We start from the raw sequence: 57,671 nt of genomic DNA, 5'->3' as shown, positions 1-57,671 counted from the left end.
TATAACCGTAATGATCGTAAGCAATGGAAGTGATGATGTATTTTTTACTGCCAAAATGATACGTTACACCAATCATTTGCCACTCGCCAATATACGATTGCAATTCTCCTTTTTTAAGGATTTTAGTCAGCATTTCAGGGGTTTCCTTGATGCGGTCACTTGCCTGATTATCATGAAAAAGTAAGTTGAAATCAGCGTCATAAATTGCAATTTCGGCTTCGTTCATCACTTTTAGATTGTTCATGTGAATATCCTGAAGCGTTGTTGCAGACGCTTTTGCATCAAAAAATAATTCGCCTTTCACATACGCCTTGATTTTTATTCGGTCATAAAATTCAGCTTCGCGGTCATTTTTTGCATATTGAAAAATGATAAACGCAAATAAAAATAAAATTTCTGCGGTTATAAACGTAAAAAGGATGGTAAGCTTAAAGGTAATTTTCATTCTTCGATTTTTAGAATAAAGCCCATTCCTGATTTAGTGTGAATGAGTTTTGTATCGAAATTTTTATCTATTTTTTTCCGAAGATAATTGATGTAAACGTCGATGAAATTAGTTCCGGTATCAAAATTGGTTTCCCAGACTTTTTCAGAAATTTCATTGCGAGAAAGTACACGTTCTGAGTTTTGCATCATATATTCCAGCAGTTTGAATTCCTTTGGCGTTAAGCTGATATCAACATTATTTCGTTTCACGATTTTAGTATTCAGATTCATTTCAAGATCGCTGAATTTTAGCATAAAACCCGGATTTGAACTGCGATATTGGTATCTCTTATATAGTGTTTTAATGCGTACAATTAGTTCCCTTAACTCAAATGGTTTAACCATATAATCATCGGCTCCGGCATCAAAACCATCAATTTTATCATCTGTAGTGCCTAATGCGGTTAACATAATAATAGGCATCTCAGGTTTTAAACTTCTAATTTCCCTGCTCAAATCCAGTCCGTCCATTTTAGGCAGAATAATATCTGTGATCACAAAATCAAAGTCATTGTGCAAGACCATTTTTAACCCAGAAACGCCATCATAAGCTACAGAAGTTGAAAACCCCTGTTCTTCTAATCCTCTTTGAATCAGATCAGCAACGCGTTGATCATCTTCGATAATTAAAATATGCATGAAATATATTTTTAATTTTTGGTTTTTTGCGCGTAATTGTTTTAACACATAGTTCCGATAGCTATCGGAACATAGATTTTGCAAACTCAAAAAAAGACGCTTTACTTTACATCTGTAGACATAGTTATGTGAAAGAAACTTACTTCTTTTTAATAATCTTTTCAAACTATGAAACCTATCCCGATAGCTATCGGACTAGGTGTTTAAAAAGAGTTTCAATCCAAATCCTCTATTTTTTTCCTCATAAAATTCAAACTCCCAATTGCTAATTCTTCTGCATTATGAGGAGAAGTCTGCCATAACGAAACCGCTTGCTGCATTCCTGCTATTGAAGAGGAGAAATTCTCCAGAACCAGATTTCCTTCAAAATTGATGTCTTTTAAACCTTTAAAAAGTGCGTCCCAATTCACCGTTCCTTCGCCAGGCATTCCGCGATTACTTTCGGTGATGTGCAAATGTTTTAGCTTTTTCCCCGAAGCAATAATCGGATCATAAAAATTATTTTCTTCAATATTCATGTGAAAAGTGTCCAGATGAACTGCAAGATTGGTTGTAGTTTTATCAATAATTTCTAAAACATTTGCGGCGGTATTACAAACGTAGCTTTCGTAACGGTTTATAGGTTCAATACCAATCGTGATGCCTAATTTTTGGGCATAAAGTGCGGCTTCTCCCAAAACATTAATGACAATTTCTTTTTCATAAATTGTAACAGGATTTCCGTTAAAAACGCCAATTCCGCTATGTAAAACACCACCTAAAAAAGTACTTTCAACAGCAGCGGTTTTATCTAATGCTTTACAAATAAGCTCCAAAGCCGCTTTAGGATAATAGGGAATATGAGCTTCTTTTGGGAGATTAAGCGAACAGGCAACATCGAGTTTATTTTCTTTGAGTTGTTTTTTTACCGTTTCGGAATCAAATTCCATATTGGTTGGCAATAGTATTTCTATCAGGTCAAAACCAGTTTGTGCTGTTTTTTTTATGGCATAATGTCCCGCTTCAGCAGTCCAGTTGGGAGTAATCCACGAAAGGAGGGAAGCACCAAGTTTGATTTTCATTTTGCTGTGGTATTAAATTAAATTTGGTGAAGTTGGTTTGTGAACAATCCCCAGAGTTTTAGGTTTCGAATATTTTACGGCGAATAAAAAGATCACCAGATAACAAATAATTGGCAATAAATACGCGTAAGCAATATCAGTATTCGCAACAAATCCCATGATAGGAGGGAAAACTGCGCCTCCAAACATTGCCATTACTAAAAATGACGAAGCTTGTTCAGTTTTGTTTCCGAGTTTTTTTAATCCCAGGCTAAAAATTGTTGGATACATTACGCTTAAAAAGAAGTTCAGCATAATTAAGGCGATAAACGAAATCCATCCGAAACTTTGAGAAATCACAAGACACAAAACAATATTTGCCAGACAATAAATCGCCAGTAATTTGTTAGGTTCGATATAACGCATTAAAAAAGTGCCTATAAAACGCCCAATCATCATCATTGCCATACTTAGCGAAAAATAATACGCCACCTGATTGTCGGCAAGACCTGTTTTTTCGACACCATAATTAATAAAATAAGCCCAGGTTCCGCCTTGTGCGCCAATGTTAAAAAACTGTGCGACAACTGCCCACATAAAATGACGCTGGCGGTATAATGGCGCGTTGATGATAACATCTTGATGTTCAGGTTCATTTGTATCTTGTTCTGTTTCACCATGCGCATTTTTCAACGCAGGAACTTTTACAAACCAAAATGCAATACCTATCGCAAGTATGACACAACCAATAACCATGTATAACGTTTTTACTGATTCCAAACCATCTGCACCTGTTGTAGTCAGGATAAAAAATCCGCCTAACAAAGGTCCAATTATAGCACCCAAACCATTAAAAGACTGAGCAAAATTAATTCGCTGATCGCTGGTTCGTTCATCACCAAGTGAAGCGACAAAGGGATGCGCAACGGTTTCAAGCGTTGCAAGTCCTGACGCAAGAATAAACAAAGCAATCCTGAAATACGAAAAAGATTCATTTTGCGCCGCGGGAATAAATAGAAATGCGCCAAGTGCATAAAGCGACAAGCCCAGCAAAACGCCTTTTTTATAACCGTATTTTTTCATGAATAATCCTGCGGGAATTCCCATAATAGCATACGCGCCAAAAATGGACAATTGCACCAAACCAGATTCGGATTTACTGATGTGTAATACGTTCTGGAAATGTTTATTAAGAACATCGCCCATGGTAATGGCAATTGCCCAGAATAGAAAAAGAGAGATTACAAAAATCAGGGTAATTGTATATTTTTTTTCGGTGAATTTAGCTTCAGACTTCATTTTTGATCTTATTATTCGTTAAATATTTTTCCGTAAACGTCATTTTTTATTTTGAAAGATTCAAAATCGCTCCAGGTATAATTAGGACAAGCGCCTTCTTTTGAAGTGATAAAAGCGCCAAGTGCCGTTGCCTGATTCATAATTTCAATTGGGTCAGCATTTAAAATTCTTTTGGATAAAAATCCGGCTAAAAATGCATCACCGCTTCCTACTGTATCCTGAATGGTTACTGGAACTGCCGGAGCGTCATAATGTTGTTCTCCATTATAGTAAACCGCGCCTTTACTGCCTTTGCTTATCAAAACTTCGTTGATAGTAAATGTGTTCTGGATATAACGAATTCCGTCATCTTCACTGATATAATCTTTGTTTAAAAAGTCAAGGATTAATCGAAGTTCGGCTTTGTTCATTTTAACTAAATCGGCTTTATAAAGAAGGTCTTTTATAACCGGAATCGAATAATGAGGCGGACGAATGTTGACATCAAAAACTTTGAATTTGGCAACTTCCAATAATTCGAATAAAGTATTTCTTGAAACTTCATTTCGTGTAATCAAACTTCCAAATACAAACGCCGATGCGTTGCTTATTTTCTCTGTATAATCATTTCTGAATTCTATAAAATCCCACGCAACAGGCTGGATAATATCATAATGCGCTTCGTTATGTTCATCAATATGTGCAATTACAGTTCCTGTAGGACTGTTAGTGTCGATTTGACTGTCTTCTGTGCTGATATTCCAATTGGTTAATTGAGCCAAAAGATCATTTCCAAGTTTGTCATTTCCTACACGGCTAATCATATGTGCGTCAATGCCCATTCGCATTAAATTATACGCTACATTAAATGGCGCTCCTCCTGCACGTGCTCCTTCAGGGAAAATATCCCATAATACTTCTCCATAACAAAATACAGACGGTTTAGTTAGTTGTTTCATGATTGTTTATTTTTTTTGATTAAACGTTTAAGCAAATTGGTAAATAAAAAAAGTTAGTTAATTTTAGGTTGCGAAGATTGGTCAATATGCAATTCAGCATTCAATACAATGTGTTGTAATGGTGCTAATTGATTTGTAATTTTATTGTGCAAAATTTCTACTGCGGTTGTTCCTATGGCAGCAAGCGGTTGTCTCACAAAAGTTAATGGGGTGGCAAAAAGTTCATAGGCTTCGGTTTCATCAAAAGCTACGATAGCAACATCCTGCGGAATATTTAATCCTAATTTCATGAGTTTTTTAAGTCCGGAAACAGCGAGTTTATTGCTGGTAAAAAATACAGCATCGGGTTTGATTTTTGAATTTTTAAATAAATCCTCAAAACCACTATTAATATCCTGGTCGATATCGTCTTTGTTGATATTCAGGATATTATTTTTTTCGGAAGTCTGTTTTTTCAAAGCATCTTTAAAACCCTGAGTTCTTTGCAACAAATGTTCAAGATGCGTTTTGTAAGCTACAAGATGAATGTTTTTATAGCTATTATTTATAAGATGTTCAGTTACTTTATAACTGATATCGTAGTTGTTGATTTGAATAGTATCGGCTTCAATTTCAGGAAAATGTCTGTCAATCAATACAAAAGGCATTTTTTGTTTTTGTAATTTCTGCAAACAGGCTTTTGTGTTTTCAACGGGCGCAATGATTAATCCATCCGCCTGACGGTCACAAAACATATTGATCAGGCTTTCAAATTTTTCTGCGTTTTCATCAGAACTTCCTATTAATAAGGTGTAGCCTATTTTATTGGCTTCATCTTCAATTATTCTGGCAATTTGCGAAAAGTAGGGATTTGCAATATCAGCTACAATAAGTCCTATAATATGAGTGCGTTGGGTTTTTAGGCTTTTAGCAACATTATTAGGGCGATAATTAAGTTCTTCGGCAGCTTTTTTAACTTTCTCGATGGTATCTTTCCCAATGCGGCTATCAATCTTATTGTTAAGTACATAAGAAACTGAGGCGATAGATACGCCTGCTTTTAATGCTACATCTTTTATGGAAATTCTTTTCACTACATCGATTTCTGAATGCAAATATAATTAAGTTAAACGTTTAAGCAAAACTTTATAATAGAAAAATTAAGGCTTGAAAAGTTAAAAATTGTTATATTTTCAATTTAGATCAAAAAAATAATAGTTATGATAATTTTATTTGGCAGATTTTAAATTATCACCATCTTTAAAATGCAATCGTCTGAAAACGAAACCTGATAAGATCGTTAAGAAACCTACAACCAAAAATGTATAACGAAATGCATTATGAATTTCGTTATGAATTAGTTTTACATCGCCCTGAAATATTTTAAGTACCAAAAGACCAAAAGCAATCCCAAAACCTATTGCTAATTGCTGATTCACAGAAACTAATGAATTCCCACTGCTGGTGTGATAGACTCGTAAGTCGGCAATTGAAATAGAGTTCATAGATGTAAACTGAATCGAGTTAAAGAACCCCAAAACCGATATGATTGGAACATACCAGTAAATGGAAGTATGAATCGACGGAATCGCTAATGCACAAATCAAAGCTCCAATAATAAAAGTATTGACCATTAAGGTTTTACGATAACCAAATTTGTTTAAAATTCCTATCACGGCAGATTTCCCAAACATTGCCGTTAATGCCATTGGCGCAACAATCCAACCAGATGTAACTGCTGATTGTCCGTAAGCAATCTGAATCATCATAGGCAATAAAAGCGGAATGGAACTAAATCCCAAACGTGTCGCTAAATTGCCAATAATCCCAACTCGGAATGTTCTGACCTTAAATAAATTCAAAGGAAAAATTGGATTATTGTCCGTAATGGCGTGGCGATAATACCAATACAACATTAAAAATCCGCCCATTAAAATCAATAAAACTGGCGATACACGAACGGTATTGCCGAATAATTCCAGCGAAATAGATAATAGGAGCGAGGCGGCGGCAAAAATCAAAAAGCCTTTTAAATCAAAATCGATAATGGGCGATTTGTAATCCGGCATGTATTTTAAACTTAAGATTATCCCGATTAATCCAAACGGAATATTGATTAAAAATATCCAGTGCCAAGATAAATAATCAACCATATAACCACCAACAAGCGGTCCTAAAACGGGACCAATTAATGCAGGAATTATGGCAAAGTTCATGGCTTTTAATAATTCATTTTTAGGAAATGTTCTAATAAGAGCCAGTTTCCCTACTGGTGTCATTAAACTTCCGCCAATTCCCTGAACGACACGCGCAATTACAAGATGCGTTAAACTCTGCGAAAGCGCACATAATAATGATCCAATACTAAATAAAAACAAGGCAAAAATAAAGATTCGTCTGGTTCCGAATTTATCAGATAAAAATCCGCTAACGGGCATAAAAAGTGCCAGCGTTAATACATAACTAATAATTGCGTTTTGCATTTCGAGCGGTGATTCGTGTAAATCTCTGGCAATTGAGGTGATCGAAGTATTTAGAATCGTTGAATCCAGCATTTGCATAAAAATAGAAGTTGCCAGAATTATGGGTAATACTTTTTTGGTGGTTTCTATGTTTTGTTCGGCGGGAATTGTATTCATATTCTTAGGGTTGAAACGTTTTAATAATCTACTATCAAAGTAAGAGAATTGGATTATCTCAAATTTAAGAAATCTTATTGTAAAGAGCTTTCTAGTTTTTGAAAGTTTTAATGCAAAAATATTTAACACATAGTTCCAATAGCTATCGGAACATAGATTTCATAGTTTACAAAGATTGTGAATGAGAAACAAGTTTCTTTCACATAGTCGCGAAGCATCGGGCAATGTCATTAAGTTAATGGAAATCTATAAAATCACTTAACAGTTAATCAAGAAAGTAATTAGAAAAAATCCGTTTTTATCAGCGTTTTCGCGTTAGCGAATCAGTAAAATCAGCGTCTAATTTTGACGCGGATAAAACAGATTTACTCGTAAAAACGCGGATAAAAACGGATTTGGTTTGCAATAATTTTATTTTCTAAAGCTTACTTAATGACATTGAGTATAAGGGACGAATTGATTAAAAGTGAAATGCACTTTAAGTTTAAAACATTCCCCATGTTTCTATGTGTTAAAAAGTCAACGTGTTGCCTATTAAATTTTCATCGCATAAAAACCTCCTTAATTGGATTCCTGTAAGAATAAGATTGAATAGTATAAAATAATACGATTCTTGTCAAGTAATTTTAATCGACTGGAAATGAGTGGAATGTTACTCGCTTTAGACAATAAAAATACAAACCTTAAATTTTAATTATGAGCAATACAATCATATTCGACGAATCTAAAAAATTTGTTACCAAAGCATACGGAGCATCAGGAAATATTTTTGGAGGAAAAACTCTGGAACCTATTGAAATAGAAAGGTATAAACCAAAAGTAGACGAAGTTTTAATAGAAATTTTGTATTGCGGTGTTTGCCATTCAGATATTCATCAGGTCAATAACGACTGGAATAATACGATTTATCCGTGCGTTCCGGGACATGAAATTATAGGTAAAGTAATTGAAGCCGGAAGCGGAGTTTCTAAATTTTCTGTAAACGATATAGTAGGAGTGGGCTGTATGATCGATTCTTGTCAGGAATGTAAATCTTGTCAGGATGGCCAAGAACAATTTTGCCTTGGACCAGTTGCGCAAACCATGACGTATAACGGATATTTTAAACCTGATGGTTCTGATTATAATACTTTTGGCGGATTCTCAACACATATTGTTGTCAAAGATTCCTTTGTTTTGAGTATTCCAAATAGCTTAAAATATTCTGCAGCCGCACCTATTTTATGCGCTGGAGTTACTACATATTCCCCGTTAAAACATTGGGGAGTAAAAAGAGGAGATTCGGTGGGAATCATTGGTATTGGCGGTTTAGGACATATGGGGGTTATGATTGCCAGAGCCATGGGAGCAAAAGTTACTGCGATTACAACTAAGGAAGAGAAACGTTCGTTAGCGCTTGAACTTGGCGCTGATGATGTATTGATTTCTGAAGATGAAAAGGCAATGAAAGCAAAGGAAACATCTTTTGATTTTTTACTTTGCACCATTCCTGAAAGTTTTGATATTACACCTTACATCAGTCTTTTAGCACCAAGAGGAACAATTGTAACTGTTGGTTTATTAGGACCTTATAAATCACCAACCAATAATATGGAAGTCGCAAAATTTGGGAGATCTGTTGCTGGTTCCTTAATTGGCGGAATTGCAGAAACTCAGGAAGTGCTGGATTTTTGTGCGGAACATAATATTTTACCTCAGGTAGAAATGATCGATATTAAAGATATTAATAAAGCATTTGATAAAATCAAAGACGAAGAAGTTCGTTTTAGATATGTTATTGATATGGAATCACTTAAAGTAGATTCTGAGAAAGCCTAATTTCTTGATTTTAAATATAGTACGAACTAAATAAATACGCCATGCAAACAAATGAAACTCACGCAATAGTACTAAATGTAAACGGACACGATCATCATCTCCATCTTTTGCCCTGGGTTTCGTTGCTTGACGCGCTTCGGGAAAAAATAGATCTCACTGGAACAAAAAAAGGCTGCGATCACGGGCAATGCGGCGCTTGTACTGTTTTGGTCGACGGAAAACGGGTACTAAGTTGTTTGACACTTGCTGTGATGAAAGACGGTGCAGAAATTACAACTATTGAAGGCGTTGCCGATGGAGAAAATCTGCATCCCGTACAACAGGCTTTTATTGAATGCGATGCTTTTCAATGCGGTTATTGTACGCCTGGACAAATATGCAGCGCGATTGGAATGCTGAATGAAAATAAAGCAAAAAACAGAGAAGATGTTCAGGAATTGATGAGCGGAAATCTTTGTAGATGTGGTGCCAGTAAAGGTATAATCGATGCAATAATGAAAGTGAAAAAACAGGAAAGCTACCATGAATAATTTCTCATACATAAAAACAAACGACATAGGTCAGGCAGTTGCTGAACTCAGCAATGATTCCGGAAATAAAATTGTTGCGGGAGGAACAAATATAAATGACCTTTTAAAATATTTTGTCACTTCGGCAAAAAAACTCGTAGATATAAATCCGGTTATCGATAATCATTCGGTTATTCGTCTTGATAATGGCGGGATCAGAATTGGCGCATTACTTACCAATGCCGAAACGGCCTATCATCCCATTATTGAACAACATTATCCGTTATTATCTAAAGCGATACTTGCAGGAGCATCGGCGCAAATCAGGAATATGGCGACCAATGGGGGAAACCTTTTGCAACGCACAAGATGTTATTATTTTTATGATATTAATACACCTTGCAACAAACGAGAACCAGGTTCAGGATGTTCGGCTATAAAAGGATACAATAGAATTCACGCCATTTTAGGGCAAAGTGATAATTGTATTGCTGTTTTTCCGTCGGATATGTGTGTGGCGCTCGCGGCTTTAGATGCCGTGGTGAATATTACAGGTCCTGAAGGCGACCGGACTTTAGAATTTAAAACCTTTCACAGGCTTCCGGGAAATACGCCGGATCTGGATAATAATTTAAAACAAGGCGAAATTATCACCGGAATTGATCTTCCTGAAATGGGATTTGCAAACAATTATTCGTACTTGAAATTACGTGACAGAGCGTCGTATTCCTTCGCTTTGGTATCTGTGGCAACAGGTTTAGATCTTGAAAACGGAATTATCAAAAACGCCAGAATTGCGCTTGGCGGTGTTGCGCATAAACCGTGGCGCATTCTGGAAGCCGAATATTTCCTGAAAGACAAAGAACCTCTAAGAGAGCATTTTGCCGCTGCTGCGGATATTATTCTCGAAGGTGCAAAAGGTTATGAACATAACGATTTTAAGATTGATCTGGCAAAAAGAGCGATTATACGTAATTGTTTCATGGCGCTTGATCCTGAATCACAGCGTCCGGGGGCAAAACCTTCTTTATAATACATCGAAACCTAAAATTAAAGTTATGACAAAATTACCCTCAATAGGACAACCGATAAACCGTTTAGAAGGCGTTCAAAAAGTTACAGGAACTGCAAAATATTCTGGCGAATATAATGTTGACAATTTATTGTACGGATACGTCGTGAACAGCACGATCACAAAAGGAAAAATAAAGTCAATTGATACCGCTGAAGCTGAAAAACTGGACGGAATAATATCAATTTTGACGCATGAAAACCAACCTTCGACGGCTTGGTTTGATTTGCAATATGCAGATATGGATGCTCCACCCGGAACGGTTTTCAAACCCTTAAAAGACAACGAAATAAAATATAACGGTCAGCCAATTGCTTTGGTCGTTGCCGAAACTTTTGAAATGGCGCGTTATGCAGCACATTTAATAAAAGTGGTTTACACCGAAGAAGAATTTTCAACAGATCTTTCCGGAAACAAAGGCAAAGCCCGAGAACCTAAAAAAGGATTAGCATCGATGTTGAAACCGCCTCCACCAAAACCAAAAGGAGATTTTGGCAAAGCGTATCAGGCATCTTTCGCAAAAATCGAAAGTGATTTTACACACGGAACAGAACATCATAATCCGATGGAAATGTTTGCAACGACTGTGGTTTACGAAGGAAAAGAAAAACTTAAAATATACGATAAAACACAGGGAACCATCAATTCGCAAATGTATGTGGCGAACGTTTTTGGTTTAAAAATGAAAAATGTTCAGGTTATCGCGCCATTTGTTGGCGGAGGTTTTGGTTCAGGACTTCGTCCGCAATACCAGCTATTTATGGCAGTAATGGCTTCGCTTAAACTAAAACGAAATGTTCGTGTTACGCTTGACAGAGCACAAATGTACACGTTCGGACATCGACCGCCAACGCTTCAAACCACGAAATTTGGCGCAGATGAAAACGGAAAACTAAATGCCGCATATCACAAAGCAATTGGGGAAACTTCGCAATTTGAAGATTATGTAGAAACTGTTGTAAACTGGGCGCAAATGCTATATCCTGTAGAAAACACCTTGCTGGAACACGAATTAGTTCCGTTAGATGTTTATAGTCCGCTTGATATGCGCGCTCCGGGCGGAAGCACCGGAATGCATGCCATTGAAATTACAATGGATGAACTTGCCTATAAATTAAAAATTGATCCGCTTGAATTGCGATTGATCAATTATTCGGATATTGATACAACGTCGGGAAAGGAATATTCAAGTAAAGAATTGAAAGAATGTTACTTGCAAGGCGCAGAAAGTTTTGGGTGGAAAAACCGAAATCCGGAACCCCGAAGTATGAAACGCGGCAATAAACTTGTAGGTTACGGAATGGCAACGGGAATCTGGGAAGCAAACCGACTTTTGGCCAGAGCCGAAATCACGATGACAAAGGATTTAAAAGTAGAAATTAAAAATGCCGTAACCGATATAGGAACGGGAACTTTAACGGTAATGACGCAAATCGCATCAGACGAATTAGGATTGCCTATTGAAGATATTACGTTTTTATATGCCGATAGTAAAATGCCTTTTGCGCCCATACAAGGCGGATCTTTCACCGTTGCAACTGTTGGTCCTGCAGTTCAGGAAGCTTGTAGATCAATGAACAAGAGGTTATTTAATAAAGCTAAAGTCCTGAAAAATTCTCCTTTGGCGAAAGCTAAATTTAAAGAGGTAATTTTTGATCAGGGTTTTATAATCCTGAAAAGTGACTTAAATGTAAAAGTGAGTGTAAAGCAAATTTTCGAAGAAAATAATCTAAAAGCAACGCAAACCACAAGTACGGCAATGCCAAATCCTTTACGACACGGAAAAAAAGCGAGAGCCGTTCACAGTGCAGTTTTTGTAGAAGTTGAAGTCGATGAAGAGTTAGGAATGATAGAAGTAAAACGAGCCGTAACCGCCGTTGCAGCAGGAAAAATTATAAATCCTAAAACTGCCGAAAGTCAGATTTTGGGTGGAATGATATGGGGAATAAGTAAAGCGTTGCACGAAGAAACAATTCTGGACAATCGTTTCGGAAAATATATGAACGCCAATCTTGCAGAATATCATATTCCGGTTCATGCAGATGTTCAGGATTTGAAAGCTATTTTTGTAAAAGAAGATGATAATTTTGTCAACGATTTGGGCGTAAAAGGAATTGGAGAAATAGGAATTGTGGGAATGCCGCCGGCAATTGCAAACGCTATTTTTCACGCAACAGGACGAAGAATTCACAATTTACCCATACATTTTGACCAATTGATTTCATAAAAATGATTTTAGAATATTTTCTATTAACCTAATAATTCTACTAAAATGAAAGTATTAAGGAACAATTTATTTTTAATTCTATTGTTGTGTTTCGCTTCAACTTTCGCGCAAGCGCAACAAAATGATGCTTCAAAATGTCGTTATATAAAAACTACAACGGGTTATTTAATGGTTTTACGCCAAGGCGATGATGTATTGGCATTAATCGAAAATCTCGCTCAGCAGGAAAAAATTCCGTTTGCAAATTTTACGGGAATTGGTTTTGGAAGCGAAGTTACATTTGGCTTTTATGATAATAAAGAAAAGAAATTTAATCCGAAGAAATTCGAAAAAGTAGAAATGGGAAATCTCACGGGATCGATTGCCTGGAATGGAGAAAAACCATCCATTCATATTCACGGAATAGCAACCGATGATAAATTCAATGCTTACGGCGGTCATATTTTGGGCTTAAAAGTAGGAACTGGTTCAATGGAAATTTATATCACGCTCAATCAGGAAAAACTCGAACGTAAAATAGAACAACCACTAAATGCGAATATTTTGCAATTGTCTTGTATAAAATAGTTTTTTTGCTGCTTTTGATAGCTCAAATGTCATTAAGTTAAGCTTTTGGGAAATAAAATTAATCTCGCAAAGTCGCTAAGACGCAAAGTTTAAAGTCAAAATGACAAACCTGGGCGATTTTCCGAAAGATTTATTGCATAACATTATTTTTAAGATTAAAAAAATCATTTTATCATTTTAATCTGTGGCAAAAAGAAAATTTCATCTCTGCAAAAAAGAAATTCAAAAGCCTTGTAATTCTGAAAGAGTTTACTGATTTTGTGTAAATTTATTTCACCTCTCAGCAGTATATTTATTTTTTAAATTTTAATGAATTTTTGAAATATATGCTACAAAAACATGGTTTGGTTTTGACCAAAAGAGATTTGGATTTTGAACGTGATGGCGTTCTTAATCCTGCGGTTATTTACGATGGCGGAAAAATCCATATGTTTTACCGTGCCGTTGCCAAAGGCAATCATTCTACAATTGGATATTGCGTTTTCAAAGATCCTTTAACAATTGAAAGTCAGCTTGATGTTCCGGTTTTAATTCCCACACTTCCTAATGAAAAACACGGCGTTGAAGATCCCAGAATCGTCAAAATTGATGATTTGTTTTATCTTTCCTATTGTGGTTATGATGGAGAAAACGCGTTTGGATGTGTTGCCACTTCATCAGATTTAAAAACATTCACGAAACACGGAATCGTTGTTCCGCAAATAAAAGGGTACGATCTTAAAGGATTACTGCAGGGACAACCAGGACTTAACAACAAATATTTTACGCCAAGTACAGGAAGTGAAGGTTATGTCTGGGATAAAAATGTGGTTTTTTTTCCGAGACGAATTAACGATAAATTATACTTTTTACATCGGATTCATCCGGGTGTTCAAATTGCCTGTGTTGATTCGCTTGAGGATTTAACGCCTGAATTCTGGCGCGAATACATGCTGGAATTTTGCAAACATATTGTGCTTGATCCGGATCACGATCACGAATTCTCCTATTTAGGAAACGGCGCTCCGCCAATAGAAACTCCTGAAGGCTGGATATTAATTTATCACGGCGTTCATGATACTGAAAAAGGGCATACATATGTGGCGTGTGCAGCTTTACTGGATTTAGAAGATCCGTCAAAAGAAATTGCGAGGTTGCCTCAGCCACTTTTTGCACCGGATCAGGAATTTGAATTAAACGGTTATGTCAATAATGTGTGTTTCCCAAGCGGAACCGCCGTTATCGATGATGAAATTTATATTTATTACGGTGCTGCAGATGATTGTATTGCCTGTGCATCAATCCCTATGCAGGAGTTACTTGAAGAACTTCTTTCGCATAAAGTTCACATTCCCGAAGAATCTTCAGTTAAGATTTCAACTACTGCTTAATTCATAAAAAAAAACAAAATGCCTATAACTAATTGTACTATAAAAGATTCTGAAATTACCTGGATTGATGTTGTTGACCCAACAAGCGAGGAACTTTCGGCTATTAGTAAAAAGTACAATCTTAATTCCTATGCATTATTAGATTGTCTTGATCCGGATCATCTTCCTAAATTTGAGGAACATAATAATACACATTTCATCATTATAAGAGTTGTAAACGAGAACAAGGAAAAGCTGCAAACGGTTCAGAGCCTGAGTTGTAAAATTGCGATTTTTTATAACGAATCCTTTATCATCACATTGCACCGTACCTCGCAGCCCTTAATTGCTGCTGTAAAACAAAATTTTGTTGATACCGGAAAAGTGAAAACCAGCACAGGAATCGCGATTCATATTGTGCGTGATGCATTGCATTCATTCGAACAGCCGGCTATAAATCTTTCTAACGAAATTGACGGTTATGAATCGAAATTATTTCTGAAGAAAAATATCGCGACAGATATGATCGAGGCAATTTATTACCTGAAAAACAGGGCAGGGCTATATAAAAAGTTGCTCTTGTTAAGTAATGAAGTGGTGAATTCCATTCGGGCAGAAGGAGAAGAAGCTCCGGCACTTCGCGATGTTCACGATTTACATACTAAACTTTTGATGCTCAACGATCAGGTTCAGGAAGATGCCAAAGAATTACTCAATATTTATCTTTCATTATCTGCCAGAAAAACAAATGAAGTGATGAAAGTATTGACGGTATTTTCGGTTTTTTTCATGCCATTGACTTTTATAGCAGGAATCTACGGAATGAATTTCAAATTTATGCCGGAACTTAATTATTACTATGCATATCCTATTACAATGATTGTAATGGTGGTGGTTTCGATCGTTATTTTTCTTTGGTTTAAAAGAAAGAAATGGCTTTAGTTTTGCGAATTTTTTACCACAGATTTTAAATGCTTTAAGAATTTTACCGCAGAGTTCCCAAAGGAGTTACGCAAAGTTTTTGTCAATAGGGCCGAAATGACAAAAAACGAAAACAATAAAATAAACAAAATGAAAACGGAAGAAATTAAAAAGCAAATTGCAATTTTAGGAGGAGGACCCAGCGGACTGTTTATGTATAAAAGACTGGTTGAATCCGGAAAAACAAATTTTGAAATCGATATTTATGAGCGAAAAAGTACTCTTGGTGCAGGAATGCCCTATAGTCCTGAAGGGGCAAATGATGAACATGTAACGAACGTATCAGATAATGAAACTCCGGGAATTGTGAATTCAGTATCAGAGTGGATTTTGACTGTTCCTGCAGAAGTTCTGGAACGATTTGCAATTGATCTGGAAAGGTTTACAGAATACAAAGTATTACCGAGATTATTGTTTGGATATTACCTTGCAGATCAGTTTAAATTATTACAGTTAAAAGGCGATGAAGCAGGAATAACAACGAGAGTTCATTACAAAAGCAATGTTTTGGACATTAGTTACAACGAACATGAAAAAGAGGTTTGGGTGGAAACAGTTACCGATAAAAAGAAGTTTGATTATGTAGTAATTTGTACCGGACACAACTGGCCTGTGCGATATGAAGGAAAAGTAAAAGGATATTTTGATGCACCATATCCGCCATCAAAATTGCTGTTGAAACTAAATCATGCTGTTGCGATAAAAGGCTCGTCTTTAACTGCAATTGACGCGATTAGAACGCTTGCCAGAGAAAATGGTTTGTTTACAAAAGATGAAAATGGAAACTTAAGTTTTCAAAACCATGCCGAAAGTCCGGACTTTAAAATGATAATGCATTCGCGAAGCGGTATGCTTCCGGCGGTTCGATTTCATCTTGAAGATTCACATCTTAATAATAGTTCGCTTTTAACGGAAGAAGAAATAGAATTGCACAGAAAATCAAATGACGGTTTTTTGTCTTTGGATTATGTATTTCAAAAAGATTTTAAAGATATTTTCCAGGATAAAGATCCGAAGTTTTATAACCGAATTAAAGATCTGAGTATTGAGGATTTCGTGGTTGAAATGATGGAACTTCGTGAACGTCTTGAACCGTTTCAGCTTTTAAAAGCAGAGTATGTTCAGGCTGAAAAATCCATAAAAAGACAAGAATCTGTTTACTGGAAAGAAATGTTGGCGGTTTTAAGTTTTGCAATGAATCATCCTGCAAAATACCTTTCGGCAGAAGATATGCAGCGGCTTCAAAAAGTGCTTATGCCTTTGATTTCGATTGTAATTGCCTTTGTTCCGCAAAAATCCTGTGTTGAGTTATTGGCGCTTCATCATGCCGGGGTTTTGGATATTATTCCTGTTGGTGCAGAAAGTTCGGTAGAACCACAAACTGATGGAGGAATTGTATATCATTTTTCGGATGAAGAAAATAATCCCAAATCGGTTTATTATGAAACTTTTGTTGATTGTGTTGGTCAGCCACATTTGTCTTACGCCGATTTTCCCTTTAAAAGTTTATTATCACAAAAGGCAATTACGCCTGCAAAAATAAAATTTAAGTCAAATGAAGTGGGTCACATCGCTTTTTCGGAAGGAAATACTTCAATAGAAAAAGACAGTACAGGAAGTTATTTTTTGAGTGTTTCAGGAATTGCAATCAATGATAATTTTCAAATTATTGATCAATATGGCGCTTATAATGAAAATCTCTATATTATGGCGGTTCCGTATATTGGCGGATATAATCCTGATTATTCCGGACTGGATTTTTGCGAAGCGGCGTCGTTGCGTATTTTGAATAGTATGAATATTAGTTAAAGTGTTGATTTATTGATAATTTGGGTATGTTGAAAGATTTTATCTTAAAAAAAAAGTAAACACAGTCAGATTTTATTTCAAACGGTCGAAAATAAGCCATTTTAAATTTAGAAAATAACAAGAAAAACTTTCTCAAGATTTCTTTCTTCTTTTAATTATAAGGTATTATTTATTATTATATTTGTTTACGAAATCACAAAAATACCATAGCAAATGCAAAAGAATGTTTTAGGGAGCTTGAAAAAGCACGAAAGCAAATTATTAGATATCTGGACCAGACTATTATTAGAAAAAGGTTCAACTGATGGTTCAACAGAAGAAGAAGAATCAAAAGAATTTACTTCACTTTTATTAGACGCTTTGTCAAAAGGCAACGCTGATGATTTTAACTCTAAGGAATTCGACAAAGTTTATGATTTAATGATGGGTATTTCGAGTTCAAGAGCAAAACGCGGTTTTTCACCTCGTGAAAATGCTCAATATCTTATTTCATTTAAAGAAGCAGCTTCTCAAATTTTATCAGAAATAGAGAAAGATCCCGCAAGTTTGTATGATGCTAATCTGCAATTAGGAGCTTTGGTTGATAATATGACCATCATGACTTTTGAAGCATTTATGAGAGGACGTGAAGATGTTATTTCACGACAAATTGACGAAATCAGCGAGATCTCAACTCCGGTGATCAGAGTTTGGGATGGCGTTGTAGCTTTGCCAATTATAGGAACACTTGACAGTTCAAGAACTCAGGTTGTAATGGAAAATCTTTTACAGCAAATTGTAGACACAGGAAGTTCAATTGCTATTCTTGATATTTCAGGAGTACCTGCTGTTGATTCGCTTGTGGCACAACATCTTATCAAAACAGTTAGCGCAACACGATTAATGGGAGCAGAATGTATTATTAGTGGTATTCGTCCGGAAATTGCCCAAACGGTGGTGCATTTAGGAATTGATCTTACCGGAATTATTACAAAAACATCTCTGGCCAGCGCTCTTCAGACAGCTTTTGAAATGCTTCAGCTTACTGTTGTGAAAAGAAAATAATCAAATACGATTAATCAAATATGGAAAGAATTCCTATACTTAAGATGGGGGATTTCTTACTGGTTACGATACAAGTAGATTTGTACGATCAACTGGCAGAAAATCTTGAATCTGACTTAATAAATACTATCAATAAATTCAGCTCTAAAGGTGTATTAATTGATATATCTTCAGTATCAATAATTGACTCTTTTATGGGCCGTATTTTAGGCAACATAGCGGTGATGTCAAAAATTATGGATGCGCAAACAGTAGTAGTGGGTATGCAGCCCGCAGTCGCTATTACACTTGTTGAACTTGGGTTATCATTAAATGGTGTAATTAGTGCACTTAATGTTGAAAAAGGCATGGATCTTCTTCGCGCAAAAATGTATAATGGCGGTAACGAGGAGTTTGCAGATGATAACGACAACGAATAAAGAAGAAGTACCAATTGTAAAAGAACAAGATGTGGTACCATTGCGTAACCGCGTGCGCGATTATGGCATTAAGGTAGGAATGAGTATTTTAAATCAAACCAAATTAATAACAGCTACAAGCGAACTTGTACGTAACCTTTTGAAATATGGAGGTGGCGGTAAAGTCATTGTAGAGGAGGTTAATAATGGCAGAGATTATGGAGTACGAGTAACCTTTATTGACAATGGACCAGGAATTGTAGATATTGATCTAGCTATGAAGGACGGATACAGCACAGGAAAAAGCTTAGGATTGGGATTACCCGGAACGAGAAGATTAGTTAATGAATTTAATATTCAGACAGAATTAGGAAACGGAACCACCGTGACCATAATAAAATGGAAAAATGGATAATACTTTTTCCAGTTGTAAAATTGATGACAGAAGCCTTATTGCTTTTATAAAAAGGGAAATACATAATCTTGCTCTTCAAATAGGTTTTACTCCACATCGCGCTGCCGAAACAGATATTATTGTTGCAGAACTCACTTCAAACCTTATTAAATTTCCCGGACGCGGTGAACTTTTATACCGAAGCCATCAAACCGATGGTAAAAACGAGATCGAGATATATTGTCTTGATAATGGTGCGGGAATTGATAATGTGTTTAAAATCATGAGCGATGGCTATTCAACTTCAAATACGTTGGGTCAGGGTTTAGGCGCTATAAAAAGATTAAGCAATGATTTCCAGATCTACTCCATGAAAGGCTGGGGTACGGTTCAATATGTAAAAATTCGTGATCACGCAGATTATCAGATTCCTCCTCCGGGTCCGGGTTTGAATTTTTCGGCTTTGAGCGTAAATTATCCGGGTGAAAGAGTTTGTGGAGATGGTTATTTTATAAAACATTCACCAAAAGGATTTCAGATCTTAGTAGGAGACGGTTTAGGTCATGGATCAAATGCTAATGAAGCGGTTCAACTCGCCATAAAAGCTTTTCAGCAATCAAAAGCAACAGAAATCACTGTTATACTGAGGGGAATTCATGAGGCTGTTAAAAAAAGCAGAGGATTGGTTGCCACAATAGCAGCTGTAGATTATACAACTGAAACATGGAATATTTGCGGAATTGGTAATATCAATACCCGAATTTATAATGGTCTGGACAATAAGACTTATACACCGTACAATGGTATTTTAGGACACAATATTCCCAGAACACTGAATAGCACAACAGTTCCTTACCAAAAGCATCAAATAATTATTATGCATAGCGATGGTTTGAGAACACGATGGAATCTTAATGATTTAGTTTCGATTATAAAACAGAAACCCAGCTTAATTGCTTCCTCATTATTAAAAGATAATATCAGAGGTACAGATGACGCAACTGTTTTAGTAGGAAAAATAAATTAAGAGCAATGAAAGAGGTAGTTAAGATAAATTTAGATAATGAAATGGACCTAATTCTGGCCCATAAACGATCTATGAAGATAGCAGAGATGTGCGGAATGCCTACTTCTGCTCAAACTAGATTTTCTACTGCCGTATCTGAAGTTGCAAGATGTTCTATCGCCAACGGAAAAGATTCAGTACTTACATTGGGTATTAATGTTATTAAAGCCACACAAAAAGAAATTGTTGCCATCCTTACGGATACTGTAGATTTGAAGAGAAGCAACCCTGAAGCTTTTAAATATGCGGCAAAAATTTCAGGTAATATTGAGTATAGTTTTGCTGATAATTATTCTATTACCAAATTAAGCCATCCAGTTAGTTCGCCTGGACTTTTATCTGATGCGAAAATAAGAACGCTTGCCGATTATTTTAAATATGAACCACCTGTTTCTCCTTATGATGAGATCAGGAAAAAGAATATTGAGCTTATCGCCCTTTCTGAAAAACTGGGAGAAAGTGAAAACCGTTACAGACAATTAGCGAACACAATTCCGGTTTTGATTTGTATTGTAAACGATCGAAATAATATTTTACTGGTCAACGATTCGCTGAAACAAATTCTGAAAGCTCCATTTCTTAATTTTGATAAAAGAGAAATAAGTTCTTTTATTCATCCTGATGATGTAAATCATATAATGGATAACTGGAGTAAAGTGAAGAAAAACCGATCACAGTTTTCAGGTGAAACAAGAATTAAAAGCGGTTCATCATACCTTTGGTATTTGATATCAATTATTCCTAATCCTTCAGAGGACGGGACTTTGAATAACTGGCTTATCTATTTTGTTAATATAAATGATCAAAAAAAGGTTGAAGAAACGCTTAAAAACAACTCTGAATTAAAACTGATCCAGAGCGAATTAGAAAATGCAAATTCAAAACTGGTTTTTAAAAATAAAGAACTACAGCAATTTGCTTATATTGCTTCTCACGATTTACAGGAACCTTTGCGAAAAATAATGATTATGTTGTCCAGAGCCGGAGAACATTTATCAGAAGAGCAAAGAACTCAATATTATTTTGATAAAATGACGAGCGCTGCAGGACGAATGTCCAGTTTAATTGCTGATGTTCTTAATTATTCGCGCGTAGACAATAAAGAATTAAAGTTTACAAAAGTAGATCTTAATGAAGTTGTTAGAGAAACCCTCAGTGATTTAAGCCTTGTTATTGAAGAAAAAAATGCAACTGTAAATATTGGTGAATTACCGGTTGTTTCCGGTTTGAATGGTCAGTTGCGTCAGCTTTTCTTTAATTTAGTCAACAACGGCCTTAAATTTAATAGTGCAGAACCAACCGTAACAATTGCCTCGGGTGAGAGAGCAGGAGATTCTGCAGATAATTTTAGTCCTGAAGGCAATTATCACGCTATTACAATTGCTGATAACGGCATCGGGATGGATAGCGAATATTCAGGTCGAATTTTTGATATGTTCCAGCGTTTGCACCAACGTGATCAATATGGCGGCAACGGAATAGGTCTTGCACTTTGCAAAAGGATTATCGAAAACCATAACGGAATTATCAATTTTACAAGTCAGCCTGAGAAAGGAACCACGTTTTTCATTTATCTTCCTAAATAATTTCGGCTTTATTTATAAGGCAATTCAGAAATAGATCTTTCTTATACTGAAAAAAATGAGATAAAAAAGCCCTTTTAGATAGAAAAAAATAATCTCGCAAAGGCGCTAAGACGCAAAGTTTAAACACAATATTGTCATTTCGACCAAAGAGAGAAATCACAGAAGAAACTCCGTTGCTATTGTCACTAATTTTGTCGAATATAGGATGTGATTTCTCCCTCTGGTAGAAATGACAAAAAATAAGTTTATTTCAATACAAATCCGTTTTCATTTAAAGCTTCGGCAACTTTAATTACAACTTCAGAACGGTGTTTTCCGTCCGTAACAGTTTTATCGGTTTTAACCCAATATCTAATAATTACCTGAACAGTAGTTCCGGTAATTCCGGCAACCACAGCAGAGTTTGAATATCCTTTGTCAATTACGGCATTATCTGTTTTCATGACTTCAGTAATGATCTCAATCGCTTTTCTGTAATCTGATCCATACTCTAAACCTATTGTAAAATCTTGTAGCAAATATCCTTCGCTATTAAAATTGACCAACGTGTTTTTTATCAATAAAGCATTGGGAATGTAAATGTTTTTACTATCGCTTTTAATTTGTGTATCACGTAAATTAAGCGCCACAACTTTTCCTTTTACACCATTGCTTTCAATAATATCTCCTACAGAAAACGGTCGTTTAAATGCCAGCAGAATTCCCGCTAAAAAGTTCTCCCCAATATCCTTAAGCGCAAATCCTATTACAAAAGCAGATATTCCGGCACCAGCCAAAACACTTTGGGCAACTCCGGTTAAACCGATGACACGAAACATAAATAAAAGACCTATAACAATTAGAACTGCTTTTACAAGGTTTGCAATAAAAGTAGCCAGTAAAGGATCGTGCATTTTTGTTTGTAACCTTCGGTCTGTAAAAACTTTGACGCGAGAGGCAATAAACCATGAGATTAAAACCACTAGTATTGCCAGTAAAATTTTTGGTGTTATGTCAACAAGACCATAATAATATCCTTCAACATGTTTGAAAATGTCACGCAAGAATTCTTCCATAATAATATTATTTTTAGTTAAAAGGAAATAGTTTGCAGGTTATACAAACAATTAGTTTTTTAGTGTTTTTATTTTTTTTCGGTTTTACCAGACTTTGCATCATTAAAGTCAATTGATCCCTCAACATCTTTATCAAAAGCCTTTATAAATCCGTTTTTAAGAATATTTATAATTGCCGTCCAGGTAAATTTTTCAGCTCCATTAACATCTCCTTTTAAAGGAATTTTTGTTGCAAGACGATCTTTAGGCTGGTTGGTAACAACTTCTGCCGCTGTGCCTACAACAAGTTCCCAGATTCGTTTTAAAAAAGGACGTTTTTTCTCTTTTGGAGTATCCGGCGTTAAATCGATAATCTTTATATTTTCTAAAACCGGTTTTACATAACCATTGTATTTTCCATCTGCCATCGCCATTTCTGTAGAAACATATAATTGTCCGCGCTTAAAAGTAAAGCTGGCATACGCATCTGTAAAATCTTTAAGATACGTTAAATCCATGCGCTCCAGTTCCATATTAAAGTCAAAATCAGGAATGTCTTTTAAAGCATTTAGTTTTGCATTACCTTTAATTTTTCCGTTTCCGCTTGTATTAGCTGTTAATATTACTGTGGAAGGAAGTTTATTGTTTTTGTCCTCAACATTTCTCAAATTTCGTGCAGTTGCAGTTACTTGTTTGGCGGCAATATCAATTTTAGGTTTTGATGTCAGATCAATATAATGTACTTCCCCGTTTATTATTTCAACATAATTGATATTAACAGGCGACAGTTTTTTTATGGTTGTAATAAAATCATTATTACCTCCGGCTTCAACTTTATTTCCTTTTTTAATGAAATTTAAAACTGGATTTTCAACTGAAAATTCTCCTACGAAAGCACCTTTTAAAAGTGATTTCCATTCAATAGAAATATCAATTCCCTTAGCAAGAAAAAGGTTGTGTTTTTCCGTTGTCAATTTTGTCAATTACAAGTGTATCAATACGATAAGCACCGCGGTATAAATGAATGTCAACATCCTTAATACTGCCTTTATAGCCTTTTAAATCTGCTAAAGCTTTATTAGCATAATGTAATGCTACCGGTTCCAATGCAAAATTGATTGCAACCAGCAAAACTGCTATTCCAGTAATAATGAGGCCTGTTTTTTTGTATGGATTCATCCCTTTAATTAAAATTTTTCCTTGTTTTTGTAAATTTAACAAGCCAATTTTCTACTATTTTACACGATAATTTTATTTTTTTACATAATCATTACTGAATATGTTTTAATGCTTTGATTTGAAAAAAAGACTATTTTTATTATATTTGATATACGAAATTTACCAATATTCTATTCATAGATGACGATGAGGAAGATCTACAGATTTTCCAGGCTGCGCTTGATCACATTTCAAGTACCGTAAAATACAATTACTTTACAGATGCACGTAAGGCATTGAACGAGTTGCGATTGGGAAGTTTAACAACACAGGCTATTTTTCTGGATTTGAATATGCCTTTAATGAACGGTCATGAATTTTTGGCGCAGTTAAAACAGGAAGAAAAATTAAAGGAAATTCCTGTAATTATATTCACAACCTCATCAGACAGCTCTATCAGGGAAATGACAATTTCTATGGGTGCTGTCGATTTCCTGACTAAGCCTAATGATTTTAAAGATCTTATAGCTTTGCTAAAACCCTTTATATTTTAAAATAAACAGATGCCATTGACTGATTCCAATTTATATTTCCTTCGTGGCGGAGGAGAAATGGGTGAATATACCAGAAACTACAATTGGTCTGCAACCGAGATTGGTTCACCTGATCAATGGCAACAAAGCCTTCGTACGATTGTAAGTACTATATTAAATTCTAAATTCCCCATGTTTTTATGGTGGGGTGAAAATCTTATACAGTTTTATAACGATGCCTACAGACCAAGCCTTGGTAATAACGGCAAACATCCTCAGGCATTAGGTTCTAATGGTGTAGATACCTGGTCTGAAATCTGGCATGTGATTTATCCACTTATAAAGCAGGTTTTAAATGGGGGAGAATCAACGTGGATGGAAAATCAGCTGATTCCTATTTACAGAAACGGAAGTCTGGAAAACGTTTACTGGACTTTTAGTTATAGCCCGGTTTTTGATGATTCCGGCAAAATTGGCGGCGTTCTCGTTACTTGTACAGAAACTACAGATGCCGTAGTTCGTTTGCAACAGCTTAATGAAGCAAATAATCAATTGCAATTGTCATTAGATTATAATATTGCAATGCATAATATTCAAATTGAAAAAGATCTTAAGTTCAAAAATGTGACTAATATGTCGCCGGCGGGACTTTGGCTGGCAGATAAAAATGGTTTGATGACTTACGTAAATAAAACATTATCAGACTGGACAGGATTGCATTATAAAGAAGTTTTGGGTGATGCATGGCCGGCAGCTATTGTTGAGGAAGATCGTAATACTGTCTTTGAAGCATTCACAAAGGCTGTAGCCGAAAAATCACATTATGATGTACAGTTTCACTTAAAAAAGGGAGATGGATCAATCATTAAATGCCACGCTGCGGGAGATCCTTTTTATATGCCCGATGGGGAATTAGGGGGATATGCGGGTTATTGCATGGATATTCAGGCACTTGTAGAAGGGCAAGAGCAAATTAACGAAAGCGAACAGCGATTTTTTAACTTAACTCGTCAGGCAACTGTTGGTATAATAGTGCTGACAGGCGACAATTTAAAAGTAAATATTGTCAATGATGCCTATGCGGGTTTAATAGGACGCAATGTTGAAGATTTATTAGATAAAAATCTTTTTGAAATTATTCCTGAAGCCGAAAGCACATTTCGTCCCATAATTGAAAAGGTAAGAGTTACAGGTGAGGCTGTTTATATCTACAGAACTTTTTATTCCGTACAGGTTAATGATACAAAAAAAGAGGGATATTTAAATGTAATTTATCAGCCTTACAGAGAAATTGATGGTAAAATTACGGGTGTAATTGCCATGTGTCGGGATGTAACGGAACAGGTACAGGCACAAATACAAATTGAAGAAAATGAAAGGTTACTGAGAACCGTAATTGAAAAAACGCCGGTTGCGACCGCTCTTTTTTTACGTGAAAATCTTGTTATTGCACTGGCAAATGAAGTAATGGCCGGGTATTGGAAAAAAGGAAACAGCATAATAGGAAAACCCTACCGCGAAGCCGTACCGGAGTTACACAATCAGGGATATTTTGAAATTCTTGAAAATGTATTTGAAACCGGAATTGAATATCATGCGACAGGATCACAGGCTGATATTGAGAAAGACGGAAAAATTACAACCCAATATTTTAATTATTCTTATACGCCGCTTTTTAACGAAAGCGGAGAAGTTTACGCTGTCCTAAACATGGGTTATGACGTGACTGATAGTACTATCACAAAAAATTTATTGGAGGAAAGCAGGCAAAAACTCCTTAATTCCTTCGAAAATTCTCCTGTAGGAATCGCCATTATCAAAGGTGATGATCTAGTATTTGATATGGCGAATACTTTTTACAGCTCTCTTGCAGGCAGAACAGTAGAAGAACTTACCGGAAAAGCATTATTAGAAGCGTTGCCTGAGCTTGAAGGTCAGGGATTTGATACAGAACTGAGAAATGTAATGGCCACCGGAAAAACCTTTACTGCAAAAGAAGCGCCTGTATCACTTATACGGAACGGAAAAACTGAAGTTATTTACATCGATCACAGTTATCAGGCTCAAAGAGATGCAAACGGCGAAATCCATAGTGTTTTAGTGGTCGTGATTGAAGTTACCCAGCAGATTTTAGCAAGAAAGAGAATCGAAGAAAGTGAAAAACGTTTTCGATCCTTAATTGAAGAAGCGCCCGTAGGAACCTGTTTATATGTTGGACCCAATATGCGAATTGAAATTGCCAATAAGATCATTATGAATTATTGGGGACGCGGACCTGAGGTAATTGGTAAAAATATGATTGATGTATTTCCGGAAACAGTTAACCAGCCGTTTCCTGAAATTCTGAAAAGAGTATACGAAACAGGGGAAATTTATGAGCAAAAAGGAGCAAAAGCAAATTTGATGATTCAAGGTACTTTAAGCACTTTTTATTTTGATTTTACCTACAAACCTTTATTTGATTCTGATGGTAAAGTATATGCAATTCTGGATGTAGCAACGGATGTTACAGATCAGGTAAAAGCAAGCCGCCAACTGGAGAAAAATCAGGAATTTATTCGTAAAATATTCTATAATTCGCCTGTAGCTAAATTAGTTTGTGTAGGCAAAGGAATGATTGTGCGCGAAGCAAATGAAAAAATGCTTGATGTATTAGGATGTGATGATTCTATAGTAGGAAAATCTATTATGGAAACGATTCCTGAACTTAAAAATAATATTCTGATTGAAAAATACCTTGAGGTCCTTAGTACTGGAGAAACCTGTAATGAAATTGGGGAACGCATTGATCTTAATAAAAACGGAAAACTCGATATAGGCTATTATGACTATACCTTTAAACCTTTGTTTGACGACCACGACCTTCCTTATGGTGCGATTTTTATTGTTGTTGAAGTAACAGATAAAGTTTACGCAACACATAAACAAGAACAAGCCGAAGCAAGTTTAAGAGATGCGATCGAACTGGCACAATTGGGTACATGGAGTATTGATGTGGCAACAAATGGTTTAACTTATTCCAACCGTCTTATCGAATGGTTTGGTTATGATCCATCTAGTCGTAATTATAGTCAAGTAATTCCTATTCTTGCTGATGAAGACCGTGATCGTGTTGCTAATGCTGTCGCGTGGGCTTTGAAACCGGAATCAGGAGGTATTTATGATGAAACTTATACAGTAATACATCCTAAAACAGGACAAAGAAGAATCCTTCATGCACAAGGAAAAACTATTTTTAATCTTGAAGGAAATCCAATTCAAATGAATGGATCAGCGCAGGATGTGACGCTGCAACATGAAGTACAAATGGCGCTTGAACAGCTGGTACAAACCCGAACAGAAGAATTAGATACCGTAGTTGAAGACTTAAAGCAATCTAATGTGCAACTTTTACATTCTAATGCAGAGTTGGCTCAGTTTGCTTATATAGCTTCTCATGATTTACAGGAGCCGCTTCGAAAAATTAGTACTTTTTCGCAGTTACTGGAATCGAGTCTGGATGAAAGTGCTTCAGTTAAAGCTCAAAAATATATTGAGAAAATCATGCATTCGGCAATCAGAATGAGAACTTTGATCAATGACGTACTTAATTATTCAAAACTTGCCAAATTCGAAGAGGAATTTACTGAAGTCAATCTAAACGAAATAATCGACAATTTAATATTGGATTATGATCTTTTGATGGAAGAAAAAAATGCAAAAATTCTGGTAGAACCTTTACCTGTTATACAGGCGAATCCGTTACAGATGACTCAGCTTTTCCGAAATCTTATCAGTAATGCATTAAAGTTTTCTAAAGAAGATATAGCACCATTAATTACCATTAGTTTATTGCCTGTTCTTGATGAGGATATTAAATCACTTTCTTTGAACCGATCTATTCAGGAATATTGCAAAATTCAGATTAAAGATAACGGAATTGGTTTTGAACCTGAATATTTTGAACGTATTTTTAATATTTTCCAAAGGCTGCATCCTAAAACGTCATATGAAGGAACAGGAATTGGGCTTGCAATGTGCAAAAAAATAGTACAAAATCATGGTGGCGATATTTTTGCCGAAGCTATTCCAGAACAAGGTGCAGTTTTTTCGATTGTCCTGCCTTTAGTTGGAAAGATAAAAGCAAAAAACCATTAGCATTACTAATGGTTTTTTTATAAAAAATACTGTAAAAAGAATTTAATCTTCTCCCCAGCATAAAAGTTGATCTCTTGTAGACTTGTATCCTGAAGTAACAGTTTCAGATTGCTCTACAATGTTTTCAGCATTCTCATTAGAAAAATTTTCGTTTTGATCGTAGTTGGTGTAGATGTTAGTTTTCATGATAGTAGATTTTAAGTTTGTTTGAGTGTATAGTATTGTAAATGAGATTGTAATATTATAATTTCCTTTGGGAATTGGTACAAAATTAGAAATACAACACATATTTTGATTTATATAATTTTTTTCGATAGTTATATAATTATCACTTTATTAACTGTTTATGAGTGCGTTAACTGTAAATGCATGCTGTTAGAAATAGTTTGTTAAAATTTCATGGAGATTAGAAGTTAACGCTATTTATAAAATTGCAGTTATTTTAAAGGATAAGAAGCTAAAATTAAATAAGCAATTATGATAATGCTCATTGCAATTATTACAACCGTTAAAAAAGTCAACAATACCGTTGAATGCAAATATTTTCCTTGCTCTAAAAGTTGATTGGTTTTCTTATAACGAAAATAAGAAAGTAAAATAGTAATTGCGCCAGTTAGCACAAGTCCAATCCCAATTAGAATTGTTGATACATTTTTTGGCAAATCAGGTTCCTGAAAAAATCTTGATGGCAAATGATTGACAAATAAGGAAAATTTCACAATCACAAATCCAAAGACCATAATACCAATCCCGGTTCTGATCCATGCGAGGAAAGTTCTTTCATTAGCCATTTGGTCATTTGCAATACTTTGATCTTTGTTATTCATATTATCTATATTATTTATGGATTACTTTTATATTATGAGACAGATTGTAATAATTCGATAGTTTTCTGCTGCATTAATATGGCCGAACTTATAAAATTCGCCAAAAAAAGTATCGATTTTTAAACTTTAATTTTTTCAAAATTAACTTTCACGGCAGTAAGAAATTTATATAATTTCACCACAATGTTATACAATTAATTTGTTGTTAGTGCTTGATAATTAAATGTTTAAATGATGTAAAACTCAGGCTTAATAATATAAGAATGTAAGAACTGTGTAATAGTACATTTGATAAACTAATAATTAAAAAACTATATCATGAAAGATTCAAATACTACAGCGGCAAAAAAAACTACTGCTGCAACAGCATCAAAATCAAAAACGACGACAGCGGCTTCAAAATCAAAAACTACAGCTGCTTCAAAAACTACAGCATCAAAGTCTACAACGCCTAAAGGAACAGTAAAAGCGAAAACATCTGCTGCTGAAGGTTTAAGAGAATTATTTGTAGATTCATTAAAAGATATCTATTGGGCAGAAAAAGCACTTGTGAAAGCGCTTCCAAAAATGGCTAAAAATGCATCATCTCAAAACCTTATCGATGCAATCAATGATCATTTAGCTGTAACACAAGGACAGGTAACAAGATTGGAACAAGTTTTTGCATCTGTAGGAGAAAAAGCTGCAGCAAAAAAATGTGACGCTATGGAAGGTCTTATTAAAGAAGGCGAGGGAATCATGGAAGAAACGGAAGTGGGAGCTGTAAGAGATGCAGGAATTATTGCAGCATCTCAAAAAATTGAGCACTACGAAATCGCTACTTACGGAACTCTTGCTGCTTTTGCTAAAACTCTTGGTGAAGATGAAGCTGTTTCACTTTTAACAGAAACTTTAAACGAAGAAAAAGAAGCTGATATCACATTAACTGAAGCTGCTTATAACACTATTAATTTTGATGCAACAGAAGAAGAAGAAAAATAATTTTCTGACACTCAATCAAAAAAATTAAACCTGCGACTAAAATCGCAGGTTTTTTTATGTATTAAAGTATCTTCTTTAGAAAATTGAAATGCAAAATTCGTATTAAATAAAGCAATCATTTAAAAAACAATAATAATGTAAAAAAATGACCAAAAATAATTTAACACATAATAATGTATTAAAAGGTGTATAAATAACATTTAATTTTTGTTCTAATGCATATTGTTTGTTAAATTTGTAAGTCTAGTAATCTTAAAAATGTAATGCGATGAGTGATTTTACACTATTTTATACAGATGATGATTATGATGATTTGAGCATGTTTGCCGATGCACTTGAATGTATAGGCAAAAAAATATCGCTTCACACTTTTGACTCCGCTGATAAATTACTGAAAACACTTCAAAATCAGCCAATAATTCCTAATATTCTCTTTTTAGATTTGAATATGCCCGGAAAAAATGGTTTTGATGTTTTAGAAGTATTGCGATCAGACAAAAATCAGGCTTCGATTCCAGTTATTGTATATTCAACAGCTATGGATAATGCCGTTATTAAACAATGCCTTGAAGCGGGAGCCAATTATTTTATGACAAAACCAATTTTAATGCAGGATCTTGTTGAATGTATTGAATATGCTTTATCCATTGATTGGAAACATTTTAAAGCAAACCTTAATAATTTTGTTTATAAAGGACCCAAAGTAAAAACTGCAAAAAACAATTAACTGTTAGATATAATTATTTTACACATAGTTCCGATAGCTATCGGAACTTATATTTTTTAGCTAAAAAAGGCATTTATTAATTAAAAATCCTTAAAGCTGGCTCTGTCAAATTAAAAGTCGTTTTTTGTTTATCCATTATTTACAGGATTAAAAAAGAGTAAGATGTTATTGATTATTACCCTGAACCCAAAGTAAAGCTTCATCAAAAGCTTCTTTTTTGTAACCTCTAAATTCACCGGGAACCACATAACTGAAAGCATTCGTAAAAGAAATAGCATTTTCAGAATCTGTTACAATGGCGGCTCGATTCCATTTTCCAAAATGCTTCAAACCAATAAAAGCATCTTCAAGCCAGGCTGTTGCCGCAAAATTTTCAAGGTCAGTATCGATTAAAAAGAGAAAATTAATTTCGTTGATTTGTTCTACCAATTGTTTTACAGCCGGAGCAATAATAGTTTTATAATCGTTTGCAGTTACGTCGCCAAGAGCCCGAAAAGCTACTACGTTTTGCGGTGCATGAATAGTTTGTATCATATTTCGTGATGTATAAGTGTTTAATTGAGCTTATTGATTGCAGCAAGGGTTTGATAAATAATTGCTGGATTTTATTTGACGTGAATCGGGCTTAAATCGGTTTGAGCGGGACCATTCGTAACCGTTCCGTCACAAGAAAAACGGGAACCGTGACAGGGACAATCAAAAGATTTTTCGTCATTGTTCCATTGTACAACACATCCTAAATGCGGACATACTGCAGAAAAAGCACGAAGACTATTATCATAATCGCGATAAACAGCAATTTTTTTCAATCCTGATGAAAGGATTCCGCCATCTCCAGGCTCTAAATCTGATGTATTTTTTAAGTCTGATGCTGAAATCCAGTCCAGATACTGTGATGCCATATTTCCGGCTTCTTTTGCAAAGTCAACAGCCGTTTTTAAAGTTATTCTTGACGGACTGTATAAATCTTCCCATTCATTTTTTATACCCATAATAGTATCGCTAATAATCATAGCGCCAATCGTGGCATGAGTCATTCCGTTTCCTGAATCTCCCGTAATGATGTAGATATTATCATCACCGGGATTTTTGCCCATAAAGCCCAAAGAATCTACCGGTTCCATAACCTGACCGGACCATTTATAACTGATTTCTTCAAGCATGGGAAAATAATTTCTTGTCCAGGATTCCAGTCTGTCATAACGTTCTACTTCAGCGATTCCTTCTTCATCTGCCTGACCTGTTTTATGATCTTCTCCACCGGAAATTAATAAATCATATTCATCGTCAAAGCTTTCCAGTCTCACATAATGGTACGGTTGTGAAACCCATTTTGAATCTGCATCTCCCGTATCCCACCAAAGCGAATATGGCAATTGACCTTTTGCAATTTTACCCGCAATAACATACGTTCTGTAAGCCGCTTGTTTTGTGTGCATGGTAAAAGTATCATTGACAGGCGTATTTGTAGCGACAACAATATGGTTTGCAGTGAAAGTAAAACCGTTTACATTTGCGCCTTCTTTAGTGATGTTTTCTGCTCTGGCTTCGGTGAAAATTGTACCTCCAAGATTCACTATTTCTTCGGCTAAGGCTTTTAAATAATGTAAAATATGAAATTGCGCCTGATTGTAAAAAGCGAGTGAATTAATGTTTTCTCCACCAGATAGGCTAGGCGTGTGATTTAAAATTCCAGTATTAAGCCCGGCATTTTGTGTGGCTTCAAACTCCTTTTGTAAATTCTTTTCTTCATCACTTGGATGAAGAAATAAATAACCATTGACTCTCTTAAACGAACAATCAATTTGCAAATCTGATACATTTTTTTCGATTGCATTAATTGCAGCTGTATGGCTTTCTGCGGCTAATTTTGCGGCATCTTTCCCAAAGGTTTCTTCCAGAAAATAATAACGATCGTCAAGCGCTGCGGTCAAATGCGCCGTTGTTCGTCCGGTTTCGCCGCTGCCTATAAAACCATCTTCTGCAAGAACTACTTTTTTTCCGGCTTTGACTAAATTATAAGCTGTGGTAAGTCCGGCAATTCCTCCACCAATTATTAGAACATCAGTTTGAATATCCGTTTCGGGTTTTTCAAAAGCGATCATAGATGTAGAGTCGATCCAGAAAGATACATTTTCGCCTGATGTAATATTGCTGCTGTTGAATTTATCGTGTAATGGTGCCATCTTTTTTGTTTTTTAGTTACTCTGTCTCTTAGAATCAGGACAGGATTACTTCAAAAATATAAAATCATATTGCCGAAATATTACAGGATATCTTACAGGTTTTATATCATTCCTAGCTTTTTTTCTTAAAAATAATCTAATATAAATATCTTATAATGAGTTGTTTGTTGATTTTGTGTAGCATGTGTTATTTAAGAGTTTTTATAATTGATATAATATAAAAAAAGCAATTGAATCTTATAAAATATGACAAAGCCTATGTTTTAATTTAGTATAAACAAAACAGCTTTTTAATGTGTGAAAAAGTGAAATGATCTGCAGATAAAATTCAGATTATTTTTAAAAAAAACAGCGAAAAAGAAAATTTACTAACCAATAATACGATAATATGATGTTTAAGAAAGGACAAAATGTACAACAGGAATTTGGTAACCAAATAATGAAAGTAATAGGATTTGAGCCGGAATTAATAGAAAATGTGGTTACGCAATGGGAAGATGAAGAAGGAACAATTGTGACAGGAAAATTCATGGAATCGCAACTTGTGCCAGCCGAATAATAATCAAAAAAAGGACAAAATGAAAACTCCAGAATCACAGACGCCTTCCTTTTATGCGTATCAGGAAAAAGATATCGACACCATTTTTGAAAAAATGGACAGTAATGCTAAAAGTAAGCTTTTATATCAATTGCCTACAGGAGGAGGGAAAACTGTAGTGTTTTCAGAAATTGCCAGACGATTTATAAAACAATATGGAAAAACGGTTGTGATATTAACGCATCGCAAAGAGTTATGTAAACAAACATCGACTGTTTTAAGAAGAATTGGTGTTCAAAACTGCATGATAACCAGTAAAACGGGTAATTTTAAACCAGATTGTGATTGTTATGTTGCGATGGTGGAAACCCTTCGAAACAGGATAAAATCAAAAAAGATAAAACCTCATGATGTTGGTCTTGTAATTATTGATGAGGCGCATCACAATTCGTTTAGGAAATTAATGGGCAGTTTTAAAAAGGCGAGAATAATAGGAGTGACGGCCACGCCATTTAGTTCTGATATTGCTAAACCAATGAAACAACATTATGATACGCTGATTACGGGCGAAAGTATTGCTGCATTAATTAGCGAAGGCTTTTTGGCTAAGCCAAAATCTTTTGTTCATGAAGTAGAACTCAATACGCTAAAAACCGGAATTCACGGGGATTATACCGTAAGTTCGTCAAATGAATTATACAGTACTCCGGCTATGCAGGAATTATTGTTGAAAACGTATCAGGAAAATGCATTAGGAAAAAAGACCTTGATATTTAATAATGGTATTGCAACATCTCAAAAAGTGTATGAAACTTTTCAGGAAGCGGGAATTAATATCAGGCACTTGGACAATAAAACGCCTGATGATGAACGAAAAGCAATTTTAAAATGGTTCAAAAAAACGAAAGATGCCGTATTGACATCAGTTTCTATTTTAACCACAGGATTTGATGAACCTACCGTTCAGCATGTTATTTTAAACAGAGCGACTACATCAATTACTTTATATCACCAAATGATTGGCCGCGGTGCGAGACAACTCCCGTCAAAAAAGACTTTTGGAATCACTGACCTGGGTAATAATATTCAGCGTTTTGGAGCTTGGGAAGCACCGCTGGACTGGCAAAATATTTTTGAAAATCCGGAATCTTTTGCGAAAGAACTTCATTATAATGCAACCGGAAATTCGGCAGTACAATCACATGGTATGTCTGCGGAATTACGTGGACAATTTCCTAATACGCTTGAAATGACTTTTGATATTGAAGGCGGATATCAGGAAGCGGTTGATACCGATAAAAAACCAAAAACAGTAATTCAGCAATCGATCAGGCAACATGCAAAAATGTGCATGGAAAATTCTGAAACGCTTTCAAACGCTATTGCACTTGCCGAAGCTTTACAGCCGGAAATTGAATGGAGGGTAAAACAATATGTGAAATGTCTGGAGAATGCCAGTAAAAATTACAAGAACTGGCTTATGGAAGATTATCAAAACCGATTGAAAGGTTTAATTATAAAGTTATATCCAAAATTACATTCTGCGTAAGCGAAAATTTACTGAAGTTATTTCCTAAATATCTTCAGTTTACATACATAAAAAAGGCTTTTAGAGATATAATTAATCTAAAAGCCTTTTTTATTTAATCAAATTATTTAGTAAAAGTTTAATCAAACACATAGTCCCGATAGCTATCGGGAGCTATCGGGACTATGTGTTAAAAATAATTATACCTAACGGATTAATGTCCTGATTCAAGATAAAGCTGTAAGTTTTTGATATCGTCATTTACTACTTTTTCGAAATAAGGATTCAGCAATTTTGCCGCTCCTTCGCCCGCTAATCCTAGTGGTGCGCGGTATGAAATCGTTACTTCGATTTCGGTTTTATTTCCCTGAGCTTTAAAAAGTACTTTTCCGAAGTTTTTAACGGTAGCATCAGGAAGTGATTGCCAGCTTAAAAGTTTTTCTTTTTGATCTTTTATAATTTCAGCGTTCCATGTAAGTTTTCCAATTCCTGCCGGGCCTTTTGCTGTCCATTCTGATTTAGTTTCGCTAATTGTTTTAACGGATTCTAAGTGGTTCATGAATTTTGGAAGATTTTCCAGATTACGCCAGAACGCATAAACTTCGCTTATAGGTTTATTGATCACCACGTTTGTTCTAATGTTTACATTTGATGGTTTGTCATTTTTTAAATGATCAACTGCACTGTAAACCGGACAATATCCGCTAATTCCTCTTGCAAGCATTGCACCGCCTGAGCCTATTTTTGCAATACTTTTATTTTCTTGTGTAAGTCCTTTGTATAAAAGATATGATCCGCTGGTGATCATTAATATTCGTTCCAGTGTTGAAACGTTACCCATGCTTTTTGATGCAGATTTAGTTCCCATGTGTTTAAATTTTAATTATTTATTTTGTGTTAAAGCAACTCTATTTGCTGTTTATTAGTCTACCGCAAAATTTTCAGATTCGCTGTAATCTTCGTCAAATTTTTCTTCAGGAGTTTCAGTTTGGCTGGATTGATTATCTCCGTTATTTCTTAAATTTTCATCTTCATCTTTTTCATCTTGATTTGAATCCGAATCTTCATTTTGATTTAAGAATTGACTTTCCTGCTGATTATTTTCGTCTCCAAAGTTTTCATATTGAGATTGTTGTTCTTCAATTTTACTTTCTTCGGTAAAATCACTATCATATTGATCGTAATTTTTGTAGTTATCTGTTATCATATGACTTTATTTAAATTATTATTTGATAACCAATTCTCTTTTAATTTTTGGCTACATTCAAAATTAGAAACTATGAATAATTTAATTTTATAGAATTTTAATTAAGAGTTCTTTAATTATCAGTGTTTTAAAGAATTCGAGAAAAAGCAATCTAATTAAGATTTAAAAAACAGGAGGGAAGAGATTTAAAAATATAGAAGTATTTATGTAGAATCGAAAAATAATAGCAACACAGTTGGAGTCACATTTCTAAAATTTAAAACTTAATTCAGAAATGTGATCATGCAAATTATAAAAGTTCATTTCAGCTTTTATAAATAATTAAATTGTTGAATATTTGCTATTCGTCTTTTTTCTTTAGAATTCGACCTCTGGGTTCGTCGCCTTCATGAAGTACAATATCAGAATGCAGGAATTGTGCGGCATCTGCGGAATCTTTTACTTTTACAGCACTTCGTTGTAGCATTTCTGCTTCAAACTCAGTTAAAACACTTTGTCTTATTCCGGCTTTTCTCCATTGTGATAAAGGTCTGCATTCTTTTACGATTTCTCTGGCAAGTGCTAGCGCATCCAGTAAAGCCTGATTTGCGCCTTGCCCTTTAAACGGACTCATTGGGTGCGCGGCATCACCTATAAGAGTTATTTGTTTTCCTTTTTCTAATACATCTGAACTTAATAATTCCCGATCGTAAACGGGATATCCCGAAATTTTATTTTCCTGAGTTGCCGCTAAAATTTGAGGAATTGGATTGTGCCATTGCGTTCGTCGGCAAGCTTCCTCTTTAAGTGCTTTTTGTCCAAGAGCGCTTAAAGCTTTGGCTTCATCTTCAGGCATTGGAAAACTAAGCTGCCACATTACAGAGTCTGATGTATAAGGCATTATGTAGATGCGTTCGTTGCCATTTGCGGTTTGAAACACGGTTGCCGAATCTAATAAGGAACTATCAATATACTGGAGATCTTTCAGTGGACAAATCCCTAATATCACAATACAATCGAGGTAACGTAATGGCGTAATAGCATCGCCAATAAGTAATTTCCTGACAGAGCTGCGAATTCCATCTGCTCCAACAACAAGATCAGCTTTGGCGTTTTTTATTTTTCCCCCTACCAGAAAACTCAGATTTACATTGTCTTCAGATTCATTAAAATCGATTAACTGATGTCCCCATTTTATTTTATTTTCTCCGCCAAGTTGTTGTAATAAAGCCAAACGCAACGCTTGTCTCGAAATATGAACATTGGTGCGTTTTGGTGCTGTTTTTTCATCAGATGGAATCCATTTTCTGATTCCCCACTCGCCAATTACTTTTCCTTCTGTAGTATGAACTAAATGTCTGGTTGAAATTACGCCTTCTTTTAAAGTGAAAATACCCAATCCTTCAATCGCTTTACTCGCCTGTTGCAAAGTAAGTCCGTAGCCTTGAGAACGGGCATCAAAATTAGTATCACGTTCATAAATGGTAAAAGGGATTCCGCGATGCAAACAAGCTACAGCCAAAGCAACACCCCCAATTCCGCCACCAATAATAGCAACGTGTGGAAAATTTTCTGTGTCTGGTATTGGAAAATTGTCAGATGGAATCAATCCTGAACCTGAACAATTTAAGCATACATTTAAATGTGCTTTTGGACGAATTGGCGCTTTTCCTTCGCCGGTTTTTTCAAATTGATCGAGTGCTAATTGATATTGAAGCCGCACTTTCTTGCTGAGCCTTTGACTTTTTTTGCCACGTCCCTGACATTCCGTACAAATAGTCCAGCTTGCTTTTTCATTTTCCAATTTTATCACTTTCTCTTGATTTAAGAAGTGCAAATTTAAGACAAAAGTTCCAAAAATAGTATTATCTGAGATTTGTTATGGATTTAATAATTGAGCTTTTGAAAGCAATACTTTAATACTATTTAAAACAAGCTCAGGTTCTTCAAGCTGAATAAAATGTCCTGATTTTACGGTCGTGATTTGAGTAAAATCAGTTACTCCGGTTTTAAGGGATTCCTTTGAGTCAAACCATAATTGTCTGTCTGCTGTATTATGTTCCGCATCAATTTTCATACTTGTTACAGCAATAACCGGAACATTGGGTAAATTAGGCAATGTTGCCATATAATTATAATCGGAAATTAATTGAAGTGTTTCCTGTGCGATGCCGGAATTTGCACCATACGTTTTTTTATAACTATTATAAAATGTATCGACTTGATTTTGTGTGAGATGATTGTACTTTTCATGTGATGCATCAATAAATAATAAACCGCACACTTTTTCAGGATTTTTTATGGCATAATCCCTAATAATCATGCCGCCTAATGAATGACCAACAAGAATTACTTTTCTTCCGTTTGAGAAATTGTCGATGACTTTTTCAAGTTCGGCTGTTAATCTATTGATGTTTCTGGGTTCCGTATTAAATTCTGATTTTCCGTAACCGGCTCTATCGTATAATAATACATCAGAATTTAATGTATTGGATATTGTCAAAATCTCTGATGATTTTCCGGTGCTGTACCACGATGTATGATCGTTTCCATGACCTGATTCAAAAACTACTAAATATTTTGAATTTTTTAATACAGAGTATGTCATCAATTTGTGGGTTCCTAAATCTACTATTGTTCCGGGATATTCATCAGCCGTTTTTTTAGTATCATCTGAACAGGAAATAATTGAAAAAGTAATAATTAATAATAAGAATTTAATTATTTGATTTACGGGTTTAGAAATTTGATTTAAAATCATCGATAGCATTTTATTTTTTTAATAATATTAGGTACAAATATTAGTATTATAAATCATGCTAAAGTTCTGATTTATGAATCCGAACTTATTTTAAATCACTAGAAATCAAAATTTTAATTTTAGAATAAAATCTTAATATCGGGACTTTATGTTTAACTGAACTTTTATTAGTTACAACCAACGGGTTAATCATTTTGTATTGAAGCCATTAATGCTTTTTTAAATTCAGATGGTGTTTGATTGGTGCTTTTTTTGAAAGTGGTATTAAAAACGGTTTTAGAATTAAAACCAACTTCAAAGGCAATTCCCATTAAGCTTAAATGTTCCATTTTAGGATCCTGAATCATTTTTTTGGCTTCTTCAATTCGGTATCTATTAATGAACTGGTAGAAATTTTCACTAAAGCCTTTATTTATGATGTAGGAAATTAAATGTGACGAAATATCTAACTGAGAAGCGAGTTTGAACAAACTTAATTCAGGATCTAAAAAAGGCTTTTTTTCCTTCATTAATTGAAGCAGATTAGATTTCATTTTTTGCAAATCATCATCAGAAAGTAATTTTTTCTGATTTCCTCCAAAACCTGAACTTTCAATAATGGTTTCAATAGCTGTTTTTTCCTGATTATTTATCGGAACAAATTCTTTTTGTTTTAAGGCATAATAGGCAATGTAAAAAATTCCCGTCAGATAAACCAAACTGGCAAAATTGTCAAAATAAATATTGTTTTTTGCGAATTTAAAAATGTTATCAAGTAACCAAAGTGCCGTTATTATCAATACACAAATTACAACTTGACTGAGCCATTTCAGGTTTATTGATTCTATATTTGAGGAATAGGTAAACAATTTTTTTTGGTAAATATTAATTTCTTTGTAAGCCATAAGACAATATAAAATGACCTGAAAACTAAAAACAAAATTAAATGCGGTGATGAATATTTGAGCATTTTCTTTATCTGTACTTGTCGGTTCTTTTGCATCAATAAGGAGTGAAAGCAATAACAGAAATAACATTATAAAGGCGGGTACAAAATGAAGATTATCGGTGAAACGCCATTTCCTGTTTGGTTGAACAAAATAGGCGACACTCAAATAAAAAATAGGAGCTACAATAAAATCGGTTATTCCAAGAAAATCATTTGTAAAAGTTCTGGTTTTCATGAAATCCGTTTTCTCTAATAAATCATTAAACTGTATGATGAAAACACACAAAATAAATGCACCAAACCATTTATTAACCTTCTTATCAACCTGATTTATATTTGCAAAGATTAAAAATGCAAGCAGTAAGGTTGTTCCTGCAACAAAAAAGCTGATGATTTGATCCATTAAAAAACAAAATTTTAAATCTATATTTTAATTTATTTTGATGATGATAAAATTACTAAATATATATTCATAAACCCGTTGGGTGCAATTAAGTTAAAAATACAAACATTATAAATTAGAACGCGGAGAAAACAGATTTGCTTTTCAAAAACGCAGATTTTCGAAGATTTTTATATGGAATTTAAAAAATATCCGTTTAAATCCGTGTCTTCGTGATAATGAATCCGTCAAATCCGCGCGAAATACATGTTTTTTTTAATTTCACCCAGCTGGTATATTCATAAGTCATTTTCTTTGTAAAATTGTTCTTGAAGATGATTTGTTCCAAATAAAAAAACCGCCTCAAATTTGAGACGGTTTCTATTATTGTAATTCTTATTTATGATGTAAGAAGGGCAGGATTAGTTACCAAAAGTATATCTAAGAGTAAATTGCGCTTGCCAAACATCAAATGTTGATGAGTTTTTTTGGTAAGTATTTTTAATCAAATATCTTGTTCCATCAGGATCTGTTTGTGTAGCAATTTGATAAATTGGCACGTTACCAGCTGAAGCAGAAGAGAATGCTAATACGTTTGGATTAGTAGCTCTTTGTGAAATTCCCCAATCTTTATTAAGCATGTTTGTAAAGTTCAGGATATCAGCTCTAAATTGAAAACTGTTCTTTTTACCTTTGATTTTGATATATATATCCTGAGTAACAGATAAATCTAATCTGTGTAACATTGGTAAAGTAGACTCATTTCTTTGAACGTATTGCCCTCTTCTTGTACGAAGATATTTATCCTGATCAATATAAGCATCAAATGCAGCTCTTTGTTCATCTTGTGTATAAATTTTTGTAGTTACCGGGCCACCTACAGGAGAACTTACTACTGTAAGAGGAGCAAAGGTAAGATCTGATGCCTTATTTGGTACAAAAAGTAAATCATTACCATTAACTCTGTCTCCATTCATATCTCCACTATAAGAGTAAGTAAATGGACTTGCTTGTTCTCCAATATAACCTAAGTTGATAGAAGTTGCACCTCCAAGAGCTTTACCATATTCAATTCTGTAACCAATAACTCCAACTAAACGATTTGGTGTATTGTTGTTTGAATTAGAAACTTCAAGATTGTTATTTCCGTTTACAGATCTTGCACTTGTCCATGAACCTGAAGCAACTGATCCCGGAGACATTAAGTCTGTAGCGTTAGAGTGTGTATAGGCGAATGATCCCCAAAGACCTTTTTGGTAAGGATATTCTAATTTAAAAGTTGTAGAATAAAAATATCCTGCGTCAGTATTTGCTAAAACAATACCGTTTGAAACGTTATCATTTACACGTGTTCCGGCATCATTACGGGAATATCTTGGTCTGTTATCAGCTCCTGCGAAAGTTCCAACAGGACCATCAAAGTTAGCATTGTAGTAATTGATAGCATTGATGTTCTTTTGAAGTATTCCTTCAGCAGTAAATGAAAATCCAAAAGGAAGTTTTTGGTCAACTGCCATTGTAGTTTTCCAAACCTGAGGAGATTTGAATTTTTTCTCATTAAATGACAAGTCAAAAGTTGACGGAGCTGTTGGTGTAGCCGGAGTAAAATATTGTGCCGGATTTGGTGTAAAACCGTATCCTCCTGCAACTAAAGCAGCACCACTAACATCTACAACACCTGTAAGTACACCATTGTTTCCAATTTGATTTGATAAATAAACACCTGGAGATCTACCAGTGAATATTCCTGAACCTCCACGAACAATTGTTGAAGAATTTCCGTTTAAATCAAGGTTGAAACCAACTCTTGGTTCAAATAAAATCGCTGCATCCGGCATTGTACCAGTGTTGAATTTTTGTCCATCAGCAAAAGTCATAGCTGTAACTGTAGGATTTTCTAATGCTGTATCAGCATACCAGATTCTTGAAGCTCTTAAACCAACAGTTAATTTAAATCTGTCGCTTAATTTCATTTCGTCCTGAGCATATAAATCTAATTTGTTAGATTCTAATATTTGCATTGGTTCAGCACCTCCTGGTAAAGCAGAATATTTGTACTGGAAACGAGCAGGTGAAGTAAGTGTTACACTTGATGGAGCTCCACCATTTGCTGCTGACTGATTTGCAGCAGTATAAAAATCAGCTAAAGAGTTAAAAACGTAAACTCCGTTTGAACCTGAGAAGAATAAGTTGCTTGATTTGAAATATTCAAAATTCGCACCAAATACTAAAGAGTGTTTTCCGATAGTTTTAGTCAAGTTATCAGTAAAGTGTAGCGTAGAGTAAGAAAGTTTGTTTCCTTGAGTAAAAGGATCTAAACCAACTGAAATATAAGTTGCAGCACCTTGTTTGATATCAATTGTAGGGAATAAACCACCACCAATTAAACCTCTGTCTTCAATTTGTTTGTCATAACCTGCAATGAAGTTATTGTACCATGAATTGCTTAATTTACTGTTTAATTCTAATACAATAGATCTTGTGTTATCTAAAATCGTGTATCCACTATTTTGAAAAGACATTGCTAATCCGCTGTTTGTTCTATTACCAAAACCTAATGAGTTTGAGTTTGAAGTTAACTGATCAGATGATGAATCGTGATATACGTAACGAGCTGTAAGCTTATGGTTATCGTTGATATTCCAGTCAATTCTAGCTAAGAATTTTTTTGATTCTTTTGATGAATCATAGTTTTCCCATGGACCTGTAGTGTAACCAAATTTCTCCTGCATGAAGTTAGAAAGAGTCTGCATTTCCGTATAAGTAGGAAGTGAGTTCTGACCGCTTGGATTAGGAGAACCTGTAGAAGTAAAGTTCGTAGCAGGACTTGTATTGTCAATAGTTTCAAAGTTACCGAAGAAGAATAATTTATCTTTGATAATTGGTGCTCCAAAACGGGCTCCTAATATTTTTTCTTCAAATTTACCTGGTTTGATTGTTACATCACCAGCATGTGTACCAATAAAATCTTTTTTATTGCTTCTTGTAGAAGTATAAACAGATCCTTCAAATTCATTTGTTCCACTTCTTGTTACAGCGTTGATACCTGATCCTAAAAATCCGGATTGACGAATATCATAAGGAGCAATATTTACCTGTAATTGTTCGATTGCATCTAATGAAATTGCAGTAGAACCAGTTCTACCTCCGGCTTGTGAATCTGATCCAAGACCAAATCCGTTATTAAATACAGAACCGTCAATTGTAAAGTTGTTTAATCTTGAATCCTGACCACCAAATGTTCCGTTGGCACCAGCATTGGCATTATATTTTGTAACAGAGTTAATTGAACGAGCTCCTAAAACAGGAACTGCAACAATCTCTCTATTTGAAAACTGTTGCGAAGCACCAGTTCTTCCTTTATTGAAATTCCCTTTTGATTTTGTTGAAACTACAACTTCCTGTAGCGCATTTTGTTCTTCATCAATCTTAACGTTTACAGTTAAGTTGTTTCCTAAACCAACATTAATGTCGGTAATTTCAGTTGTTTTGTAACCTATGTAAGTTACTTTAACTGTATACGGTCCACCAGGTCTTAAACCCTGAACAGCGTATCCTCCGTCAAAATCTGTAGTAGAAAAGTATTTTGTTCCAGTTGGCTTGTGAACTATTTCAACAGTTGCTCCCGGAAGCGCTTCTCCTTTACTTGCTCTAACAGTTCCTGACATTGCCGAACTCGTAACTTGAGCATGACCTAAGGCTGATAGAAAGACAATCATAATAAAAATAATTTTCTTCATTTTTAGTGTTATTGGTTTATTGTTTTTGGCAAAATTATAACAAATTAACTGTATAATGTTAACACAACATTAACAAAATGTATTATTGTTGGGATTAAAATGATTTTATCTATTTCAATATGAGTTTTTTGAATTTATTACTTTTTTCATTGACTTAAAATGCTAATAATGCGGATAATGCAAGAAAATGTAAAATAAAATTTTTACTCATTTTACTTTCTTTTAAATTAAAAAAACGATTAAGCTTATAAAAAGCATTTTATAACAGGTGATTTTTGTATGCTTTATCCTGCTTAATATTCGTAATTAATATTTTACAGTTAAAAACAGAACTTATTTCGACTTAATTATAGGAGTAAAAAATTTTAGCTTTTAAAGAGATTAAGCCCACAAACATTATAAAATAGATAGCTGTTTTTCATTTGGTATATATTAAGTATCTACAGGAATTTTTATTTTCGTCAGTTTATTTCTTCTTATAATTGTTGTAAAGGACTATATGCGTTGATGAAGCGGGAATAACTGCTTAATTATTGTCAATAGTTATAAAATATGAGCTGCTTATCTCTCTTTTTATTACTAAACAAATAGCTTATTTTTGTTTGGCAGTAGCATTTTAGCACTTCTTCACACCTTTAACCATTAAAAAATACCAGTATTAAATGATTGTTTTTATTTATCAAATTGTAACAAAACCATTAACGTCAAAGCTAATTGTTAATGAAGTTTGTCCGGAATGCGGCAAAAAAGATGACATAGAATTAACCTTGTATATGAGGTACATTGCAATGGGAATCCCTATTTTAGGAATGGGCAGAAAAACAGGTGCTGTTTGTACCAACTGCGGTAATGTTATTAAAAAAATAGATACTTCGATATTTTCAAAAAGAAAATATTCTGATAATGTTGCTGTGGCTATAAAGGATATCCGAAAGCATAAAAGAACCTTATGGCAACTACTTTATCCCTGGTCATTGTGTTTTGTTTTACCTATTATAGTTTTACTATTTATGGGAATAAGCTCCATCAATAAAAGTAATACCAAAGAAAAAGCCAAAGAATATGCTGAGCTATTGATGCATCCTCAGGCAGGAGATATTTACAAAGCAACCTGGTTTGAAAATGGTATTTCTGATGGTGTGCTGGTGAAATTACTTCGTATTAATGGTGATACCTTATATGTAGTTAAAAGCAAAGTAAAAATCCCAATGAGTTTTTCTAAGGATGAATGGGATAAACTTTCATCAGAAGCTGGCGCATTTGAAAGTAAGGAATATAAAGTAAAGACATTTTCGATATTACAAAAGACCAATTATGGTGATATATTTATGTATAATAAGGATAAAAATAATAAAGAATATCCAATATATTTAGGTCAGGTACTCAACAGCAAATGTGAAATGAACCTGGATTTTGAAACGATAGAACGTAAAAAATAAACGGAGTATTTATTTTAAACCAATTTTTTTAGATAGAATATCGGAATAATTTTAAGAAACAATGAAAGAAGAAACAAGTCCGTTTAAAACCATGCAATTTAGTGGAGTCACTTTTCAAGTTATAAATAGAGATCAGGCTCATGAAATTATTAGAGATCTGACTGATTTCAATGACGAAAAAATATATGATGTCTTTGAAAACACTTGGCGTTTTCCAGATTTTCAGGACAATCCTTGTTTTTTAATGGCAGAAGATGATGTGCATACGGACACATTTTTGATGGATTATAATACTGAAGAATATCCCGATGTCTTTATTTTAGGATTTATCTTTAAAAGAAACCTAACTGTTCAAAAAGTAATTAGTTCATACGACACGGATAATTCACCTGCATTAATTGTAATTGGTAAAATTACCGCTCCTAATATTACCTTATTTGGGAACGTACATTATATAGGTAACGGTTTGCAATGTGATTCCCTTATAGGAAATTACAATCATGGTGAACTTTTTGTAAAAGGCCAAACCAGCGCAACCCTTGTTTATAGTGACGATATGCCAATGCATTTTGAAAATTTCATTACTGTTAAGGCACTTATCAGCAAACAGCGTCCTGAAATATCGATTTTATATAAAGTTTCTGATAAGGAAGGTACTAATAAAACGTTAGAAAATTTCATGCCTTCAAGTCATAAATTATCTGATATAGTAAAAGACGGTTATATTGAATATTCATCTGATTATAATAAAGATGTATTTAATAGTAACTATTACGAGGATTTTATGGCGGGAGTTTCTCTTATTGATACCAATAAAAAAGAGCAATATGAATATGCTCATTTTTGTACTCAATTTATAAAGATGATTTCTTTTTTATCAAATACAGAAAATGTAAAAAAGGATGGTTTTTTATTTATTGAAGATGATAACTGTAAATATTCATTTCAATCTTTTACACACGAAGAAAAGCTTTACAGCGAAATAAATCAGGAATTAGTAAATTTTGATCTTAGAATGCGTGCGTTATTTTGCATCGATACAGACGAAATTACAGTTGTATTGGAATATCTTGCAGAAGACGGAAATCCAAAATATCAGTTTTATGAAAGTGAAAAAGCTGCCGGAGTAGTTTTTTGTGCAGTAAAATACGCCGTTTTTGAAACTTTTGAGATTCTTAAGGCGAGTCTTATTTCTGATAATAATAGCGAAAACAGTAATACAAACGGACACGGTTTAAACCTGATTGATTTGAAAAAAGTTATTGATTCTCAAATCGTGCAAAATAGTGAAACCGACGGTATTAATTTTGAAATAGGAAATGCTGAAATTTCTATTAATAAAATTGCAATAGATTCTGATGGTAATGAAACAGGCAATAGTATTTATGTTTCTCATCCTGATTATACGTTGTTTTTTAAAATTATTGATGATTCACCTTTTGTCTTATATCTGGAAAAAGAAACAGATGAATTTAGACACATAAAGATAGATAGTCCTATTGATGTCGTCGAATTTTATAAGGAAATATGGAAAAAAATTGTAAACGAAGTTGAAGGATTTGATGAAGATATTGCTAACAGATTAACTTTTGAAGAGTTTATAACTCAGTTTGGTAATCATGAAATACCGGCTGATTTGAAAAAATTGTATGAGATTGAACATATATATGGTGCAGAAAATTTATCAGAATGTTTCTCTTTGAATTCAATAGATAAAACGGGTTTAAAATCGTATTCTGATGATGAAGCTTTTTACAATAGTTTTATCGAATTCGCATCTGCAAACGGAAGCGGAAGTACTTATGCCTATTGGTTGATTGATAATGATTTAAATAAATGTCCAATAGTAGTTTTTGGAGATGAAGGGGGAGTTTATATAGTAGCAGAAAACACGCAGCAACTAATTCATTTACTTACTTTAGGCACAGAGATTAGTGTTGATTATGATGAAGTAAGTTTTTATGATTTAGATGAAGATCAAGAACCGCTTTATAGAAATGAATATCTGGAATGGGTTAAAAGAAATTTTGATCTGGAACCTATTTCACAAAAAAAATCAATAAAAATTTTAACAGATGCCAAACAGAAATATCAAAAGCAACTAAATGAATTTCTGGCAAAATTTAGCATTGAAACTGATGACGAAACTGAAGTAGTGGTGACAGCAAAAGAGAAATCAGATAAATATGCTTTTCAAAAAATTGAAGGAGAAAAGATAACGTTTAAGGATTTTAATTTTAAACTCGCCATAATACAGATTTTGATGTATGAAAAAGAATTAATTACTCCAAAGTTTGATCTTTATGAGTTTATTGATTTATATGACAAACGAGATATTGATATAGAGAAGGAAGGTTACGATTTTATTCCGGAAGTAACAGCCTATTTTGAGAATTTAGAAATTGATTTAAAGTTTGCAGAACAAATTACAGAAATTATTCAGGATGGCGGTGACGATATTTATGGAGAATTATACCGCTTTTGGGACGGAGAAGATGATGTATTTAATATAAAATCATCAGACGACTTTGTCAATTTTAAGAATATTACAAAAGTAGAATTGTTTTATGATGAAGATGAGACTTTGGCAAATGAATTAAGAAATAGGGGAATTCATGTAGAAAATTAAAATCATAGCCTGATCAATAATATGCAAAAAAACGAATGAAAAATACAATCAAAATTTTCTTAATAGTATTTTTAATACATACATTTTGTAAGGCACAGCAAATGGTTCAAACGCCAATTGATATTTATAAATTAAAAGCAAACGAGCAGCAATTTCTCAATAAACCTTTAAAAGATGTACTAAAAGAAATAAAACCTGAAATAAAACTTGTGACAGGTACGCGGGACTATCCATCTTATTTTTGTTTTCGATTTATAAGTAGAGAACAACTCCTCAAAACGCCATTAGATGGAACTACGATAGGATTATATGTATATGTAGAAGGACTTCTGGATTGGTATTTTGACCAAAGACCTAAGGACAAAGGATATGAATGGACAAATGAAGATGTTGAAAAATATGGAAATCTTACTGTAATACGCATTAAAGCGTTTGGGAAAAACTAAAAAAACGATAATTATTGTAATTTTTAAATCATTTTGTAATGGAGGATTTTTAGAGCAAAATTCCAATAAATATCGGACTTCATGCACTTGAAGGTTCCCGATAATTTGGATTTTTTTTTTGAAAAATAAATTTTTTTTAAGGAAATGTGTTTATTTTGAGAATTGTACTAGTAAATAGACTACATTTATACTCTATAAATAATTATAATATGCAAGAAGGTACAGTAAAATTCTTCAATGAAGAAAAAGGTTTTGGTTTTATTACACCAAAAAACGGTGGAAGTGAAATTTTTGTTCACGTTTCAGGTTTATCTGAAAATATCCGTGAAAATGATGAAGTACGTTACGACATAGCTGAAGGTAAAAAAGGACCAAACGCTGTAAACGTAGTAGTAGCTTAAGATACTGATGTGAGTTGATCTATTTAAGATTGACCATTTTACATAAGTAAGGTAAAACCAGTGAAGTTTATTCACTGGTTTTTTTTGTGTCTAAAAATCAATTCTAGATTATAGTTTATAATCTAGAATTAACTGCTTCAATTATTCCTTTTCAAGAAATTGTCTTAAAACATATTGCAATATTCCATCATTTCGATAGTATTCAATTTCTATTTTAGAATCCAGTCTGGCAATAACATTGAAGCTGATTTTTTCGCCATTCTCTTTTACAGCTGTCATTAATAACTCTTTTAAAGGTTTAATATCTTGTGCAATTCCGGATATTGCAAAAGTTTCCTTTCCTGTAAGTCCCAGACTTAACGCATTTTCTCCATCTTTATATTGTAAAGGCAATACACCCATACCTACTAAATTGCTTCGGTGAATTCGTTCATAGCTTTCAGCAAGTACAGCTTTTACGCCTAATAAAAAAGTTCCCTTTGCAGCCCAGTCTCTTGATGATCCGCTGCCATATTCTTTTCCGGCAAGAATAACTAAAGGAGTTTTATCGCCTTTGTATTTTACAGATGCATCGTATACGCTCATTTCTTCACCTGTAGGAAGATATTTTGTGTAACCGCCTTCTTTATCTGCTAAAGCATTTTTAATACGAACATTAGCAAAAGTCCCTCTTATCATAACCTCGTCATGTCCACGACGGGAACCGTAGGAGTTAAAATCGAGTTTTTGTACATCACGGCTTACCAGATATTTACCTGCAGCAGAGTTTTCATTGAAAGATCCAGCAGGCGAAATATGGTCTGTAGTAATACTGTCTCCAAGAACTAATAAAGTTCGGGCATTTTCGATGTCTTGTAACGGCTTTGGGTTTTCGGGAAGATCTTTAAAAAAAGGCGCTTCTTTAATATAAGTTGAATTTTCATTCCAGGCATAAATTTTTTCTTCTGGTATTTTTAAATTTTGCCAGGTTTCATTACCGTCAAATATAGTTTCATAGCTTTTTGCAAACTGTTTAGGCGATAATACGGCACTTAATACTTCGTTGATTTCATCATTACTAGGCCAGATATCTTTTAAATAAACCGGCAATTGATTCGAGTCATAACTTAAAGGTTCATTAATTAAGTCTATATCAACTCTTCCTGCAAGGGCAAAAGCTACGACAAGCATTGGCGACATTAAAAAATTCATCTTAATTTGAGGATGAATTCTTGCTTCAAAATTTCTGTTACCTGATAAAACAGATGCCAGAACAAGATCATGATCTTCAACTGCTTTGGCGATATGAGCAGGCAAAGGACCTGAGTTACCAATACATGAAGTACAACCGTAACCCACAACATGAAATTTTAAAGCTTCAAGATCGCCCAGTAAATCTGCTTTTGTTAAATAATCCGTAACTACTTTTGAACCTGGAGCAAGTGAAGTTTTTACCCAGGGTTTCACATTCAGACCTCTTTCTCTTGCTTTTTTAGCAACAAGTCCGGCACCAATCATAACATACGGATTTGATGTATTGGTACAGGATGTAATCGCTGCGATTGCAACCGCTCCATCTGAAAGCATAAATTGTTCGTTCCCCAAAGTTACCGCAACAGTTTTGATCCCATTTTCTATTTTTTCCTCAATTTTTGCATTATCAGGAATTACAGCTTCCCCTTTTATAGGTTGTGAACCACCTTCACCGGACCAGCGTGCAACTTGTTTAGGAGGAAAATTTTTTCGACCAAAAGTTTTATCCAGCATGTCCATAAGTGATGGCTGAAGATTTTTAAGCAAAATTTTATCCTGCGGTCTTTTTGGTCCTGCAATAGTAGGTTCTATAGTAGACAAATCAAGTTCAAGGATATCAGTATAAGTAATTGTTTCATCTCCTGTTCTCCATAATAAATTTGCTTTGCAATACTGTTCAACCAGATCAATCTGTTCTTCAGAACGATTGCTGAGACGCATGTATTCTAAGGTTTTTTCATCGATAGGGAAGTAGGTTACAGTACAGCCAAATTCAGGTGACATATTACCAATAGTGGCACGATCAGGAACGCTAAGACTATCAAGTCCGGGACCAAATACTTCTACAAATTTACCCACAACCCCATATTTTCTTAGCAATTCGGCAATTGTAAGTACCATATCTGTTGCGGTGGATCCAAGTGGAATTTCACCGGAAAGTTTAAGTCCGATTACTTCAGGCATAATAAAATAAATTGGCTGTCCTAATATAGCGGCTTCAGCTTCAATTCCTCCAACGCCCCATGCTATAACGCCAATTCCATTTACCATCGGTGTATGGCTGTCGGTTCCTACTAAAGTATCGGGGAAAATTTCACCATTTCTTTCAATTACACCTTTTGATAAATATTCCAGATTCACCTGATGGCAGATTCCCATTCCAGGTGGTACTACACTAAAATTACTAAACGATTGTTGTGCCCATTTTAAAAATTCGTAACGCTCTGAATTGCGTTTATATTCTTCCTCCATATTTCTCAGATAAGAATATTCGGTTCCAAAATAATCAACCTGTACAGAGTGATCTATAACTAAATCTACCGGAATAAGTGGGTTTATCATATCTGGATTTTTACCTCTTCTTGCAGCTTCAGCCCGCAAAGATGCAATATCGACTACAGCAGGAACTCCTGTAAAATCCTGCATCAGGACACGTGCCGGTTTAAAAGGAATATCTTTGTCCGATGCCTCTGGTTTCCAGTTTAGAAGAGTTTCTATGTTTTCTTTGGTAATAGCAAAATCATCATAATTACGTAATACATTTTCTAAAAGAATACGAATAGAGAAAGGCATTTTCTTGATATTAAAACCCTGATTTTCCATTTCAGCCAGACTGTAATATGAAAATGTTCTGTTTTTTGTAGTTAACAGTCTTTTAATTTGGTAGATATCGTTTTGCATAATTAACAATGTTTAGTTTAAATAATAATAGGTGATGATGTCTGCAGTTGACCCACAGATATTGAAATAATTTTAGTGATCGTTTTTTGACTGAGCTTGCAATTATTTTTCAAAAATCCTGCCATCCAATTAAGTTTCAGATTTTCAGTTAATTATGATTCTTGTAATTTTTATTATTTCGATATATCACTAATTTACAAATTTCTTCGTGAATAGTATCAAAAGGAACAGTGCCTTAACACAATTTTATCTTCTGTTATTTACATGAAAACTCTTAGTTAATGAAAACTTTCATTTATATTATTTCAAATAGGAATAATTACATAAAGATAAGTTTTTTATATATACTTAATTAATTGGTTTAAAAAGTGTTATCTAATCTAAAATTAGTACACAGCATTGCATCAGAAACAATCTATAATACTCTAACAAAAATTGCGAAGAAACATTAGATGAAATAGCTAATCTTCAAATGTATTATTAGATTGCTTTAAACGGTAACTATAAAAATCTAAAAGTATCTTCATCTTTATATCTTTTTATTTATCATTTTTTTTAAAGAAATTAATGCACAATTGTTTTTTGACGCGTGTTCTTTCATTTTAATTTTAATGGTCTTTAAATCTCTCTATAAATTCATAAGCAAAGTACTGTTATGAAAAAACTCACAAATTTTAATTAATGAGGATTGATAATGAGTAATGATTGTGTTTTTTTTTAAATGAGCACTGAAAATTTGCAACTTTTTTTTATTTTTATAGTATTACATACCAGTAGTTGTTGTTTTACACAGCTCAAAAGACAAGCGCATTTAGAAAATTTTCATTGCTGAAAATGAAAATCAAAGTGCTTGATCATTAAAGAAATTACGTTAAAGTATAGTAATATTAGATAACTAAAAGTAAAAGCATTTTGTGCTTTTTTGGACATATATACGCAGTAAATGGAGCACATAGAAAATAAAGACCTCTTTCAAACCGTTTTTAACTCTTCCTCAAATGGCATCGCCGTAATGCAATCTCTTTATAATGATAAGGGAGAGATAGAAGATTTCCTAATATTGTTGTTAAATGCCTACACCTTTAAATGGATTGGTGATATAGATTATAAAGGTAAGCGATACAGTGAAATTTTCCCCAAAGTAAAAGAAACCGGTATTCTTGAAAAATTTATTGAGATAGTACAAAGTGGCATTACTCAAACCTTTGAGCAGTCTTATAGCGGCGAAGAAATGAAATACTGGTTTCGTTTCACAGTCGTTAAACATGATGACTTAATCGTAGTGACGACAGATGATATAACGGAAAGAAAACAATCAGAGATAAATTTGAACGATGCGCTCGCTAGTGCGCAGAGACAAAAAAGACTCCATGATTCCATTACCAACAATACGCCCGATCTTGTTTATGTATTTAGCTTAAACTACAAATTTATTTATGCCAATAAAGCATTGCTAACAATGTGGGGCAAAACAGAAGAAGATGCAATTGGTCGTGGTCTTCGTGAAAATGGTTATGAGGAATGGCATGCACTAATGCACGAGAGGGAAATTGACGAGGTAGTGGCTGAAAAAAGAGCGGTTAGGGGAACAGTATCTTTTCCGCATGCCGAATTAGGAAGCAGGATTTATGATTATATTCTTGTACCGGTTTTTAATGAGCAAGGTGAAGTAGAAGCCATAGCAGGAACAACCCGTGATATTACCGATATAAAACGTGCCGAAGAACTATTGCAGCAAAGTGAGACCCGTTTTAGAAATATGATCGAACAGGCGCCTATTGCTATATTACTTTCCAGAGGTGAAGATGTTATTATAGAAAGTATTAATAAGCCCATGCTGGAGTTTATGAATAAAAAATCTCCGGAAGACGCCATTGGTAAAAAAATGACTGAAAGCTTGCCGGAACTTATAGGACAAAAGGCACTACAAACGGTTATTGAGGTTCAAAAAACTGGGATTCCTTTTAGAGGTGATGACCAGCCGGTGGATTTAATTATTGATGGAAAGGTGGAACGCCGTTACTTTAATTTTTCGTATGACCGTATTAATGAATCAACAGGCAGTTCAACCGTTTTGCACATGGCTATTGACGTAACAGAACAACTGGCTTCACGAAGAAAAATTGAAGATAGCGAAAAACGTTTCCGTTCTTTAATTGAAGAAGCCCCTGTGGGTACTTGCCTTTATGTAGGGCCTGATATGCGCATTGAAATTGCGAATAAAATTATTATGGACCATTGGGGTCGAGGTCCTGAAGTACTGGGTAAAAATATGATTGACGTTTTCCCTGAAGCAGTAAATCAGCCCTTTCCTGATATTTTAAAAGAGGTTTACAGAACAGGAAAGCAGTACGATCAAAAAGGAGCCAGGACAGATATCATGATTAATGGTAAACTGAGAACATTTTACTTCGATTTTACCTATAAGCCCTTATTGGATGATAATGGTAATGTATATGCTATTTTAGATGTTGTCATAGATGTTACTGCTCAAATTAAAGCAAAACGGCTTCTGGAAGAAAATCAGGAATTTATTCGTAAAATATTTTACAATTCTCCCGTTGCCAATTTAGTGTTAGTAGGTAAGGATATGATATTGCGGGAGGCAAACGAAAAAATGTTCGAAATTTTTGGGCGTGAGGCTTCCATTTTAGGAAAGCCAATTGTTGAAACGATTCCAGAATTAAAGAATACAGACTTATTTAAAAAATACAGTACTGTCTTAGAAACAGGTGAAATTTATGAAGTTTTTGCCCAACGTATTGAACTCATAAAAAACGAAGTATCTTATTTTGGGTATTATAATTATACTTATAAACCGCTACTTGATGACCATAATAAACCATACGGTGTGATCTGTATAGTGATGGAAGTAACGGATCAGGTTTATGCCATGCAAAAACAGCAAGAAGCAGAAGCAGGACTTCGCGACGCTGTAGAATTAGCGCAGTTAGGAACCTGGAGTATTGATGTCGCGACTAACGGACTTACATATTCTGATCGTCTTATTGAGTGGTTTGGATATGATCCTGCGAATAAGGACTATAACGGAGTAATTCCTATTCTGGACGATAAGGATCAGGCAAGGGTTGCTAATGCCGTTGCCTGGGCGCTCAATCCTGAATCTGGCGGAGTTTACAATGAAATATATACGGTAATTCACCCCGTGACTGGTGATAAGCGAATACTTCACGCGCAAGGAAAAACGGTATTTGATGTAGCTGGAAACCCAATTAGAATGGATGGAACAGCTCAGGATGTAACCGTACAGCAGGAATTAAAAATTGCCTTAGAACAACAAGTTCGAATTCGTACTCAGGAACTCGCAGCAGCCAGCGATGAATTAGTACATACAAACAAGAATTTACAAGATTCTAATTTGCGATTACTTCAGTCTAATGAAGAACTGGCGCAATTTGCTTATATAGCTTCACATGACTTACAAGAACCACTCCGAAAGATTATTACTTTTTCGAATATGCTTGAAACAAGCCTCATCGAAAGTGAAACTGCAAATGCGCACAAATATATAGGTAGAATAATGCATTCATCAATGCGAATGCGAAGCCTTATAAGCGATATATTAGAATATTCAAAACTAGCTAAAAACGATGAACAGTTACAAGAAGTTAACTTAAATGAAATTTTAAAACATATCGTTTCGGATTATGATCTGCTTATTGAACAAAAAAATGCTAAAATTCATTGCGAAGTCTTGCCTTTTATAAAAGCTAATCCGGTACAGATGACACAATTGTTCAGAAATCTTATTGGTAATGCCTTAAAATTCACAAAAAAAGGAAGAGATCCAATTATTCATTTATCGGCTAAAGAAGCTGATTTTGATGATCTTCAAAAAATTCACGCGGGAAATAAGAACATTGAATACTGTAAAATTCAATTAAAAGATAATGGAATAGGATTTGAACCTGAATATTTTGAACGCATTTTTAATATTTTTCAACGCCTTCACAGTAAATCTGACTACGAAGGTACAGGTATAGGATTAGCGATGTGTAAAAAGATTGCCCAAAGTCATGGCGGAGATATTTTTGCAGAGAGTACATCTGGTGAAGGTGCAGTTTTTACAATTATAATTCCTGTAAACCCAAAAGCTTAAATTCCGCGGGGATCAAATTACTATGACTCCCGAAGGATTAGAGTTTAAAACAATCAGGTTAGATGACCTTCCTATATATAATCAGGATTTTGACGATAATAATGAAATGCCACAAGTGCGTATACAGCTTTTAGAGATGAGTTGGAAAAAGCTTGACGGATTTATTTTTATTACACCTCAATATAACAGATCTTCCGGCTGTGCTTAAAAATGCACTTGATGTTGGTTCGCGTCCTTATGGTAAAAGTGTTTGGGATGATAAGCCGGGAGCAATTTTCAGTAATTCTACGGTGCAGTAGGTGGTTTAGGAGATAATCATCATTTAAGACAAAGTTTAGTCTTTTTAAACATTCCGGTTATGCAACAGCCCGAAGTTTATCTTGCTAAAATTAATGAACTCTTTGATGAAAGCGGAACTATAAAAAAGGAGAAACAAAAGAATTTATTAAAAAAGCGGTAGATGCTTGTATAATATGGTTCAATCAAAATAAAAAATAAAATTCTGCTTTGCACAATTAAAATCTTAAAAGATAATTCTGATACAAAAAATTCTATAGCAAAATGAATTGATGTTTAAAGAGTAGTTGTCTTAGTGTTGAGACAGCTACTCTAATTTTTAATGATCTCCACAATGTGCTTGGGAATATCACATTCTGTTTTGTTAATTTTACTTTATAGTAGACACGGAACTTACCACTGTCGAAGCAAAAATCTATTCCGGCATAGCAAACTTTCATCAGAAGCAGGTAATACAACCAAAAAAAGTTATTTAGATCTTGTTAGTTAAAGCTAATGCCGTCGCTAAATATTACTATTAATTTAATAAAATAGCACTTGCTTAATACATCAATATTTGGGTAAGAATAACTATAATAAGAAAATTCTCTACTGTGTGTAAAAAAAATAAAATATAAATTTATTATTATCAGATTGTTAGCTAATTATTTTTATAAAAAATAAAAAAACTGCTGTAAAAAGTATTGTAAATCCGAAGAGAGTTGCTATCTTTGCACCCCGCAAAACAGGGAAAGTTCATTGAGAGATTGGTTAGGAAACGAGAAGAAAAGGAAAAGAAATTTTCCAAAAAAAACTTCAAAAATTCCTTGCCGTTTTAAATAATTTTTCTACTTTTGCACCCGCTTTGAGAAACAAGCGAAATTAAAGAAGACACGTTCGTAGACATATTGAATTGACAGCCGCTTTAACAGAGATGTTAGGGCAAAAGAATAAAGAGTAA

Annotated in this window: 45 protein-coding genes and 1 pseudogene (1 of these 46 running past the window's edge); 25 read left to right on the top strand and 21 right to left on the bottom strand. The window is 34.3% G+C overall.

The window, feature by feature from the left end; genetic code table 11:
* The 7 genes from KHA90_RS00230 to KHA90_RS00200 form a co-directional block, all read right to left on the bottom strand.
* Positions 1–445: the start of a HAMP domain-containing sensor histidine kinase gene (locus KHA90_RS00230; RefSeq protein ID WP_213293570.1), read on the bottom strand. 929 nt of this gene lie to the left of the window's left edge; only the first 445 of its 1,374 coding nucleotides appear in the window; its start codon is at positions 443–445; the stop codon falls past the left edge of the window.
* Positions 442–1,125: a response regulator transcription factor gene (locus KHA90_RS00225; RefSeq protein ID WP_213293568.1), complete on the bottom strand. Its 684-nt coding sequence runs from the start codon at positions 1,123–1,125 to the stop codon at positions 442–444. Before KHA90_RS00225 ends, KHA90_RS00230 begins: the two co-directional genes overlap by 4 nt.
* 215 nt (positions 1,126–1,340) lie before the next feature.
* On the bottom strand, positions 1,341–2,186 hold the full coding sequence (locus tag KHA90_RS00220; protein WP_213293564.1) for a sugar phosphate isomerase/epimerase family protein: 846 nt from the start codon (positions 2,184–2,186) through the stop codon (positions 1,341–1,343).
* A gap of 12 nt (positions 2,187–2,198) precedes the next feature.
* Positions 2,199–3,464 (bottom strand): sugar MFS transporter, encoded by a 1,266-nt coding sequence (locus KHA90_RS00215; RefSeq protein ID WP_213293561.1) that lies wholly within the window; start codon positions 3,462–3,464, stop codon positions 2,199–2,201.
* 11 nt (positions 3,465–3,475) lie between these two features.
* A complete protein-coding gene (locus KHA90_RS00210; RefSeq protein ID WP_213293559.1) occupies positions 3,476–4,402 on the bottom strand; it encodes a carbohydrate kinase family protein in 927 nt (308 codons plus the stop codon).
* A 53-nt stretch (positions 4,403–4,455) separates the two neighbouring features.
* Complete coding sequence (locus KHA90_RS00205) at positions 4,456–5,475, bottom strand: LacI family DNA-binding transcriptional regulator (protein ID WP_213293557.1); 1,020 nt, start codon at positions 5,473–5,475, stop codon at positions 4,456–4,458.
* Positions 5,476–5,610: 135 nt separating this feature from the next.
* Positions 5,611–7,020, bottom strand: coding sequence for an MFS transporter (locus tag KHA90_RS00200; RefSeq protein ID WP_213293555.1), 1,410 nt, complete (start codon positions 7,018–7,020; stop codon positions 5,611–5,613).
* Positions 7,021–7,716: 696 nt separating this feature from the next.
* Between KHA90_RS00200 and KHA90_RS00195 the strand changes: the two genes are divergently transcribed.
* From KHA90_RS00195 to KHA90_RS00135, 13 genes are all read left to right on the top strand, one after another.
* The gene (locus tag KHA90_RS00195) at positions 7,717–8,838 is read left to right on the top strand and encodes an NAD(P)-dependent alcohol dehydrogenase (protein ID WP_213293553.1); all 1,122 of its coding nucleotides are present in this window, start codon (positions 7,717–7,719) and stop codon (positions 8,836–8,838) included.
* Positions 8,839–8,879: 41 nt separating this feature from the next.
* Positions 8,880–9,368 (top strand): (2Fe-2S)-binding protein, encoded by a 489-nt coding sequence (locus tag KHA90_RS00190; protein ID WP_213293551.1) that lies wholly within the window; start codon positions 8,880–8,882, stop codon positions 9,366–9,368.
* On the top strand, positions 9,361–10,380 hold the full coding sequence (locus KHA90_RS00185; RefSeq protein ID WP_213293549.1) for an FAD binding domain-containing protein: 1,020 nt from the start codon (positions 9,361–9,363) through the stop codon (positions 10,378–10,380). Before KHA90_RS00190 ends, KHA90_RS00185 begins: the two co-directional genes overlap by 8 nt.
* A 25-nt stretch (positions 10,381–10,405) precedes the next feature.
* Positions 10,406–12,646: a xanthine dehydrogenase family protein molybdopterin-binding subunit gene (locus KHA90_RS00180; protein ID WP_213293547.1), complete on the top strand. Its 2,241-nt coding sequence runs from the start codon at positions 10,406–10,408 to the stop codon at positions 12,644–12,646.
* 45 nt (positions 12,647–12,691) lie between these two features.
* A complete protein-coding gene (locus KHA90_RS00175; RefSeq protein ID WP_213293545.1) occupies positions 12,692–13,213 on the top strand; it encodes a PPC domain-containing DNA-binding protein in 522 nt (173 codons plus the stop codon).
* Between the two features lie 326 nt (positions 13,214–13,539).
* The gene (locus KHA90_RS00170) at positions 13,540–14,583 is read left to right on the top strand and encodes a glycoside hydrolase family 130 protein (RefSeq protein WP_213293543.1); all 1,044 of its coding nucleotides are present in this window, start codon (positions 13,540–13,542) and stop codon (positions 14,581–14,583) included.
* A gap of 18 nt (positions 14,584–14,601) precedes the next feature.
* Positions 14,602–15,504: a magnesium transporter CorA family protein gene (locus KHA90_RS00165; RefSeq protein WP_213293541.1), complete on the top strand. Its 903-nt coding sequence runs from the start codon at positions 14,602–14,604 to the stop codon at positions 15,502–15,504.
* A 129-nt stretch (positions 15,505–15,633) separates the two neighbouring features.
* On the top strand, positions 15,634–17,352 hold the full coding sequence (locus KHA90_RS00160; RefSeq protein ID WP_213293539.1) for an FAD/NAD(P)-binding protein: 1,719 nt from the start codon (positions 15,634–15,636) through the stop codon (positions 17,350–17,352).
* A 213-nt stretch (positions 17,353–17,565) separates the two neighbouring features.
* The gene (locus KHA90_RS00155; protein WP_213293537.1) at positions 17,566–18,396 is read left to right on the top strand and encodes an STAS domain-containing protein; all 831 of its coding nucleotides are present in this window, start codon (positions 17,566–17,568) and stop codon (positions 18,394–18,396) included.
* Between the two features lie 20 nt (positions 18,397–18,416).
* Positions 18,417–18,815: an STAS domain-containing protein gene (locus KHA90_RS00150; RefSeq protein ID WP_213293535.1), complete on the top strand. Its 399-nt coding sequence runs from the start codon at positions 18,417–18,419 to the stop codon at positions 18,813–18,815.
* Positions 18,796–19,209 carry an anti-sigma regulatory factor gene (locus KHA90_RS00145; RefSeq protein ID WP_213293532.1) on the top strand — a complete coding sequence of 138 codons (414 nt, stop codon included), beginning with the start codon at positions 18,796–18,798 and terminating at the stop codon, positions 19,207–19,209. The genes KHA90_RS00150 and KHA90_RS00145 overlap by 20 nt, the downstream gene beginning before the upstream one ends.
* Complete coding sequence (locus KHA90_RS00140) at positions 19,202–20,215, top strand: SpoIIE family protein phosphatase (protein ID WP_213293529.1); 1,014 nt, start codon at positions 19,202–19,204, stop codon at positions 20,213–20,215. Before KHA90_RS00145 ends, KHA90_RS00140 begins: the two co-directional genes overlap by 8 nt.
* Positions 20,216–20,220: 5 nt before the next feature.
* Positions 20,221–21,840, top strand: a complete 1,620-nt coding sequence (locus KHA90_RS00135; RefSeq protein WP_213293526.1) for a sensor histidine kinase — start codon at positions 20,221–20,223, stop codon at positions 21,838–21,840.
* Between the two features lie 245 nt (positions 21,841–22,085).
* Here the strand turns inward: KHA90_RS00135 and KHA90_RS00130 are convergent, their stop codons facing one another.
* The 3 genes from KHA90_RS00130 to KHA90_RS00120 form a co-directional block, all read right to left on the bottom strand.
* On the bottom strand, positions 22,086–22,895 hold the full coding sequence (locus KHA90_RS00130) for a mechanosensitive ion channel family protein (RefSeq protein WP_213293523.1): 810 nt from the start codon (positions 22,893–22,895) through the stop codon (positions 22,086–22,088).
* A gap of 68 nt (positions 22,896–22,963) precedes the next feature.
* A complete protein-coding gene (locus tag KHA90_RS00125) occupies positions 22,964–23,848 on the bottom strand; it encodes a DUF748 domain-containing protein (RefSeq protein ID WP_213293520.1) in 885 nt (294 codons plus the stop codon).
* On the bottom strand, positions 23,814–24,053 hold the full coding sequence (locus KHA90_RS00120) for a hypothetical protein (protein WP_213293517.1): 240 nt from the start codon (positions 24,051–24,053) through the stop codon (positions 23,814–23,816). Before KHA90_RS00120 ends, KHA90_RS00125 begins: the two co-directional genes overlap by 35 nt.
* A gap of 167 nt (positions 24,054–24,220) precedes the next feature.
* On the opposite strand from KHA90_RS00120, the gene KHA90_RS00115 reads away from it, so the two are divergent.
* Positions 24,221–24,586: a response regulator gene (locus KHA90_RS00115; RefSeq protein WP_213294336.1), complete on the top strand. Its 366-nt coding sequence runs from the start codon at positions 24,221–24,223 to the stop codon at positions 24,584–24,586.
* A gap of 9 nt (positions 24,587–24,595) precedes the next feature.
* Entirely contained in the window at positions 24,596–28,702 is a 4,107-nt protein-coding gene (locus KHA90_RS00110; protein ID WP_213293514.1) for a PAS domain-containing protein, read from the top strand.
* A 42-nt stretch (positions 28,703–28,744) separates the two neighbouring features.
* Here the strand turns inward: KHA90_RS00110 and KHA90_RS00105 are convergent, their stop codons facing one another.
* On the bottom strand, positions 28,745–28,888 hold the full coding sequence (locus KHA90_RS00105; RefSeq protein ID WP_213293511.1) for a hypothetical protein: 144 nt from the start codon (positions 28,886–28,888) through the stop codon (positions 28,745–28,747).
* A 251-nt stretch (positions 28,889–29,139) separates the two neighbouring features.
* The gene (locus KHA90_RS00100; RefSeq protein ID WP_213293509.1) at positions 29,140–29,529 is read right to left on the bottom strand and encodes a YidH family protein; all 390 of its coding nucleotides are present in this window, start codon (positions 29,527–29,529) and stop codon (positions 29,140–29,142) included.
* 318 nt (positions 29,530–29,847) lie between these two features.
* Here KHA90_RS00100 and KHA90_RS00095 point away from each other — a divergent pair, with 318 nt between their 5' ends.
* Both KHA90_RS00095 and KHA90_RS00090 read left to right on the top strand, forming a co-directional pair.
* The gene (locus KHA90_RS00095; protein WP_213293507.1) at positions 29,848–30,510 is read left to right on the top strand and encodes a YciE/YciF ferroxidase family protein; all 663 of its coding nucleotides are present in this window, start codon (positions 29,848–29,850) and stop codon (positions 30,508–30,510) included.
* 268 nt (positions 30,511–30,778) lie between these two features.
* Positions 30,779–31,237, top strand: coding sequence for a response regulator (locus KHA90_RS00090; protein WP_213293505.1), 459 nt, complete (start codon positions 30,779–30,781; stop codon positions 31,235–31,237).
* 165 nt (positions 31,238–31,402) lie between these two features.
* Here the strand turns inward: KHA90_RS00090 and KHA90_RS00085 are convergent, their stop codons facing one another.
* Both KHA90_RS00085 and KHA90_RS00080 read right to left on the bottom strand, forming a co-directional pair.
* Entirely contained in the window at positions 31,403–31,771 is a 369-nt protein-coding gene (locus tag KHA90_RS00085) for a SpoIIAA family protein (RefSeq protein ID WP_213293503.1), read from the bottom strand.
* 71 nt (positions 31,772–31,842) lie between these two features.
* Positions 31,843–33,423 (bottom strand): FAD-dependent oxidoreductase, encoded by a 1,581-nt coding sequence (locus KHA90_RS00080; RefSeq protein WP_213293501.1) that lies wholly within the window; start codon positions 33,421–33,423, stop codon positions 31,843–31,845.
* 388 nt (positions 33,424–33,811) lie between these two features.
* On the opposite strand from KHA90_RS00080, the gene KHA90_RS00075 reads away from it, so the two are divergent.
* Both KHA90_RS00075 and KHA90_RS00070 read left to right on the top strand, forming a co-directional pair.
* Complete coding sequence (locus tag KHA90_RS00075; RefSeq protein ID WP_213294378.1) at positions 33,812–33,982, top strand: hypothetical protein; 171 nt, start codon at positions 33,812–33,814, stop codon at positions 33,980–33,982.
* A gap of 19 nt (positions 33,983–34,001) precedes the next feature.
* The gene (locus KHA90_RS00070; RefSeq protein ID WP_213293499.1) at positions 34,002–35,510 is read left to right on the top strand and encodes a DEAD/DEAH box helicase; all 1,509 of its coding nucleotides are present in this window, start codon (positions 34,002–34,004) and stop codon (positions 35,508–35,510) included.
* 193 nt (positions 35,511–35,703) lie between these two features.
* On the opposite strand, the gene KHA90_RS00065 is transcribed toward KHA90_RS00070, so the two are convergent.
* From KHA90_RS00065 to KHA90_RS00040, 6 genes are all read right to left on the bottom strand, one after another.
* Complete coding sequence (locus KHA90_RS00065; RefSeq protein WP_213293496.1) at positions 35,704–36,357, bottom strand: SRPBCC family protein; 654 nt, start codon at positions 36,355–36,357, stop codon at positions 35,704–35,706.
* A 54-nt stretch (positions 36,358–36,411) separates the two neighbouring features.
* Positions 36,412–36,696, bottom strand: a complete 285-nt coding sequence (locus KHA90_RS00060) for a hypothetical protein (protein ID WP_213293494.1) — start codon at positions 36,694–36,696, stop codon at positions 36,412–36,414.
* 340 nt (positions 36,697–37,036) lie between these two features.
* Positions 37,037–38,488: an FAD-dependent monooxygenase gene (locus KHA90_RS00055; RefSeq protein ID WP_213293492.1), complete on the bottom strand. Its 1,452-nt coding sequence runs from the start codon at positions 38,486–38,488 to the stop codon at positions 37,037–37,039.
* A gap of 66 nt (positions 38,489–38,554) precedes the next feature.
* On the bottom strand, positions 38,555–39,436 hold the full coding sequence (locus KHA90_RS00050) for an alpha/beta fold hydrolase (RefSeq protein WP_213293490.1): 882 nt from the start codon (positions 39,434–39,436) through the stop codon (positions 38,555–38,557).
* A gap of 185 nt (positions 39,437–39,621) precedes the next feature.
* The gene (locus KHA90_RS00045; protein WP_213293489.1) at positions 39,622–40,767 is read right to left on the bottom strand and encodes a helix-turn-helix domain-containing protein; all 1,146 of its coding nucleotides are present in this window, start codon (positions 40,765–40,767) and stop codon (positions 39,622–39,624) included.
* 401 nt (positions 40,768–41,168) lie between these two features.
* Complete coding sequence (locus KHA90_RS00040) at positions 41,169–44,486, bottom strand: TonB-dependent receptor (protein ID WP_213293488.1); 3,318 nt, start codon at positions 44,484–44,486, stop codon at positions 41,169–41,171.
* Between the two features lie 662 nt (positions 44,487–45,148).
* Here KHA90_RS00040 and KHA90_RS00035 point away from each other — a divergent pair.
* The 4 genes from KHA90_RS00035 (at position 45,149) to KHA90_RS00020 (ending at position 49,401) form a co-directional block, all read left to right on the top strand.
* Positions 45,149–45,925: a hypothetical protein gene (locus KHA90_RS00035; RefSeq protein ID WP_213293487.1), complete on the top strand. Its 777-nt coding sequence runs from the start codon at positions 45,149–45,151 to the stop codon at positions 45,923–45,925.
* Between the two features lie 61 nt (positions 45,926–45,986).
* Complete coding sequence (locus KHA90_RS00030; protein ID WP_213293486.1) at positions 45,987–48,554, top strand: DUF6892 domain-containing protein; 2,568 nt, start codon at positions 45,987–45,989, stop codon at positions 48,552–48,554.
* 35 nt (positions 48,555–48,589) lie between these two features.
* Positions 48,590–49,000, top strand: coding sequence for a hypothetical protein (locus KHA90_RS00025; protein ID WP_213293485.1), 411 nt, complete (start codon positions 48,590–48,592; stop codon positions 48,998–49,000).
* A 209-nt stretch (positions 49,001–49,209) separates the two neighbouring features.
* Complete coding sequence (locus KHA90_RS00020; RefSeq protein WP_072958530.1) at positions 49,210–49,401, top strand: cold-shock protein; 192 nt, start codon at positions 49,210–49,212, stop codon at positions 49,399–49,401.
* A 141-nt stretch (positions 49,402–49,542) separates the two neighbouring features.
* Here the strand turns inward: KHA90_RS00020 and acnA are convergent, their stop codons facing one another.
* Positions 49,543–52,314: an aconitate hydratase AcnA gene (acnA, locus tag KHA90_RS00015; protein ID WP_213293484.1), complete on the bottom strand. Its 2,772-nt coding sequence runs from the start codon at positions 52,312–52,314 to the stop codon at positions 49,543–49,545.
* Positions 52,315–53,257: 943 nt separating this feature from the next.
* On the opposite strand from acnA, the gene KHA90_RS00010 reads away from it, so the two are divergent.
* Both KHA90_RS00010 and KHA90_RS00005 read left to right on the top strand, forming a co-directional pair.
* Entirely contained in the window at positions 53,258–56,434 is a 3,177-nt protein-coding gene (locus KHA90_RS00010; RefSeq protein WP_213293483.1) for a PAS domain-containing sensor histidine kinase, read from the top strand.
* Between the two features lie 22 nt (positions 56,435–56,456).
* Positions 56,457–56,733 (top strand): annotated as a pseudogene (locus KHA90_RS00005) (NAD(P)H-dependent oxidoreductase).
* The last annotated feature ends 938 nt before the right edge of the window (positions 56,734–57,671 follow it).

This window comes from Flavobacterium psychroterrae (genome assembly GCF_018380615.1).
GTDB classification, from domain to species: domain Bacteria; phylum Bacteroidota; class Bacteroidia; order Flavobacteriales; family Flavobacteriaceae; genus Flavobacterium; species Flavobacterium psychroterrae.
Note: the sequence above shows the minus strand (reverse complement) of the source record. Positions and strands in the feature narration are given on the sequence as shown.

Coding starts and splice junctions, on each gene's coding strand:
- KHA90_RS00150 (WP_213293535.1), top strand. CDS start 18,417: ATGGAAAGAATTCCTATACTTAAGATGGGGGATTTCTTACTGGTTACG.
- KHA90_RS00045 (WP_213293489.1), bottom strand. CDS start 40,767: ATGGATCAAATCATCAGCTTTTTTGTTGCAGGAACAACCTTACTGCTT.
- KHA90_RS00130 (WP_213293523.1), bottom strand. CDS start 22,895: ATGGAAGAATTCTTGCGTGACATTTTCAAACATGTTGAAGGATATTAT.
- KHA90_RS00165 (WP_213293541.1), top strand. CDS start 14,602: ATGCCTATAACTAATTGTACTATAAAAGATTCTGAAATTACCTGGATT.
- KHA90_RS00120 (WP_213293517.1), bottom strand. CDS start 24,053: ATGAATCCATACAAAAAAACAGGCCTCATTATTACTGGAATAGCAGTT.
- KHA90_RS00095 (WP_213293507.1), top strand. CDS start 29,848: ATGAAAGATTCAAATACTACAGCGGCAAAAAAAACTACTGCTGCAACA.
- KHA90_RS00185 (WP_213293549.1), top strand. CDS start 9,361: ATGAATAATTTCTCATACATAAAAACAAACGACATAGGTCAGGCAGTT.
- KHA90_RS00190 (WP_213293551.1), top strand. CDS start 8,880: ATGCAAACAAATGAAACTCACGCAATAGTACTAAATGTAAACGGACAC.
- KHA90_RS00030 (WP_213293486.1), top strand. CDS start 45,987: ATGAAAGAAGAAACAAGTCCGTTTAAAACCATGCAATTTAGTGGAGTC.
- KHA90_RS00210 (WP_213293559.1), bottom strand. CDS start 4,402: ATGAAACAACTAACTAAACCGTCTGTATTTTGTTATGGAGAAGTATTA.
- KHA90_RS00100 (WP_213293509.1), bottom strand. CDS start 29,529: ATGAATAACAAAGATCAAAGTATTGCAAATGACCAAATGGCTAATGAA.
- KHA90_RS00180 (WP_213293547.1), top strand. CDS start 10,406: ATGACAAAATTACCCTCAATAGGACAACCGATAAACCGTTTAGAAGGC.
- KHA90_RS00090 (WP_213293505.1), top strand. CDS start 30,779: ATGAGTGATTTTACACTATTTTATACAGATGATGATTATGATGATTTG.
- KHA90_RS00065 (WP_213293496.1), bottom strand. CDS start 36,357: ATGGGAACTAAATCTGCATCAAAAAGCATGGGTAACGTTTCAACACTG.
- KHA90_RS00155 (WP_213293537.1), top strand. CDS start 17,566: ATGCAAAAGAATGTTTTAGGGAGCTTGAAAAAGCACGAAAGCAAATTA.
- KHA90_RS00200 (WP_213293555.1), bottom strand. CDS start 7,020: ATGAATACAATTCCCGCCGAACAAAACATAGAAACCACCAAAAAAGTA.
- KHA90_RS00215 (WP_213293561.1), bottom strand. CDS start 3,464: ATGAAGTCTGAAGCTAAATTCACCGAAAAAAAATATACAATTACCCTG.
- KHA90_RS00025 (WP_213293485.1), top strand. CDS start 48,590: ATGAAAAATACAATCAAAATTTTCTTAATAGTATTTTTAATACATACA.
- KHA90_RS00135 (WP_213293526.1), top strand. CDS start 20,221: ATGAAAGAGGTAGTTAAGATAAATTTAGATAATGAAATGGACCTAATT.
- KHA90_RS00145 (WP_213293532.1), top strand. CDS start 18,796: ATGATAACGACAACGAATAAAGAAGAAGTACCAATTGTAAAAGAACAA.
- KHA90_RS00195 (WP_213293553.1), top strand. CDS start 7,717: ATGAGCAATACAATCATATTCGACGAATCTAAAAAATTTGTTACCAAA.
- acnA (WP_213293484.1), bottom strand. CDS start 52,314: ATGCAAAACGATATCTACCAAATTAAAAGACTGTTAACTACAAAAAAC.
- KHA90_RS00225 (WP_213293568.1), bottom strand. CDS start 1,125: ATGCATATTTTAATTATCGAAGATGATCAACGCGTTGCTGATCTGATT.
- KHA90_RS00070 (WP_213293499.1), top strand. CDS start 34,002: ATGAAAACTCCAGAATCACAGACGCCTTCCTTTTATGCGTATCAGGAA.
- KHA90_RS00140 (WP_213293529.1), top strand. CDS start 19,202: ATGGATAATACTTTTTCCAGTTGTAAAATTGATGACAGAAGCCTTATT.
- KHA90_RS00220 (WP_213293564.1), bottom strand. CDS start 2,186: ATGAAAATCAAACTTGGTGCTTCCCTCCTTTCGTGGATTACTCCCAAC.
- KHA90_RS00105 (WP_213293511.1), bottom strand. CDS start 28,888: ATGAAAACTAACATCTACACCAACTACGATCAAAACGAAAATTTTTCT.
- KHA90_RS00110 (WP_213293514.1), top strand. CDS start 24,596: ATGCCATTGACTGATTCCAATTTATATTTCCTTCGTGGCGGAGGAGAA.
- KHA90_RS00050 (WP_213293490.1), bottom strand. CDS start 39,436: ATGATTTTAAATCAAATTTCTAAACCCGTAAATCAAATAATTAAATTC.
- KHA90_RS00160 (WP_213293539.1), top strand. CDS start 15,634: ATGAAAACGGAAGAAATTAAAAAGCAAATTGCAATTTTAGGAGGAGGA.
- KHA90_RS00020 (WP_072958530.1), top strand. CDS start 49,210: ATGCAAGAAGGTACAGTAAAATTCTTCAATGAAGAAAAAGGTTTTGGT.
- KHA90_RS00010 (WP_213293483.1), top strand. CDS start 53,258: ATGGAGCACATAGAAAATAAAGACCTCTTTCAAACCGTTTTTAACTCT.
- KHA90_RS00085 (WP_213293503.1), bottom strand. CDS start 31,771: ATGATACAAACTATTCATGCACCGCAAAACGTAGTAGCTTTTCGGGCT.
- KHA90_RS00040 (WP_213293488.1), bottom strand. CDS start 44,486: ATGAAGAAAATTATTTTTATTATGATTGTCTTTCTATCAGCCTTAGGT.
- KHA90_RS00170 (WP_213293543.1), top strand. CDS start 13,540: ATGCTACAAAAACATGGTTTGGTTTTGACCAAAAGAGATTTGGATTTT.
- KHA90_RS00060 (WP_213293494.1), bottom strand. CDS start 36,696: ATGATAACAGATAACTACAAAAATTACGATCAATATGATAGTGATTTT.
- KHA90_RS00080 (WP_213293501.1), bottom strand. CDS start 33,423: ATGGCACCATTACACGATAAATTCAACAGCAGCAATATTACATCAGGC.
- KHA90_RS00175 (WP_213293545.1), top strand. CDS start 12,692: ATGAAAGTATTAAGGAACAATTTATTTTTAATTCTATTGTTGTGTTTC.
- KHA90_RS00075 (WP_213294378.1), top strand. CDS start 33,812: ATGATGTTTAAGAAAGGACAAAATGTACAACAGGAATTTGGTAACCAA.
- KHA90_RS00035 (WP_213293487.1), top strand. CDS start 45,149: ATGATTGTTTTTATTTATCAAATTGTAACAAAACCATTAACGTCAAAG.